The organism is Arthrobacter sp. ISL-30, from assembly GCF_018613855.1.
Lineage (GTDB): Bacteria > Actinomycetota > Actinomycetes > Actinomycetales > Micrococcaceae > Arthrobacter.
This window is the reverse complement of the sequence record NZ_JAGGPK010000014.1, coordinates 1-55,474: the sequence shown is the minus strand read 5'-3', so window position 1 is coordinate 55,474 and position 55,474 is coordinate 1. Positions and strand designations below refer to the sequence as shown.

The following is a 55,474-nucleotide window of genomic DNA, read 5'->3' as shown; positions in this document are numbered from 1 at the left end:
GAACGTTCCCATGGAGAGCAGCGCGTCAAGGACCTCCACGACACCTGCGGCCGCCAAATCGACCAACTGCGCACCCAAATAGCCCAAGCCCGTGAAACACCGACCAAGGAACGCCGAGCCTCTCGCCCGCGAACAGCAGGAGAAGGGCAAGACGCGACCCCATAGTCCGGCAGCAGACGGAAAGTCGTCTAGAAGCGGATTTCCACGTCGAAGTCTTGTTGGGCCCGGCTCAGCAGCTCCGCGGCTGCGGTCGTCACGACCTCCGGGATCTCTTTGACGTCTTGGCATGGGCGACCAATGCCGGCATCCTTGGGGTTGCCTGATTCCGGATGAAACGGTGGGGGCAGGCCGTCGCCCGCACCCGCCGCCAACCCCTTAGGGGTTGTTGTGCCAGAACAAGCGGATCGGATCAACCGCAAGGCGGATGATATTCACCGTCAGGTTCATGGCGCCCCATGGTTCCTTATGCTTTCGCCAGGAAGCCATGCCAGCATCTCCTCCCGAAGGATGGGGTGGAACCGCTGGTGCACTTCCGTGACCGGGATCATGGACGTGTCCTTGCGAAGGGCCTACTCTTGAGGTGTGTCCATCAAGGAGTAAGCCCTTGAATCGCACCAAAGAGCGCAACGCTCTGAACGAAGACCCGACGGCCATCGGGTCTTTAGTTCCTTAAGCGCCGCCCCGGGCTGTTGCCCGGTACCTCGACCATAGCCACGAAACCACCCCGACCCTTTCCCACGACACGCCGTGGACCCATCCTGTGCGTGTCTGGGTAGTGGGCAGCGGACTCTAGTGATTGAGGCTATGTACAACGAGCCCAGCCAATTCCGCCAGGAGGCGTGCTATTTCTCGACTCGCCTCTACTCAAATGTAGGAGGCGCGTGGGCAAAGTGACTGTCGTACCCATTACCGAGGAGGACTTCTGATGCGCAGCGTGACCTATTCGATGAGCGTCTCCCTTGACGGCTACATCGTGGGGCCGGACGGCGACTTCGACTGGACGATGCCTGAGAAGGAGGTCTTTCGCTTCTGGATCGACGAGATACGAGAGATTGGCGTCCACCTTTAGGACGACGGCTGTACGAGACGATGCTGTACTGGGAGACCGCCGATCAAGATAGATCGCTCGACGACTCGGAGCGCGAGTGGGCCGCGCTCTGGAAGCCGCTCCCAAAGGTGGTGTTCTCTACCTCGCTCTCGGCAGTGCAGGGCAATGCCCGCATGGCTTCCGGCGGCCTGGCTGAGGAGATCGAGCGGTTGCGAGCCGAGCCGGGGGAGGGGGACATCGCGATCGGCGGCGCGACTCTCGCCTCCGAGGCGGCCGCCTTGGGTCTGATTGACGAGTACCGGGCCATGGTCTACCCGGTGCTGGTCGGCGGCGGCATTCCCTTCTTTTCCCAGCACGAGCGCCGAGTGGACCTCGAGCTCGTCGAGACCCGCACCTTCAGCTCGAGAGTTGTCTACCTCCGCTACCGCGTGGCGCGCTAGCCGGCTCCTCCGCCGAGCCCCTAGCCAACAAAATCTGCTCGCCCCGAACCGACCCACCGTTCCGACGCTGAATCCATCCTGGCGGGTAGAGGTGAACCGCTGGCGCTAGGTCTGCAGGGAATCGTTGCAGGGATTGGAGCGCAGATGATTGTCGGTTCGGGCTGGGCGAAAAGCACTGTAAGGATGAGTCCTGACAGGCGGTGGCGGTGGCCTTGCACACCCAATTCCGGCATCGTAGCTTTGGGGGAGCGGAAGACGGCCTCCGAGATAGCCGGCTTCATACGGAAATTCTGGGAGGAACGCGTTCCATGGCAACAGGTACCGTGAAGTGGTTCAACGCTGAGAAGGGGTTCGGTTTCATCGCTCCGGACAACGGGTCCGCGGACGTCTTCGCGCACTATTCGGCCATTGCAAGCAGTGGCTACCGCTCCTTGGAAGAGAACCAGCGAGTCGAGTTTGACATCGTGCAGGGCCAAAAAGGACCGCAAGCCGAAAACATCCGTCCGCTCTGAACCGCATGATGCCCCAACAGGACATCGCGCTGCTGATTCGGTCTCTGATTGAGGAGGAGGACTGCCTCAGTGCAGAACTCTCGGCCGCCCGCTCAGAGGCCGGCGGCAACAGCGCCGTGGAACTGGAGGAGGTCAGGGCGCGGCTGCGTCAGGTGCAGCGGGGCCTGGATGAATGCTGGGACATGCTGCGACTGCGCAGGGCAGCACAGGTCGCCGGCGACGTTCCAGGGCAGGCATAATCCCTTCCTGATCTTCAACCCAGGAGGCCGGTTGGCCTGGAGAGTTGGACAACCATTATTCGGCTTACAGCACGAGTGGTGGCCGTACCGCGATTCTGCTGTTCCTGCTGCTGGCCCTTGACTTGCTTCTTGTGGTCATGTAAGCACGAGCAAGACCCCCACCAGCAGGGCCTGGTCCCCGGCGATGAACCGGGACGGGCCAAACACCACCAGAGGAACGACCACGAAATTCAGAACCAGCATCGTTTTGACCGTGCTTGACAATCCAGCTGGACCAGCAGGTCGAGTGGGACGAGGTCAAGGACCGCAACCCCGGCACAGTGGACCGTGTGTGGAGGGCAGCAGCGGCAAAATACGCCCTGACAGGATTTCATGTGGTGAACAAGCTCTACTAACGTCGTCATTGAAGAGCGGACGCGCGAGGATGAGTACAGGTGGTGAAGCGCATGAATAACGAGTTTGAGCAGGCCAAGGAACTGTTGGAGCAGGCCGCGGAGGAAGAATATGCCCGCGCCGCCAGGCACGAGCTGGACGCCGAACACGCCCGTGCCGAAATCGCCTACGCGCGGACCCATGACGACGTCAACGAGGACGCGCTCAAACTTTTGAAGAACACTGTTGAGGACAGCGAACGGCAGGCCCGGGAACATCAACTCAAGGCCATGAACCTGAAAAAGGCCGTGAGGAAGCTGGCCTGACCAGCACCCTCCCGGCGCTGGCGATCCGGCAACGTTTAGGTCGAAAAGGACACGTCCTTGTGCATCCAGTGCCGTGCCGTCAGTTCTTTGTGCGAGCCGGTGTTCAGCCGAACGATGGTCGCTTCGTTGCCGAGGAGCATGCGCACAGGCACCCCTACCCTGGATGACCTTGCCTATCCTCCTTAACGGCCATTAACGGGGTTAGGCCGCGTCGTCCCCGATGTCGCCTTCATGCGCGCCCTGTCCAATGCGGGAGCTCAGCGCCGCCGGTCCGCCCTGTTGGGCAATCGCCGTGCGATCAGCGCCGTGACGTCATCGGCCGTGCTGTCTGCCGGAGCGAGGTCGAGCACCGCCTGGCAGGCGAGATCGGCGGTGAGCTGGGTGCGGACCGCGTCATCCACGTGCTTCGTGAAGTCCTCGAGGGGTTCCGAGGGCGTCAAGGATTCCGTCGCTCACGACTACGAGGCTGTCTCCGGGGGGCCAGATCCACTTCCGACGCCGCCGGCGACGTTGATGTGGCGGCTATGCGTGAGTCGGTAGTCTCGCGGTTCAAGTCTGCGTGACGTCAGGTGTCGATGTTCGAAGCCGTTTGGAAGCACGATAAGGGATCCTTCACCGGACGGTCTCTCGGACCCTTGGGCCTAACAATACGGGCCAGGGCCGATTCGGGGTCATTCTTTCTTCAGTTCCTCGGCGAGCATCACGAGGATCCCGCTGGGACCGCGGAGGTACGTGAGTTTGTAGATGTCGGCGTAGGTCGCCACGCCGCGTAGCGGATAGCATCCATGCTTTGCAGCTACCTCAAGGGCCTTATCGATATCGTCTACTGAGAAGGCCACGCGGTGCATGCCAATGTCGTTGGGACGAGTCGGGTTCGACTCGATCGCCTCGGGATGGATGTATTCGAAGAGCTCAAGTCGACCATGACCGTCTGGGGTCTGGAGCATCGCGATCTTGGCGTGGTTTCCATCAAGTCCAACGGCAGTATCGGTCCACTCGCCGCTGACCGTGTCACGGCCGATGACCGTAAGACCGAGATCGGTGAAAAAGGCGATTGCTGCTTCGATGTCGCGAACAGCGATACCGATATTCTCCAATTTGATGGCCATGCGTTGAAAGCTACCAAGGCGGAGCGATTAGCTCCAGTGGCGAGGCGCCACTGTCTGTTCGTTTGGCCGATCCTCTACCGGGGCACTATCTCCATTCAGGAGGCTCGAGTTCCTCCGCACAAAACTGCGTGAAAAAAACGTCAGGTGCCTTCTAATCTTCGCAACACTGAAAGCCGAACTCTCTCCGGAAGAGCGCCAAGACCTGCGCGGACTCGTTGAACGGTCGACCATGATCAACGGCAAGCAGCGCGGCCTCCCTTTTCCTTGCCCTGGCGGCATGCCTCGCTGGCATGCTTGTGACAGTCCGATCTGCGCTGGCGGGGCGGGCTGGAACCCGTCCGGCGTGAGCTGTAGCCACCTTCACCGGTGATTCCATCAATTCGGAATCACCGAACGCCGGATGGGGTCAAAGTGGAGAGTGGTGTCTGCAGCTGGCCTTCACCGGCGTTGTTGTCAGATGGCGTCCGTGGGAAGGTCCCCCGCTTGGACTGCTTCGGGCTCTCCGCTTCCGGTTAGACCCCGCCAGGCAAGTACTATTGCGGCCACGGCCGCCACGAGAAGGCCTGCGGCCAGCCATGCCTTGCCGTGGCCGGGGCGGGTGGGCCTGAGTTTCCGCTCTGCGCGGTGTACCGCCTGTTCGGCAGCCTTCCGTGCCTGTTTGGCGGCCTTCTGATTCCCTGTCAGTGTGAGGACAACTGCGTGGACCACCAAGGGCATATTGGCGTCCTCAAGCCGGGACAGCGCCCAGCGCACAGCGGCGTCCACCTGGCGCGGAGGGACCTGGGCGGCGTGTCTGGTCCAGCCCGCCGCGCCGTGCTGAACATCATGGGAAGTCTTGTTCAATCCGATCATGGTCATCTCCTCCGAACCGATGGCTGCCAGCACCAGACTACGCCGGGGCTACCGGCTGACTCCCGCGCCGCAACAACCGGCCGCCCGCCTTCACTTTTCGGCTGGTTGGCATCCGCCAGCTTCATCTCGCGGCGCACAAACGGGAAGGGGCGGTGTCTGCTCTACGTGTTTTCTCCAGGCTGTGTCGCGTCGAAGAACCGGTGTAGTGAATCGGCTCTGCCCCGTAGGCCCCCTGACCGCACACCACCAGGATAGGCGCGCCTGACGACATCCACTGAGGTTGGGACTGGCTGACGCGTTTGAGCAGGGGAAGCATACTCCTGGGCAGTGGCAGCCCTTTCGGCTGCTGCCGCAGTTACCGATGGATAGAATCGCTGGATGCCTGTCACACGCAATGTCGCCTGGGACGAGCGTCTTGAGTTCTTCAAGGGCAGGGACACGACGCATTACGTGACCACGGCGGCAGCCATCGCCACAACCTGTGCTGAGTGCCGTCGGCCGCTGCAGCCCGAGGAACCGCTGTCCTTGAGCGTGGACATCATCGAAAGCACGGCACCGGACGGTACGGAATATGTCACGTTCAGTGACTACGTGTGCCACCGGCTATGCAATGCACCGGGGCTGAGTGTGCGCAGGGCTGATTGGACGCCAGCAGATCTGACGCCTCTTGCCGCCCGGTTGGTCCTCACACAGGAGACCGATGCCGACCGTCCCGCCACCACTGTGGCTGCGTTGGCGTACACATTGATCCCGGTCGTCTCCTTCCGTGAAGCAGGCGGTGAACTGACTTCTGCCCTGGTATCGATTCTGCTGTCTCACGGCTTCCAGCTGGCGATGAGCCCGGAGTACACCGAGATGCTGGATCAGGCCGCCGAGGTGGCGGACAGCTGCGCCTTGGCAGTCACCCGGGCCGTCCTCACCCTAACCATCGGCGGGGAAACCATCTTTTCCGAGCAGCTCAACCCGGAGAACCCGGATGATGCCGAGTGGCTCCAGGCGGCTCGCAACGGCAGCGTCCTGGTCATCAGCGGTGACAAGCTGGTCATCACCGACACCATGCTCGACGTGCATGCAGCCGCGCAGCTGGGCACATTGGTCATCGGTTACGTCCCGGTCCAGTCCTGACCCGGCGTACCGAAACCAGCCAGAATCCAGACGCTTACAGCGGGCGGATGTTCTCCGCCTGGGGACCCTTCGGACCCTGGGCTACATCGAACTGAACTTTTTGGTTCTCTTCCAGGGAGCGGTAACCGCTGGAAGCAATCGCGGAGTAATGGGCAAAGACATCCGCGGACCCGTCATCAGGGACGATGAAACCGAAGCCCTCTTCAGAGTTGAACCATTTCACTATGCCTGTAGCCATGCCCGCTGCCCCTTGGAACTTTCATCTCAGGAACTTTCATCTCACCCACGGGCCTTACGGCACCGGCGGCACGGAAGTGCTCTCCCGCTCGTCCCAAAACGAGCGGTTCCCTGCCTATCGGCACAAGAGTCAGCACAGTTAAGGGAGTCTGAGACCGGCGGCGGGCTGGACGTCCACTGAGATGGGGGCAAACCAGTGGAGCTTCCGCCGTCGGCCTGTTCCAAGGCCACGTCCGGCGGGGCCTTCTCCCGCCGGACGTGGCCTCTGGGGAAAGCAATGGGGGCCTGCCTCCACGGCCAAGGCGCCCATTGGCTGGTTTTGCCCCTCATTTGCCCCTGAGACAGAACTACTCCGGGAGGAATCCCGGGATCTGATTGCCCCCACGCCAAGCGCAAGTACATCCTTAATGATGGCTAGGAAGTATCGGTGGCGGGTCGTGGTTACAAATGGCCTCGACCGCACCGCAGTCTGGTTCGGCTTGGCCGCCAGCAAGGCGGAAGCCGAAGCGCTGGCCCTTTCCGATCATCCAGGATGGTTCGTCCAAGAAGCCGACCGTGCTGTCGCAGCCTACTAGCTGGGCAGGAAAGCGGGAGCGTATCGCTCGTTGATAAATGATGCGCGGATGCCCGTTAGTCGGGCGCGGTTCCCGTGGCCCCGACTCTCACGTTCTTGTCCCGTTGACCAGAGGTGGCTTCGTGTTCTTTGCGCGCCGAATGAGTTGGCACTGAAGCGGCTGATCGCTGTCGATCGGCGAAAGCGGGGATCTCGAAAACGCCTAAATTGACGGCTCGGTGCTTGGATTTATGAGCTCCGAGCTGGAGAGGTGCTTTCAGCCTCCTGGACATCTGAAGACATCGGGCCAGTCACCGGTGGACTCTATGTTCTCGACTTGCCGAAAAGGGTTGTCAGTTTCTGACGCTGCACGACGCCGGCGAGCACACGCAGGCTGAACTGGCGGAGCTGTTCCGGGTCTCTCGGACGACGGTGTATCGCGAGCTCCAGAGACGCTCCACCTGAAGACAGGTGTGGGCGCCAACTGCTAAGGGGCCGCGACGCATCGAAAGTTGCCCCTGTGACAAGCAGTTGCGACAGGGATTTTGGGATAACTTACGGGAGAGCAAGGTTACGCGCTATCTTACGACAAGGTCCAGGCGGGGAAGTTCCACCCGAGGCGTCCTTTTTCAAGGAAATGAGACAGTACCTCCTCAAGTGGGCGGCGAATCCCGGCGAGCAGAGGTGTTGGACGAAATCCGGAGGAACTATTACAGTCTTTGCTATTGAAAACCGGCATGGGCGACAGAAGGCCCGGGGAGGAGGAGCGCATCACCGCTGACCAATCAAAGCAACATTGTCCATTCCCCGAGGAAAGCCCCTCCCGAGGGGCTTTCCCTATTTCCACACCCCGGCCGGAGTGAGCGGGTCACGCATCAAAGGCTTCTTTTCGGTGGGGGAGTACCCCGCAAGGGTGTCCTGGTTTCAAGGATGTGAGACCGGGCAGCCGGCATTGAATGGCACTCCAGTGGAAGGGCTTCCTGGCTATCGAGCGGGACGGCGAAAGTCCCTGTCGCGGCTTTGTTTTCAGGCGTAGGGTGGGCGGAAATCCCCGGGGGATCCCGTGCGGGATTTCGGCAGCGGAAAGGTGAGAGTGGCATGTCCGGAGTGAATCTCAAAGGTGAGTGGGATCATCTTGATTCTGAGACGCGGCAGTGGCTGCTGGACAATCCGGGCTGCCTGATCCTTCCCCGCACCATGTCGGCAAGGGTCTGTGAGAGGGCCGCTGAACGTATTGAGTGTGACCAGCACGGCCAGATTGAGCTCTCCCGGGAGGACCCTGATTTCATCAGGGAGAAAGCAGAAGCCGCCGGGACCATCCGCGCCGCGGCCGACACGGAATACCGGTTCTTCGACTCAACACCCTAGACAGCCGTGTTCCGTGCCAGCCAGTCCATTGCCTCGTTCCTGGAGGTGAAGAAGCGGGCGGGACACGCCGGGCGGCCGCCGAGGAAAAGGGTGGAGATGACCCGGTCTACCGGGCCGGAACCGAGCAGCGCCACCCGCGAGACCGCCCAGGGCCTGGAGAACACGGCACGGGCGTCACGGCTGACGGTCTCCGTCATGGCCAGATCGACCAGCAGTGGGTGATTCACCCCCCGCGACAGTTCGGCGACGGCCGCCATGGCCGCATGTGCTTCGGAGAATCCAATGGCGCCCTTGGGCCGCCAGGCGATGTGGACGATTCCGTCGTTCCGCAACTCTATGTTGCCCTTGCCGCCCTCGATGGTGACTGAATTCGTGCGGCTCGTGCCGGTCTGTACTATCCGCTTCGCTTCCCGTGACGTGGGAGGAACGCTGATGACCACCGGTGCCTGGGTCACTAAAGACGTCTCCATTGCGGTCACGTCATGAAGCTGCGGTGGCGGAGGCGGGATCGAAGCATTCTTCAACGGTGTCGTGGGGTGCAGGACCTGCTCCAGTCCGGTCAACTGCACCATCATGACCTGTGTCCCGGCGCGGGCGATACGCAGGTCGCCACCGGCCAGCCGGGCGATCTTCAACCCGGAGATCAGCGCACCCAGGCCGGTAGAGTCCATGAATTCTGTGCCGGCCAGGTCCACGACAAGGCGGGTCCGACCGTCCTGGCCGGCCATACGAGTCACCATTTCCCGGAATAGTGGTGCCGCTACCATGTTCAGCCGCCCGTTCACGCGGATTACGGCTCCATCATCACTCGTTGGTTCAACGTCTGATTGCATCCTGTTCAACTTCTCCCTTATCCGTGGAACTAGGCGCAGTGAAGCAGCCTGATCGGCATCCCCATAGATAATGTTCACTGAAGCGATGATCGGATTTGAGCTTCACCGGGGAAATCCTTGGACAAGCCTGTAGAACAGCCAGGAAAACCAGCCTGATCCTTGGGAAACACTGCGCTTGAGAAGAGCGTCGAGAGGAGAACCGACGCCGCTCGCTTACTCCGGCCGCGCGGTACACCAGGCTACGCAGTGGGTGCGTCCAGTTACTAAGGTTGGTGGGACGCAGGTCTCGTGTTCCCTTATTCGTGTTCCCCCTCCTTCTAGGATTGGTTCATGTCCCTTTCACGAACCTGGCGCTTCAAGCTGAAGAGCAGTGCCCAGGTAGCGAGACGTTAGACAGCCGTGCTGACTACTTCGTTTCTGATCGGGCGCAGAAGTCCGCTGCCGTGGGGAACCAGACGGACGGACGTACCGACATGAGTTGCAGCGGCGACGAACACGGACCGTGGCCCGCTGAGCCCCGGGCGCACCGAAACCAGACGCAGATCCACCGGAAACTGGCGCTCCTAGATGAACCACACGTCAAGTCACTCAACGACTGGGTGCGGGAACTTAACCGGGCGCGATCCGGACGCGCGGTGCCCGGCGAGTCGCTCGTGCCGTGGTTTGATCCTAGCGGTGGTGGCATAGCGGCCAAGATACTCTTCCTGCTTGAGGCCCCAGGCAGCCGTGCATCCGCCTCCCGCGGCTCGGGCTTCGTCTCCATCGATAACAACGATGGGACGGCCGCCAACTGCTTCGCTCTGGTGCGGGAAGCAGGACTATCCCGCTGTTGCTTCGCTAGCTGGAACATCGTTCCTTGGTATTTGCCCGACGGGTCTCGGACCCAAGTTACACGGCTGGCGGACGTGCTCGAAGCGACGCAGGACTTGGAAACTGTCCTGGCCAAGTTCGAGCACCTTAACTTGGTCATCGCCATGGGAACCCATGCCAAGACTGGATGGGAACTATTGCGCGCGCGCTCATCCGCGATCCGCTCCCTTACTTGGCAGGCAGCACCGCATCCCAGTGCCACAAATCTCAACACCCGGCCAGAACAACGGGCGGAGCTCCTTCGCATCATGAACGAAGCCGCAAGGACGTGTCAGTAAGAGCACGTAACGGGTGGGCTCCGGGACGAGCGACAAATCGGGCTGCTGGAAGCGTTGGAGACAGAACGGAACCAGCCCAAAGGCCCCCCGGTTGTTGGGATTTCCTACGCGGCGTTTTCCTTGTCCTTCCAAGTCTGCAGCGCCAGTCGTTCCTGAGGCGATAAGTAGGAGTAGTCATCTGTCTCTCGCGACTTCAGAAGCCGTTCACGCGTGGCAGGACTGGCGGCGTTCCAAAGGGCATCCCGTTCGCGAATCAGGTACTGCAATTCAATCCAGCGAATCTTGGAAAAGCGGGTCCTGGGCCGCTGTTTGGCGTCCTGCCGCATCCTCATCAGCCAGTAAGGCTCGAGTGCGTCATTTTCAGAGTCGGTCATGGAATCATCGTAGGTTCGCGTTGGCGTGGGCCGAGAGCGTCATGCACCCTTTTTGAAACGATCATTGGTTTGCTCAATCGCTAGCGGCCATAAGGTGTGCGCCAAAGCTGGGCGGGGGCGCCGGGTTGCAGGTCTAAGCGGCAACGAGCTCAGGTCGCATCAAAAGGGGATGAGACCTCGTCCGGAGGCAGATCCGGAGGTATCCGATGGAATCTGAGTGCATGGCGGAAGGACCGGCCGGACCATGCGGTGTCAGCCGATACCTCCACAACAACTGGTTCCACCAGAGTCAGGGCCACCGGAGATGCGTCTCTATTGAAGCGGTCGAGAGTGGGTTCCTTTGACCGTTGTCGGCCATGGGTGTCCTGACTCTGCTGGACGTAGCCAGCGGGCCAGGGTCCTGCTGGCGTTAGCGGTGAGTGGGGCGGACCTGCCGACAATGGGCAGTTTTCCCTCGATGGGCAAGCCGGCCACAATCTCCATAGGCCGGTCGATCGGGCCGATGACGGCCGCGCACACATTCTGTAACCACAATGCTGTTGTTGGAGGTCTCCGAAGTGGCCTTAGTTGCCCTTGGGGTCGCGGTAGGCCTGTGACTTGGGGTCGAGTTCAGTTGTTGGGCGTCCGTTTCGCGGCTGGCTGTTGGTCCAGTGCGCCCGTCGCATAGGCAACGATCCTTTGAATTTGGCGTTAAAGAGACAGCTTGACCTTGTTGTTTTGATGTTGCGGGAAATGGTCATGGGTGTCACTGCGCAGGACGGGCGATTTCGACCATGGTGAATTGCTGTGCGTCGTACATGCGCTGGGCTTTGTTGATGAGCTCGGGAGTCATCTTTGGCTTGCGTCCGCCCTTGCGGCCCCTTGGGCTCGGCTGCGGCGAGTCCGGCCTTGCGCGTTCTCGTATCAACGCGGCTTCGTATTCGGCCATCAGAGCGAACGTGCCAAAGACGAGCTTCCCGTGCGCGGTGGTACTACTCAACCCCCCGATCTGCCCGGCGGCGCGGTTAGTCGCCCTTCTTTGTACTGGGTGTAGATGATGCGCTCCTTCGCCGTTCTGTTGTCGCGGACTGCAAAAAGAACAACGAGTGCACTGGCTCCAAATAGGGCAGCGGTAAGCGCGTACGCTCCGACGGATCCACTGAGACCAGCAAATGCGGCCAGAATACTGGCTGTGGCTATTTCTCCTACGTACTCTGCCTGGGCTAGGAATGAGTGCATTGTGGCGCGTACGTCACTGCTGGTTCGTCTGTTGACCCAGATGGTTGTCACTGTTCGGGCAATCGGCCCGGCTACGCCGCTTGCGACGAGCAGGGCAACAACTGCGATGGAAAGGTTCGGCGCCAGGCCGAATAGGCCAAGGCTTATCGCTCCTGCAATGCCAGCAATCACCATGGCCCTGCGGGCTCCGGATTCAGAGCGGATACGATTCTCGATTCCTCGGAGCGCGAAGATGCCCGTAATGAAGCCCATGATGCTGATGGCGGTGAACCACAGGGTTCCTTCTGAACCATCTGGTAGACCGACGTCAACGAGCTTCACCGGGTAAATCCGGGCGAAGGAATCACCAGCTCCGTTGACGAGCAAGGTGACAAAGACAAGCGCGAGGATCGTTCTGTCGCACACGGCTAGAGTCACCCCCCGTTTGAGTATTCTGTATGATCCTCGCCAACGCTGCGTCCGAATGGGAGTGAAGTTTCGTTCTGGAAAGAACAAGGCGAACAATGCGCCGAGGATGAGCATGGCGACACCGACGCCAACAATCACGACGGGACGGTTGATGAGCGTTCCCAAGACGCCGAGAACGACCAGCCCGGTTCCTGATCCGGCGAGTTGCCATCGTGCCTGGCGGCTCAGCACGTGGTCCATTTTTTCTGGTTGGTCGAGTTCGTCAGTAATCCAGGCAATATCTGACCCGCTTGAGAACGTCCACGAGATTCCGTACAACATCTGCGCGAGCATCAGCGGTAGGAAGGAGCTCGATAGTCCTGTGGCGATCATTGCTACACCCATGAGCGCATGCGAAATAACGATGGCCAACTTGCGACTCACGGTGTCGGCGAACGCTCCTGCAGGTAACTCAAAGACAACTGCCGCAAGGCCCTGGGCCGCTGCAATGATGAGTAGTTCTGATGGCGAGAGGCCTGCGTTCGCAACCATGTAGAGGCTGGCGAGCAACCACCAACCGTTGTGCAAAACAGAACGAACGAAGGACCAGCGAAGAAACTTATGAATGAGATTGTCACCGGCGAATCCATCGCCAGGTGCAGCCCTGAATCGGGCACAAAAATGGGAAGGCAAAGCGCTCCTAGGAGAAGTTACTAAAAATGGGCATGGCTCTATCCGTTTTTGCACGGAGAGCGATGGGGGTTTCATTTAGTAACGGCGCATGGACAAAGATTAGTCAGCCTTCAAAGGCACTTGCAACCCCCAAACGCAGGATCGACGCAACGCACGCAATCGCCGCACCGCAGATCCTGACGATTGTTTGAGCCGTAGAAAGCAACCGGGCTCCCATCTACGTCCCACCGCCAGCGTCGACCATGGCGACAGTACGACCGGTCTCATGAATCCTCTTTGCAACACGCACGACATGGCGAGAGTTGCTCGCTCATCCAAGTTCCGCCGACGATGACACTCACAGCGTCACCTGGGCAATCGATCCGACTGCATGGCAGGGCGTCATTTTCCGCCTCAGCACATCCCGCCCTGCCCCTTCCACATTCGCCACAATCTACGAAGTGCTTCACCTTTCAACTCCCGAAATCGCCGAGCTTCGGTAGGTGGCGCCCGGTTTCTGCGGCGCGGGTACCTGTATGGCCGTGACACCGGGAGACCGACGACCAATTCAGGCTGCGACGCGGCGTGTTTCCGAGCGTTACCTGGATATGGGAATGACACCCTCTCGGCGGGAGAGGCTGTCTCTGAGCGAGCCTCTTTCCTCGAGTACATCCAGGAGGGCGTTCGCATAGGCTTTGAGCCGTTTGTCCAGGTCACGGTTGGCCGCGGTGAGCCGGGCATTCCGCTGCCTTTCGTCGGTTAGGGCCATTCGCAGACTATCGACCTCGGGTTTTGTCCGATTCAGCTCCCGCGCCCGCTCCTGGAACCTTGCGTTGATGTTGGGGTTGTCGTGGGTGAGCCGGTGGCGCTTCACGCCGGCGAGTTCGACGAGACGGAGGCCTGTGAGGGGGCCGGGCACGCGGCCGTCCAGGAGGTCGTCCATGGCGCGTTCGAGGGCTTGGCGGGTCTGTTCCTGTTCCGGGTTCGTCATGGTGTGCCCTTCTGATGGGTTTCGATGATGCTTTGGATGGACTCTCTTATTGCGGTCGTGCGCTGGTGACGGATCGACGGGGCCAACGAGTCGTCCGGAAGGCGATCAAGCCTGGTGCGGAGTTCTTCGATGTCGGGGCCGGTGCGGGCGATGTTGGCGCAGCCGGGTTGGCATCCGCTCAGGTCGGGGCTGTCGTCCGTGGCCGTGATGCAGCGTGCTTTGGTGCGGTCGAAGACGCAGTGCAGGCCGCGTCCGGGGTAGACCTGGAGCAGGGGATCTTGGAGCAGTTTTCGGGCCTGGCGGCCAGTGAGGAGGATCTTCCCGGCGAATTTCTCGCTGGTTCCCCGGACTCGTTGTTCCAGTTCGCCGGCGGCCGGTCCACTGATGTGTCCTCCGGCGTCGAGGTACGCTTCGAGGTCTGTGGCTTGGTCGATCCGTTCGAGCCATTGTTCGAAGGCGAGGTCGTCCGGGAAGCCCGAGGCGTAGTTTCCGGCGTAGCCCTGGGTGACGTGGACGTTGATGTGGCCGTATTGGATGGCGGCGGCGACCAGGCCGCGGGGTCGGCGCACGATGTGCCAGGCAAGGGTTCGGCGGAAGCGGCTGGGGGTGATGCGCCCGTCGGGGTCGTTCGGGATGGTGTCGGGACGGCTGTTCTGGCGGCAGAAGGCGTTGACCCATTCCGCGAACGAGGCGATGTCTTCTGCGACTCGCGTGGCTGTCCGGGCCTGGCCTGGCCGTTGCCTTAGCGGGCGGGTTCTCGGGTGGTTTGCTTTGGGCCGGATGCTCTTGGGGAAGAGGAAGCGTCCGCCACCGAGTTTCTCGGCGACATTGACGGCTTGGGCGACGAGGGCGTCGACGACCCATGGGTTCTCACGCGGTGCGCCTTCTTCTGCCTTTCCGCCGTGGGAGCCGGTTGCTCCCTTCCACCGCGTGCCGGTGAATGTCCACAGGTCCCGCTCTGGATCGTGGTGGAGGCATCCCGTTGTGAGGGTTAAGACCTCTCCCGGCCGCATGCCCGAGAGGTAGGCGATTACGATGTAGCAGGCGGCAAGGAGCAGGCGGGCGTAGCCGAGCGCGTCGTCGTACTTCATGGGCCCGGGATGCCACGGGATTCCGTCGACGGTCACGGCATAGCCGGGGGTCAGGTAGGCGTAGTCGTCCATTCGCAGACCCGAGGCTTCGATCATCGACCGGTCGTACTTGGCGTGGGTCGCTCCCAGCGTGCCGGTCAACCGTGCGAGGTGCGCCCATCTGACCTCGCGTGAACCGTCCGCCAGTACGCGGCCGGGAAGCCCAAGTCCTGCCGCGCGAAACTGCGCCAGGACTTGCGTCAGCTTCTGCTGTCGGTCCGCCTCATACAGCCTTCGGCCTGCCTGCCGGTATTGGCGTCCTCCCATGGTGGTCCTGCGGTATTCGTCGAAGTTGGGGAGGATGTCCGCCGAGATCTCTTCGACGAACCGGATCGCCCATGTCAGCAGGGGGACGAGCGTTGCATCGCCGATCCGGGGTGTGCGGTTGTTGGGCTGGAAGTCGGATCGGGCGCCCAGCAGCTCCCTGGCGGGCGCATCATCCCAAGGCGGAGCGTCCGGCATTGCCAGGCGCGGCGGGACCACGTCCCGATAGGCCCACAGCCGCCGCATTTCCGCGACAGAGTGCTGTCTGGAACCGTAGGAGACTCCGGAGTCGCCCAGGTGTGCCAGGTACTCATCCAGGCGCACCGCGTCCAAATCCGCGAAGGATTCCAGACCGCGTCCGAGGGCCCAGATGATGAGCCGCTCGATAGGGCCCTTCACGAACGACACCGATCGCAGGGAGCAGCGGACTCCGGCGCGGGCGGATGGCAGGGTGCGCGGATGGTCCTCGTTGATCAGCTGCCACAGGTACCCTTTGACCGCGTCCCGCCACGGCGGCGGAAGTCGTTTGAAGTTGATGCTTGTGGAGTCGCTGTGGTCCTCGAAGATCCCGGGCGTGAGGTCCCAACGGTCATCGCCGAACCGTGAGAGCCTCTCCGGTGCGATCTCCGGCCGGACCGGTCGGCCGAGCAGGACCGGGGTGCCGGGCATCGGTGCTGACCGGGCAGTGTCGATGGTGTTGATGCTCATGGGATCTCCAACTCATTTTCAAGGAGGGCTCGGACCAGGCGGGCATCTTCGGCGGAGGCTCGCTCGGCCTCCGCCGGGACATCTGCGCGCTGGAGATGAAGGACGTCTTCGAGCCGAGCGGCCGCCGCGGCGAAACGCCGGTCCCACTCGGCCGGGGTCATCTCGGTGTTTCGTCGTCTGAGCTCGGTGAGCATAAGGGCCTGGACCGGTACGTGCCTGGGCTCGGAACGCGAGCACGGGCACGTGAGGCAAAGCAGAAACGATGCCGTGCACGGCCGCCCCTGCTCGCTGTAGGGGCTGTGCTCGTTGTCCACGCAGGCGGATCCGACCGTGTCCAGTTTCCCGGCGAGCACTTTCCCAAGGATCTCCTCGGTGACTCCAAACCTGTCCGCTACCCTTGTCGGGTTCTCACGGGCAGCGTGGCAGTCTTCCTCGCTGAGGGTGAGGCCCAGGTTCTCGGCGCGGATCCTCTCCACCTCGCCTTTGAGCGCCCCTGCTACGACATTCTGGTACGTACTGAGCGACGTCCTGTCGCGAACGAGGTAGACAGAGGCAAGCGTGGCGCTGGCCTGGGCCACCGGGCGCTGGTGAAGTTCGAGGAAGGTCCGCCGGAGCCGACGGGAATCCACCCGCTGGGGCATGCCCTCCCCGTCTGAAAAGCCCTCCAGCGGTCCGAACAGGCCCACAGCCGGCGTGCGGTAGCCCAGATTCCTGGGGGTTCCCAACCGATAACTGAACGAGTGGTAGACGATTAGATCGGGATAGTCGAGATACCGTCTGGCCTCGCGGCCGAGCTCGAGGGCAATCTCGTAAACGCCGTGGGCAGAGCCGTAATCGTCTCTGTCCACCATCGGCCTCCGCTCGGCAGAAAGGGTCAGGTCCATCTCGGACCGAAGAGGTCCGCGCCGCGGTTTGCTGCCACGTGTAACCAGGGCAGGTAGCTCCCCGGGGGCGGTCGCCGCAGAATGCTCGGCACTCATTCCCAGCACCGTCGATGCATTCAGGCCCGTCAGGCACATAATCAGGATGGCCATGGCCTCCGCTTCGTTCCTCAGAGGGTGCAGCTCGGAGACCAGGTCCGAGCAAGACACGTACCGCACCTTGCCGCTCGCGCGTCGTGGGACACCCCCATGAACTGCGACATACGCCAGCCTCGCTGCCCTCGTTCCCTCCCGGAAACAGGCCTCGCCCGGCCGCGGGTCCCCGGACAAGTATCGGTCCGCCTCGGCCCGGGCAACACGGATACGCGTCACCGCCGCTCGGACAATGCGCCTGGCCGCCCGGCGGATCTGGCGGAACTCAGCCTCGGTATAAGCCTCGATGGCGGCACGGGGGCGCACCGCCACGACCGGGGTGTAGAGGGCATCGCGGAACTCGTTCGGGACCCCTTCGACGCCACGAAGCACCACCCTGAGGGCATGCACGACGCCGAGCCCTTCCCTTGTCCCCAGCAGCCGCAGCTCGAGGACATAGCCGGCCCGCAGCTCGCCCACGCATGAGGCCTGTCTTGGTCTGGCCCGGATGAGGTTCGCAAAGGAACGCAGCTTTTCGAAGAGCCCCTCGGCGGACGGAATCGTCCGTCTCGTCCCTGCAGGACCCGTCGCTCGCGCGAAACCGGCGGCGAGTTCCCCAGTTAGAACCGGAGAGAGCCCAAGCCTGCCGAAATGGAAGTCACGAGGACTCCGACCCCGCTCCGGATAGACCCGAACCACCGGAGCGTCGCCGTCGAGGAAGAGCGTCTGCGGGGGTGAGTAGCCAGATGGCGGCAGGGACGCCGCCCGCCCCGTCACGTCCCGTCCGCCGGGTCTAAAAGACGAACTCGGGGATCAGAGCGTAGGAATGCAAGGACCCCGTCCCGGCTGAGGTCATCGCCGCTGTGTGCCAGGAGGAACTCCACATCCAACCCGATGAAGGGCTCAAGATAGATGTTCCTCGTCGTATTCACATCTGAATGGCCGAGCATCGTCTGAACCAGCGACCACGTGTCGCCGAATTGCTCCCGGAAGTCCTCCAGCCGGTCCGATCCCGTCCCTGCCCGCCGACGCTCCCAGACCAGCCGTCCGACGGCGTACCACCTCAGCGCGAAGCTGTGCCGGAGCATGTGGGGATGGCATTCGAGCCGGCCGATTCCGGCCTTGCGTACACGCTTGTTGGCCAAGGCGAACGACTTGTACCAAGCGCCCTTCGCCCGCGGCGAGCCATCCTCGTTAAGCCACAGTGCCAGAGGTTCAAGACCGTCCGGCCCTTCGACGAACAGCATACTCCGGTCCGCGGGGGACAGGTTGTTCAGATTCGCGTGCACGATACTTCCGCGCGGTTCCGCAACCCGCACCAGGCCACGGTCGGTTATCCGTTGGACAATCCGTCGGCCGGCCCAGCTTTGGTACAGCCCGCTCTCGAGGCCGCGGCGAATCGCGGCAGCCCGGTCCGTCTGGACATAGTTCCACATGCCATCGAGCGCCTCGCGGCCCATCCAGTACCGTCGGCCCCGGCCACCCTTGGCGCAGCTGCCCGCCAGACGCGCGGTAGCGTAGGCTTTCGCGGCACCATCGGCCGGGAGCTCGAAGAGGCATATCGAGGAGAGCTCTTGCAAGCGCAACCCGGTCCCGTACAGGCCGTCAACGAACGCCGCATCCCGAGTCTGGGACCGCGGCCTCCAGCGCGTCTTCTCCGCCCCGCTCGGCTCCCTTCCGTGGATCCCGACGTCGCGCCACAGGCGGAACGCTCCCGGAGAGAGCCATTTAACGTCCGCTGCACGGATCGCTGAGGCTCTGGCGCGGGGGTCCCGCACCGCAGCCCGGTTCCTGGCCCACGCCTGCTTCCGAGCCGTAGGAAGGAGCCGGCTGGCGCCCAGTCGTTCTGCGGCCCAGTCGTGGAAGGCAAGGATTGCTGCAAGGTCCCCTTGCCACGTCGCACCAGAAACACGACGCGGATTATCCAAAGCCGAGGTCCTCCAGAAGCGATAGTCGAAAAGATCGCTCTCGGATGCCCCTACCCACTCCTTGCCCCGCAGCTGGAGGAAGTTGAACCAGGTCCGAAGGGAATACGCGTACTTTCGGTTCGTCCCCGCCGCCAGATTCCGCATCCGTCCGCTGGCAAAGAACCTGTTGCCCGCGTCATGCGGCACGCCCTCTCGATTCAGGAAGAATGGGCGACCTGCATCGAGGCGCACACCCTGCCGGCCAACACGGGCCAGGAGACCGTCATCCCGTGCTGCGCCGGAATCCTGTGCGAAGTGCAGCCACCACGTCCCACCACCAGATTCGACCATGGCCCCGACAGTACGACCGATCCCATGAATCCTCTTTGCAACACGCACGACATGGCGAGAGTTCACACGATGTCCACGGCCGATCTTCGTTTCAACTTGAGCCAGGCTCTTTTACCCGACTCGTACGGTTGTTCTGGGCCCTTAATCATCAGGCCTTCCAGTCCTGCCGCGGGTAGATCCTCAAGCCATTGTTCTGCCGTCTTTCGGTCCATCGTCATGGGGGAGAGGGACAGGGGAGGGGACCATGCTGTAGCCAGCTCCTCGAGCAGCGCCCGGCGGTCCCGGAGTGGCAGGTCTCTGATGTCACGGCCTGCGACGCATAGGACGTCGAAGCCGGCAAAACTGGCCGGCAGCTCCCTGACACGGGGTCGAACCGTGATATCACTGACCTGTAAAGAAATAAACTTATCCGTCATAGGAAAGCGACGACATGTTATGTTCGCGCCGGAATTGGAGGCGTCAATGTCTTGGCTCTTCTGGTTGAGTTGTCGTCGTTCCCGCGGGGCGAGTGACAAATCCTGGTCATGGCGATAGTTGATTAGGCCTATGCCTGCCAGCCCCGGGACGCGCTGTGCCGTAGTTATCGAGGATGATCCCGATGTCCGGGGCCTGCTCGTTTTGATGCTGAAGCAGCTGGACTTCGACGTGGTCGAGGCGACGAACGGGCTCGACGGCATCCAGGCCGTCCGGGAGAGTCATGCAGCGCTTGTCACCTTGGACCTCGGCCTGCCCGACATCGATGGTCTGGAGGTCTGCCGCCGGCTGCGTGAGTTCTCCGACGCGTACATCATGATGCTCACGGCGCGGGTGGATGAAATAACCAGGCTGACGGGCCTGGACACTGGCGCCGACGACTATGTCAACAAGCCGTTTAGTCTCAAAGAAATCCAGGCCCGGATCAGGGCAATGCTCCGCAGGTCACGCGCCACGCCTACTGTGGCCAGCGACGAGCTGTTCCGCGCAGCCGAGGTCCAGCAGAGCCTCCTCCCGAAGGAGGCGGTGATGTTGGACGACTACGACGTCGCTGGCAGCTTCCGGCCGTCGCGCAGTGTCGGCGGGGATTTCTACGACTGGTATCAGACCCCGGAAGGCCTGCAGATAACGTTTGCTGATGCCATGGGTAAAGGTATGGGTGCGGCCCTGATTGCGGCAACGGTACGCGTAGTTATGCGCTCGGTGGCCGGCAGGGCCGGGATTGACAGCGCCTTCCGGGCCGCAAGCGCCAGCATCGCCGCGGACCTTGAGCAGTCCGGTTCCTTCGTCACCCTCTTCCATGCACGCCTCACTGCGGCCACGGGGAGGGTCAGCTACATCGACGCCGGGCACGGGCTCGCGCTGCACCTCGCCACGGGCGGCAGCGTCCATCGGCTCCCTGCGGCAGGACCGCCGGTGGGGGTGTGGGACGGACAGCAGTGGCCGGCGGCGGAGGTGGATCTGGCCCCGGGCGACAGCCTGGTGGTGGTCAGCGACGGCGTCCTGGACTCGTTCGAAACGCTCGAGGACTTTATGAAGCACGTGGAGATCGCGGTCCGAGCCCAGCCGACCGCGGACCTTGCCTGCCAGGCGGTGCTCGACCTTGCTCCGGCAGACAGCGCCGGTGACGATGTCACGGCGCTGATCGTGCGACGCCTGGGCACCGATGCAAGGCAACCCGCCGGAGGATAACAGGAGACACACCGGAAGCCCCAGTACAGCGAGACAGGACGTCCTCCACCGAGGCCTTGGCAGCGCTTCCGGTGATGGCCCTGATTATTGGAGTGGCGCGCCTTGCTGCCGGCTTATCGGAGCCGGTGGTTACGCTGGTGAACGTAGTGTGGATGGCTTTCGATCTTGTCATCATGAGCGTCCTGTTCAGGGCTGTCAGGTACAAGGGTTAGCCCGGAGAAGAGGAACGGTGATGCAGTTTAGTTATGAGGTGAAGGACTCCTACACGGAGGTGAAAGGCTCCGGCCGCCTGAACCTGGTGGCCGCGTCCAAGCTGCGCGAAGTGGTGGCCGAGGTGGTGGCCGCCGGTTCCAGTAGGGTGGCGGTCAACCTAGAGGAGACGGTGTTCATGGATTCCTCCGGCCTTGGCGCCCTGATCGGTTGCCTGAAGGCTGCACGGCAGGCTGGCGGCGACCTCCGCATCTCAGGCGTGCAGCCCCAGGTGAAGATGGTCCTTGAACTGACCAACATGGACCGGGCGCTCACGCCCTACCCCACAGCTGAGGCGGCGTTCAGCGATGACTGAGGTACTGGCCCGCCGGAGATTCCGGGGTGAGTCGATCCCGGAATCAATTGAGGCCGTCCACACTGAACTGGATTCGCTGTGGGAGGACGCCGATTTCGTCCCCGAGATGGACCGCATGACCTTCACCACCGCAGTGATCGAGGTAGCCTCCAACATCATCCAGCACGCCGAACCCGTTGGCCAGATTCCCGTCGAGCTGGGCGTAGACATCAGTGTGTGGCCCACCCGGCTGGTGGCCAAGGTGAGCGCCTTCAACGCCAAGGAGCCCTTCGCTTCCCCACCCGAGACAGGACTGCCGGACGACGACTCCGAGGCCGGCCGGGGCCTCGCCCTGATCGAAGCGCTGGTCACGACCGTTACGTTTGAACGCCAGGCGGCAACGAACATCTGGATTCTGACCCGAAAATCCAGGACGGTGGCCTAAGAGGGTTCGCCTTTGTCAGTGACCCCGTAACCATGGTGCCGGACGACAAGCCAGCCCACTTGCGGCCCTGCAAGCGGGTGCCTGCGACAAACGAGCCGAACTGTTCGGGACCGCCCGTAACAGGGCCAAGCTCCCTGTGCCGCAAAGTCAATGCGTGCGTGGAACCTCGGCGATAAGCATTTCTGCGTGCGTGGCCAGCGCCGAGAGTACGGTCTCCGGGTCTGGAAAGGACCCGGAGCGGAGCTGAAATTCGAGATAGCGACAGTAGTGCTCCAAATGACGCGCGCCAATCATTGATGAGGTGGTTCTCAGACTCTGTACGGCATCCATCACCGCATCCATATCGCCTGTGGACAGTAAATAGGCGGTTCTTTTCCTCCGGAACGGCAGAAGGCCGAGATAGGTCTCGAGGAAGCTTTGGGCGGTTTCCTGGCCTGCCTGCTCAGCAAGTCTCAGAAGCACGCGGGAGTCCAGAACAGGTCGTGCACTATCTGTCATTCTCGCCTCCTGAACTCGCTGCGGCGCCACCGTGGCAATGTCGGGTGGAGTTCTATTCGCGACAGGCTGAGATCCTGCATCGGCCGGCCCCTGGCGCTCGTTTCCTCGTTTCATGTGGGTTTCCATTGTCATTTCAGAAGCCGCTTGGGTGGAGTATTGCCGCACGCTGCTGTACTGCGCAGAACCAATATTGGCAGCAGACCATCATGAAACCAGGTCATTTAAACTCAAGATTTGATCAATGCCGCGCCGAATGTCAGCGGCCATCAAGAATTGCCCACGAGCGGCCAGGCGGTTGCCCATGGGTGGCGAGTTGGCCGTCTATGGGCACTTTCACATGACCGCCGACAGCCGAACACAATTCCGTTATGGGTCTGCCGGCACATCCGCAAGGGATTGACACGAGACAGAATCCAAGGAGCAGGAGCCAGCGGCAGGTGAGCGTGTCACCGACCGAATTTGCCTCGCTCCTCCGCAACGAAATCTGCGGACCGTCTTCCTTGAGGTCCAAGTCGCTGGCCCTGCTGATCCACGGCTTCAGAGACCTACGATGATTCCATGACCGACTCTGGAAACTGGAGATCTTGCTCCCTGGAGCCAGCCGCTCGGATAGCCAAACCTGCGAGTCCAACAGATTCTGTTATGCGCCTTTATAGATTGTTAGTCGTGCCCACGTTGCGCCCTAACGTGCCCGGGCCCTCACGTGCCCGCTTGGGATCTCTTGACCAATGGCTACGCCCCCTCACCGTTGAGAGCGGAAGTTTTTGCGCAAGATCTGTACAGGATTTGCCGAGGATTTCGCTCAAGTCCGTCCGCCGGCTCCGCTCCTTGCCATCATTGTCTGGGACCCTTTCCGGCCCTTCGTGACTGAGACCACGAAAATTCAAATGACGCTGGGAGCGCTGTGCATAAGAATCGATTAATCAGGCTGGTTGTGACCGGCCTTGCTATGTCGCTGGCCGTGTTGTTCGGGATCAGCGTGCCCGCCGAGGCTGCCGGTCGGGCCGGCATCACGCTCAGCGCTTCCAGTGGTCCGGCGGGTGCATCGGTCACGGTGACCGGTTCCGGCTTTGCCAAGCAGGCTGCGGGAACGGTGACAGCCGGATCTTCAGCCGTTCCCTTCGCCACGGATGCCGCTGGCTCCTTCACCGCTGACATCACCATCCCGTCGACGTCGTCCGCGACGGTCACCGTGACTGCCATGGTCGGAAAGCGCTCAGCGTCCGCGGATTATGCCGTGACCTACAGCCCGGCTTCACTCAGGGCCGGCCAGGACGCTGCGGCCACGAGTGCTTCCCCCATGACCATGGCAGCCAAGACCGGGACGACAACCACGACTACGCTGCCGCCAAAGAGCACGGACACCCTCCGCTTCGGCGTCTCCACCCCGGGCGGCCCTCTGGCCTCTAGTGAGCTCGATGCGGTGGCCACGATGGTCAACGAAAGCCCGTCAATCGTGATGTCGTACAAGGACTTCAGTCAGGCCGCTCCGATCGCTGACTTGAACGCTGTCGATGCGCGCGGCGCGATGAGCCTGATCACCTGGGAGCCGTGGCTGTGGAGCGGTAACGGTGCCAACCAGCCTGCCTACGCCCTGGACCGGATTACCGCAGGAGACTTCGACACCTACATCCGGCAGTGGGGCACCGCGCTGGCCTCTTGGGGCAAGCCCGTGATGCTCCGGTTCGCCCATGAGATGAACGGCAACTGGTACCCCTGGGCCGAGGCTGCCAACGGAAACGGCGCCGGCGATTACGTAGCTGCCTGGCGGCACGTCCACGACGTCGTGGCCTCCACCGGCGCGACGAACGTGCAGTGGGTCTGGGCTCCCAATGTTCCGTACTGGGGTTCCACGCCCCTGACCGGACTCTACCCGGGCGCCGGTTACGTCGATGTCGTCGCCCTGGACGGCTACAACTGGGGCACCTCGCAATCGTGGAGTTCCTGGACCTCACCCTCGGCGCTCTTCGGAGAAGGGCTGGCTGCACTCCGCAGCCTGGCACCGGGCAAGCAGATCATCATCTCCGAGACAGCCTCAGCGGAGGCCGGAGGGTCAAAGGCCACCTGGAACACCGACCTTGTCTCCTACCTGGCCGCGCAATCCGACGTCACCGGGTTTGTCTGGTTCCACCACAACAAGGAAGTCGACTGGCGGATCAACAGCTCCACCAGCTCAACCAAGGCCCTCAAAGCAGCCCTGTCGGCCAGGAACTCCTAACCTGACGCAATCCGCCGTCTCGCACCCGCTCAGGTTCAGCGTCTGAGCGGGTGCGGCACGACGAACCGAAGACGAGGCTCCAATGCGACGCTTCTTTGACCATCAGCTGCTGGTCCGGGTCCTCACGACCCTGACCATCATCCTGGGCGTGAACTACATGGTCTGGCGGTGGCTGTTCTCGGTGAACTGGTCCAATGCCTGGATCAGCGTGCCGCTTGTGCTGGTCGAGACGTACAGCCTCATCGATTGCTTCCTCTTTGGCGTCACGATGTGGCGGCTGCGGGAACGCCCCGCGCCCCCGGCACCGCCGGAGGGGCTCAGCGTGGACGTGTTCATCACCACCTACAACGAACCCATCGACCTGGTCATGACCACGGCGCTGGCTGCCTCCCGCATCCGGTATCCGCATAACACCTGGATCCTTGATGACGGCGGCCGTCCCGCCGTGCAGCAGGCCGCCGAGAAAGCCGGTATCGGGTACATCACCCGCTCTTCGGAGTGGGAAAACCGGCCCCGGCACGCCAAGGCAGGGAATCTGAATAACGCCCTGGCCGCGACCCACGGTCAGTTCCTGCTCATCCTGGACGCGGACCAGATCCCGGAACCGGAAATCCTGGACCGTTTGCTGGGCCACTTCAACAACGAAAAAGTCGCACTCGTCCAGACTCCGCAATGGTTCTACAACGTCAACGACACTGACATCCTCGGCAGCCAGGCCCCGCTGTTCTACGGCCCCATCCAGCAAGGCAAGGACGGCTGGAACGCGGCCTTCTTCTGCGGCTCCAATGCCCTCATCCGGCGCGAAGCGCTCATGCAGGTCGGGATCACCTGGTACGTCCACGGTGTCAGGACAACGGTGGGGCAGACCCTGAAAGGCGGGGACAGGATCATCGCCAGGGCCCGTGCCGAACATGCCGCAACAGGGCAGCATGTGACCCGGGCGCTGGAGGACGTCCGCCTTGCCGTGCGCACGGCCCGGAAGGAACTGCGGGAAGACCGGCCGGTGGGGGCCGTCACCTACAACTTCCAGCGAAAAGTCGACGCGGCAGCACAAACCATCGTGACCGCTGACCTCAAATCCATCCACGCCGACCTGGACGAAATCCAGCAGCTCACCGGCCTGACGTCCCCAACAGAAGCGCTGATCACCCGTGACGTCGTTGAACGGCTGGCCCGGCGCGACTGGTCACCCATGGCCGCCATCGGCCCAGTGCGCAGGATGATACGCGCCCTGGACGTGGACCGCGCCGATGAAGCCATCCCGGTCATGCCGATGGCCACCAACTCCGTCACGGAGGACATGGCCACCTGCATGCGCCTGCACAGCCACGGCTGGGAGAGCGTCTACCACCACGAAATCCTTGCCAAGGGCCTCGCCCCGGAGGACCTGAAGACCATGATCACCCAGCGGCTTCGCTGGGCACAGGGCACCATGCAGGTCTTCCTGCGCGAGAACCCGCTCCTGCAAAAAGGACTCAGCGCCGGACAGCGGCTGATGTACTTCTCCACCATGTGGAGCTACCTCTCCGGCTTCGCCGCCGTCGTCTACCTCGTCGCCCCGATCCTGTTCCTGTGCTTCGGAGTCCTGCCCGTGGCCGCGTTCAGTCTCGACTTCTTCGCCCGCCTCATCCCGTTCCTCGTCGTGAACCAGCTCCTGTTCTTTGTCGCCGCCCGGGGCCGGAAAACCTGGCGCGGACAGCAGTACAGCCTCGCGCTCTTCCCCGTATGGATCAAAGCCTGCACGACGGCGGCCGCCAACGTCCTGTTCGGCCGGAGCCTCGGCTTCGCGGTCACCCCGAAAACCAGGCAGGACGGCGGCCCACCCTGGTTCCTGATCCGACCCCAGTTAATTGCCATCGCAGCCCTGATCGTGGCCGCAGTGACCGGCCTCGTGCGCATGCTTATCGGCGTAGGCGCCCCCGCCGGCACCCTGGTCAACGTGGCATGGGTTGCCTATGACCTGGTCATCCTCAGCGTGATCATCCGGGCCGCCCTCTACAAAGGCTTCACCCCTACGGACGATAGAGACGAAAACAATGAAATTTGATGTTGAACTGTCCGGCGAAGACAGCGCCGTGATCCGCGCCAACGGGCGCCTGAACCTGATGTCCGCCCCTGACCTGAAGCACCTGGTGACCGGCATCGTGCAGGGTGACGGCCGCCCTAACGTGGTCGTTGACCTGGCAGAGATCGACTTTGTGGACTCCACCGGCCTCGGAGCGCTGGTCTTCGGCCTGAAGACCGCCCGGGCCGCCGGCGGAGACCTGCGCATCGCCCGTCCCGGCAAGCAGATCAAGATGGTGCTGCAGCTGACCAGCCTTGACCGGATCCTGGAACCGCACGACACCGTCGAGGAGTGCTTCGAATGAGGCACAGTCGTCTCCAGGTTCATGAACTCCACGCGTGCGCCGACCCCGAATGCCTTGGCAAGGTCCATGATCTCCTTGCCCGGATGTGGGAGACCTCCCCGGAAGTCTCGGAGCTGGACCGCGCCATGTTCGAAACCGCCGTTATCGAAATCGCTGCCAACATCGTCGAGCATGGCTCCCAAGAGGGCAGCATCCTCTGCAACCTCATCCTCGAGGTCTACCCCGACCGCCTGGACGCCCGCTTCAAGGACGACGGCCGAATCGCCCAAGTCGACCTCGACGCCGCTGCGATGCCCGACGACTTCGCCGAAAGCGGCCGCGGCCTGGCCATGGCCAAGGCAGCCGTCGACGTCCTGACCTACCACCGCCACAACAACGACAACTACTGGACACTCAGCCGCACACGAACAGCCTCCTGACCTACTAGCGGATTTTCACGTCGAAGTCGTTCTTGTCCCGGCCTAGCAGCTCCGCTGCCGGGAGCTGCATACGCGCGAGCCCCAGTCTGTTGTTCCGCGCCTCCGGAACTCTATGCCCGCACTCTCGCGGCAGCGGCAGCCCGGCCCTCATGGCCCAAACAGCAGCCACAGGTCGACCGCTGCCCGGGCGGCCGCGATCAGCAGGGCAGCAGCGGCGATCCAGACGCCGGCGATCTGCCAACTGTTCGCGCGCGGCCGCGGTTGTTCGTCCATGGCTCTCCTGCCTTCCGTTCCATGTGGGAGAACCATCGTAGGGGGCCAAGTCTGACAGCGGGGGAGGCTCTGGGGGCTCCGGATTCGGCCGTGCACAGGAATCCCCACAGAGGCCGGGCATGTGGCAGCTGCTCCCTGTGGAGTAACGGGCTGCGACCGTCCACACAAAATTCATGGCGTGCCGCAGCACCCGGGCGTGCCGCAGCACCCGGGCGTGCCGCCCCCGAGGAACAGTGGCGGCGGGTTATGCACAGTGTGGACAGCTTTGAGCTAATCCACGGGGGCTCCACCTGCCCACAATGGGCATAACCCCTAGAGTGTCTGGGCGGTGGTCGCGGGGCAGTCCTTGAAAGGGTTACCTGCCCGCCGGGTCCGGGGTATCCCCTGGTTGCCCTTCGGCGCCTAACTTCCTGAGCGTGGCCGCAAGACCCCGCACGGTGGCGACATCGCCCTCCCAGGATTTCCCGTCACGTCCACAGGCGTGAAAGCTGGTCACGCCTGCCGCTTCTGCCGCCTGGGAGAGTTCGGCCCAAGCATCCTGCAGCTCCGCAAGCTGCTCCGGAGTCAGCGGCTCGCTGACCTCCGGCACTTGGTTCGCCGGAAGGGCAGCAGGAAGGATCCTGCCAGCCCTGTCCCTGCTCTTCGTGAAGAAACTTCCTAGACCATTCCAGTCCCCCTTCTGGTGCCCCGGCCATGATTGGCGACGTGACAGGCCGTTCTTCCACGGTATCAAGGCATTTGGTCTCCGCTGCGCTCCAACCAGTGATCGGGCGTCCGCTGGCGCGGCCGGCTGTGGGGTCCAGGGCGTGCCGTCGCAGAGCTCCGGACCCCCTGGCCCTGTTATGTCTACCGTTTTTTGGCTGCTGTCTTGGGCGGGGCCGGAATGGCGCTCCGCCGCTGGTGAGTGGCCGCTGTGGCCCGCCTGTGGACGGCGGACCGCCCGACTTCCAAGCTGCCACCAATCCCGGAACCTCGGACGCGCGCCGATTCGTTGGAGGTGGGGTGCTGTCACAGGAAATTCGTTTCCGTAATTGGCCCGGTCGCCAGCCTGTTTTTGGATCAAGAAACGCTCAATATTGGCACAGGGTGCTTCATCCGTGGACGGCCGGAGTGTCCGGTGTTCGGATCGAGAGTGTGTCGAACCAAGTACCTCACTGGACAGCCGGACCGGCCCTGTCTGAGTGGGTTTGCCTGACAGCAGACAGTACTGCCTCAGGCTCCATCCTGCGTTGGGTCCAGGTCATCAGCCTGGACCGGAAGTCCAAGGCAGGATGCTGTACGCTGCCGGAAAAATCTTGGAATGACGGGTATTTCCAGCCTCCTTCGACCTGACCCAACCCACGCGGAGTAGTGGGGCTGCCCCCTTCAATCGATTCACTCACGCTTTATCCCTCGCTCCATCCTCGCCCCCTCCGAGGTCTGTGGAGCAAGGGGGCGGGAGGCTCCCGGGTCACCATTTCGCCCGGTTAGAGGTCTTGCTACGCGAGTACTCGGTACCTTGAGCCAAGTATTTCCGACCCCTCGGTCTGTGAAAAAGACGAGTACCCGGATTCGTTGCCCATGGTTGGTTCCGGGCTGAAACATGAGGGCATCGCTTTATCCGCCGGTCAGCGGCGGGGTCCTGGGGGTTGCGATTCGGCTCCCTTGTGCTGTGCATTCAACAACTAAGGAGTCTCATCATGCGCAACCTTTCCAAGAAGAGCCGTCTGGCAGCTGCTGGGGCAGCCGTGGCACTGGTAGCGGTCGGCGGCGGGGCGGCATACGCCTACTGGACCACCACTGGTTCCGGCAGCGGCAACGCAGCCAACTCGGCAGGCGGCGGCACCGTCACCCTTCACGCAACCTTCGCCGCGGGCCTGGCACCGGGCAATTTCACGAGCGTCGCCTACACGGCGGACAACGCCAGCAACACCGGCACCGTGGTCGGCGCCCTGACCGCGACCGTGACCACCAACGTCGCAGGCTGCGATCCGGCGTGGTTCGACGTCACCGCGGTTACCAGCAACTCGCCCGTGGCCGCCAACTCAGCCGGCACCTCTGTGGGCAGCGGCACGCTGACGTTCAACAACAGCACGGCCAACCAGGACGCCTGCAAGAGCGCCGTGGTGACCGTCAACGTCACCAGCGAATAGGCCATCCTCCGCCGGGGGCCCGCACACTGCGGGCCCCCGGCTTCCGGCGTTTCCCCCTGTCCGGCCTGAAAGGAGGCTCCAGATGAACGACCAACCAGAAACCATGACGCCGTTCCGCCGAGCGGGCGTCTCCGCTCGCGTGCTGTTGCTGTCGTTGGTGGTTGTCCTTGCCTCCGTAGCTGGGCTCGCCGCCGCCAGCCAGCAAGGCAACGCCGCCAAAGCCGCGGCGGGGATCACCGTTACGCTGTCCCCGTCCAGCCGCAGCGTGGACCAGGGGCAGTCCGTCACGTACACCGTGGCCGCCACCTCCACAGGTGGCTTCGCCGGCACCGTCACGTTCGCCGTTGCGGGCTTGCCGGCCGGAGCTGCAGGTGCGTGGTCGCCGTCGTGGGTTGTACTGACCTCGGGGGGTACCGCACTGACGACGCTTACCGTCTCAACGGCAACCACGACACCGGCAAACAAGACAGACTTCACGGTGACAGGCGCCAGCGGGACAACGAAGTCCAACGCGGCGCCGGGCCAACTGCAGGTTCAGGAGGTGAAGCGGCAGTTCGCGATCTCCGGATCGGTCTACGGACTGCTGGCACCGGGCATTGCCAGGCCGCTGGACCTTCAGATCTCCAACCCGAGCGGCAAGACCATCACCGTCAGCAACCTCACCGTCGCGTTGACCCAGGTGGTCCGCACACCGGCTGCCGTGGCGGCGAACCTCCCATGTACGGCTTCGGACTACAGCATCAGCCAGTTCTCGGGGACGTACCCCCTCACCGTACCTGCAGGCAATACCTCGCTCTCAGCCTTGGGCATCGCGCAGGCCAAGTGGCCCCAGATCAGGATGCTGGACACGCCGCTCCTCCAGGACGGCTGCAAGGGAGCCACCCTTCAACTTACTTACTCCGGGACAGGGCAGGGGAACTGACATGAGCAAACGAGCCCGCATCCGCGGCACGCGTACCCCCGTCGCAGGGCTGCTGGCACGCACGGCCGCAGCCACTGCCGCCCTTTGTATCCTGGGCGGAGTCGGCACCGCTTACGCCTACTGGTCGAGCACCGGTGCAGGCAGCGGATCCGCCGCCAACACCTCCATGCAGACCGTCACGGTGGACGCTTTCATTGCAGGGGACGCGCCGCAGACCACGCTGGTCCCGGGCGGCAGCGCCGAGGTCGTCCTCCGCGCCACCAATCCCAACCCGTACGCGGTCACCGTCTACTCCATCGGTGCCAACGGTACAGTCACCGCGGACGCCTCCCACCCGGCCTGTTCGCCCAGCGGAGTGACGTTCAGGCCACCCGCGGCCCCACTGACGCCTGCCGTGACAATTCAGGCAAATTCGTCAGTGCTGCTGTCCCTTCCTAATGCGGCCAGTATGTCCCCGACATCGCCGTCCGTTTGCCAGGGTGCCCAGTTCCAGGTTCCCGTGACGCTGGAGGTGCGGAAATGAGCCGGCATCGCAAGACCACGCCACGCCGTGAGGTTCTCCGGGCCGCGTCCTTTAGTCGTTGGTCCTTTAGCCGTGCGTCCTTCGACGCCGCGTCCTTCAGTGCGTGGAACCGCGCGCTGGTGGTCGTCGTCGGCGTGGCTCTGGTCTCCTGGGCCGGCCCGGCGGCCAGTGCTTTCTGGAGCACCATGAGCAGCGGCAACTACGCAGCTGCCAAGGCGGACACCGTGGCCGGCGGCGCCACGCCCACCACAGCCGTCTCGGGGGGCAGCGTCACCGTCAGCTGGGCCGCAACTACGACGTCCGCGGGCCGTCCGGTGACCGGGTACAGCATTGCCCGCTCAACCGCCGCCGTGGGTGGAACCAAGGTCCAGGCCGCCGGAAGCTGCGCCGGTACCGTCAGCGGGGTCACCTGCACGGACACCAACGTTCCCACCGGCACCTGGTACTACTCCGTCACTCCGTCGCTGTCCCTATGGCAGGGCACCGAGGGCAGTCGAAGCGCAGCCACCGCCGTGGATACGACTCCACCCGTGGCCCCCGTGGTCACAGCACCGGCTTATGTGAACTCCAATAATGTGACCAGCGTTCCTGTCAGCGGCACAGCCGAAGCAGGATCTTCCGTGGCACTGACCGTGACCGACACCGGAGCCGCACACACCCTGACGCAGACTGTCACGGCAAACGGAAGCGGCAACTGGACGGCTTCGCCCCTGAACCTGTCGGCCTTCGCAGCCGGAACCATCACGTACTCGGCCAGGGCCACTGACGGCTTCGGCAATACAGGACCCGCCGGCACAGCAACCTCAACCAAGGACGTCTCGGTGCCCACGGTTAGCGGAGTCACGCTGAACAACGGGCCCGGAAGCAATAAGGCCGGCAAGATCGAGCCCGCGGACTTCGTCACGCTGACGTTCTCTGAAGCCTTGAGTGCCAACACCATCTGCAGCGCCTGGACGGACAACGCGACAACCCAGACGCAGAACGGCGACAACCAGGTCACGGTGGCCATCAGCTCCACCAACGTCCTGACTGTTACCAGCACGGGCTGCCCGGTCCTGAGGATCGGCAACGTGGCCCTCGGCAACAATTACTACTCATCCGGAACGCTCACCTACAAGGGAACCGGTCCCAACGCATCGGTCCTCCAGTGGAACCCAACGGCCAAGACGCTCACCGTTACCCTCGGCGCATTGGCCACAGGCAGCCCATCATCGGGGACTATGCAGACCGCGGCAGCCAGCTTCACGCCAGTATCGGGTCTGACGGACATCGCCGGAAACGGCCTCTCCACTACCGCAACACAAGGAACTGCTTCCCGATTCTGACCGCGGCGAGACAAGTCGGATAATGGCAGCTATGGGTGACGTCTATCGGGATATAGAACGGCATGAGCTTGGTTGGCGTCCTGTGCGCAGGCCCCATAAGAATATGCGTCCCGGAGTGTACCGAATCGCCATCTATCTACGAAGCCAGCCCGGCCGCAAGTTCCTATGGGCTGGTACAGCAGGCAACGACGAATTAGCTGACCGCCAAGCGTTGAAATCCGTAGGCGCAACCATGAATCAGGTCGAAGCTATGACGGGGAGTCTAGTGAAAGCAAGGTAAACGGCCCCGGTGCTTCGAAGCCTGGCGGGGATCTCATCGACTGAACGCTAGGGCATATTGCTAAGCCAATGGCCAACCAGTGAAGTGTGGCGGCATGTCCGTTATGGCCAGGTTTCTTTTAGCAGGGACGACGCCAGTTGCAGGCTCGGGGCAGGGAACGGCAGGCACAGGAACCAGGGCGTGGGATTGCTTCTACTGCGCAGGGGGATTTCCGTCCGGGGTGCTTCACGCGTTCACCCAAGACCCACCAGCCATTTGTCAGTTTCAGAAGTCGACTGCACTGGATCCCGCGGAAGTACGGGGCGAGTGCAGAGGACTGTTGACCTCGGGTTGTCAGAAGTCCCATGCACCGTCATGCATTTGTTCAATAGTCGTCTGCACAAAAAGCGACTACGGGACTGCAGCTGCTGAGGTGTCCTTTGCTGGGACCCAGCGGTACAGGGTGGGCACCGAGATCCCGAGGCTGGTGGCAACCTCCTTCGGCGGTGTTCCCTGGCTGAGGAGCTTCCGGGCTGAGCGGATCTTGGCCTCGGTCACGACGCGTTTGCGTCCCCCTACTCTGCCCTGTTCGCGGGCTGCCCGGAGGCCGGCTTGGGTGCGCTCGACCATGAGTTCGCGTTCCATCTGCGCCAGGGATGCCATCACGTTAAAGAAGAAGCGTCCGGAGGCGGTGGTGGTGTCTATCGAGTCGGTGGGGCTGACAAAGCCTATGCCGCGCTCGTTTAGGCCTCCGGCGAAATCCAGGAGGTCCTTCAAGCTGCGGCCAAGACGGTCCAGCTTCCAGACAATGAGAGTGTCTCCCTCACGGAGTGCTTCCAGTGCCTTGGCGAGACCGGGGCGCCGGGCTTTGGTGCCGCTCATTGTGTCTTCAAAGATTCGATCGCATCCTGCAGCCCGCAGCGCATCGCGCTGGAGGTCAAGGTTCTGGTCGCGCGTGGACACTCTGGCGTAGCCGATACGGTGTGCGGCCATATGGGTTTCTCTTCTCAAAACTCGATTCGGGCTCCTCGCTCGACTGTACAGTTTCGAGAACTATTTATGAGGACCACGGGCCTTGGGGGCGGCTTTTCGTCACAACGGCGGATTCCGGCAGAATGACGCCCCTGTGCGGCCGCTCGCCGCAATCACCGCCATTCTCGAATCAACCTGTTCTTGAAATCCTTCGTTTGTAAGAACACACACCGCCGCCTGTGGACGACGCGAGGCTGAACGTTAGCGGAGTGGACCAGGGGTGAATCGGACACGCTTCCGGGTTGCTTGATCATTCGCGGAAAATAAGCGTTTCTAAGAGGGCGTGCACCACCGTTCGCCGCAGCTGTTTGGGTGTCGGCGGCCGCTTGCCCCTACTATGAGGCATGCCAATTCTCCCGGTTGTGTTCGCAGGAGGCCACGAGGGCGCCTGGCGCGTGAGTGGTATCTCCGCAGTGCAGGGGGCGCCTCTTCCGACGGTCGAGCGTGTCGCAGTCCTCGAGGGCGAGCGGGCCGCTCCTGAAGCAGCTACCTGGGCGCTGCGCGGCGTGGTCAGTCACGAGAGGTACGTCACGAAGCGGGAGCACGACGAACTGGTGTCCCGTTCGCCGCGCCTCGGGCGGCGCGAGGCGACCCGCGCTGCCCTCATCCCGATCAAGAAATCGCAGGCGTGGTGGGCACTTTCACAAGACGAGCGGCGGGCGATCGTCGAGGAACACTCCCGCCACATCGCCATCGGCTTGAAGTACCTGCCAGCCGTGGCACGCCGGCTCCACCACAGCCGGGACCTCGGTGAGCCGTTCGATTTCCTGACGTGGTTCGAGTTCGCCCCTGCAGAGGAAGCGGGGTTCGACGAACTGGTCGCCATGCTCCGAGCGACCGAGGAATGGACTTTCGTCGAGCGCGAGATCGACATCCGCCTCGAGCAGTAGCTACCACGGCCGGTGGGACCAGCGTGATCGGCGCACCGCACCCTTTCGGGCTGATGGCCTTGGCGGTGTCCGCGTTCGTGGCCCTGACCGCCTTCGCCGTCCCTAGCTTTCCCCGTAGTGACCGGCGCCGCCAAGTAGCGGGACTATCCCGAAGCCGGGCCACAACCCAGCTGAAGTTGTGCACTCGACTTCGGATACTCAGTGCAGACGACTTCTGACATTCCGTGCAGACGACTCCTGAAAATGACAACTTCTCCGCAAGTACCGAAACCGTGGCCGCAGAATCATACAAGAATCAACCAAGAAATCCCTAGAACACGCGGTAAAACCCTTTTATTCAGTTGAATAAACGCAGAGGCCAGGGCGGCATTTGATCCGACTTCGTAACCCGTTGCGCGATCTCCTGACCAGTTCAGGCCCACCCTCAGCGCATCACGCTCAAAGCCCGGCAACCACTTGGATCGCCCCTCGGTAGAGGGATCACGACTTTCTCAAATCCGGCGTATGCGTCAACCGAAGAGATGATGTTCTGCGCGCGCGAGCCCAAAGACCAGAACTGGCAGGCTACGAACACCTCCGCTCCCAAACGGGGCCGGAATGCCCCAGCATCACGTATTGTCCAAACCTGCCCCTCGCGGAAAATTTCCTCGAAGAAAGCAGATGCGTGCGCGCCAGTGATGCTCATAACAGCACTCAGACTCCTTAGAAGCTCCAGCCAGTCGATGGGAATCCTAGCGAATCTGTCAGAGCCATCCCGGTCTTGCCCGCATCCCGTTAAAGGCCGTCGCGTCCGTCCTTGGTGCACCGTCAAGGGCGGGCCGCAGGCCCATCACGCAGTGACGCGAGTGCGCCCTTGACAGTGCGCCGGGGACGGCGAATATATGAGGCCGGGATGCGATGTCCCCCTAGCGAGGCTGCGTTCACCCGGCGCTACCATCGGAGGTGTGGACCGCGAGGGTGCCGTTTCTGATGGTGGTCCTCTTGCCAAGGCGTGTAGGTGCGGGTTCGTGGGCGCCGGATCGACCTTCAACGGCCGAAGTCCGTGTTACTGCCAACGCTTTGGCCGTGCGGACCGGTTTTCAGGCAGCACTTCGGTTGCAGGATCTTGAATTGCCCGGGGATTTCGGGCCCCGTCGGCGCACCCCTGTGGCTCACTGACGGTTTCAATTCCCGCATCTGGAGAGCGGTGTCCTCTAGGTTTCCAGGCGTGAGGATAACCATGAATTGAACTCGCTCCGGCTGATCCGTAGATGTCGGCCGATTCGGTAAGCACGGGGGCCGACGTGCTTCGCCCGCCATTGGTAGAACGTCTGTTCAGGAATCTGCAATTGCGCGCAGATGTCCTTCGGGGTCAGCCATTGTTCGTCGGCAGCTTCCGCCGTGCTGCTGGCTTCTGGCCTGTTGTCATCAGTGTCTCCGTTGTCTCCGAGCTTGATCGCCGGCGGTAGCGCCAGCTGTATAGCTGTTCATGGAACCTGAAGAGGCTGGCGGCATGACGGTGGCCATACGAAGGCTCAACAGCAGAAATTAGGTGACGCAAAAGGTAGCTGGAAGTCCTTCGATACGGCCCTCGGATGGCGAATTCGCCCACCGTTTACCCACCGGAAACAACGGCGCGTAATGAAAAATGATGAGCACGCGCGGCGCGATTTGGGCCATTCTGCCGCGGAATGTAGGCATTTTTGGCATCCACCGGCAACTGATGAAAAACGCCAAATCATAGGTCCTCGGTTCAAGTCCGAGTAGCCCTACCCCTTGGAGCCGTGGCAGGCGTTGCAGCCTGCCACGGCTCTTTTTTGTGCCCTCGCTAGCTGCCTGGCTGGTTCCAGGGGAGGATCCGCCAACGTTGCGCACCGTCAAAATCTGCGGTAAGTTACCCGTCAGTAACTTACGCAAAGGAGCACTATGTCCAAGGCTGGGATCGACCTCGACAACCTTCCCTATGCAGACGGCGACTTCTACGGCTTCGAGCAGCTTCTCACTGCCAAGGAGCGTGACCGCCTCGCCGAAATCCGTTCCTTCCTGGAGCGTGAAGTCCGGCCTATAGCCGTCGATTGCTGGAACCGCGGCGAATTCCCTATGGAGCTGATCCCCAAGCTGGCCGAGATCGACCTGGTGAGCCCGGTCCGGCGCCAGGGATACTCCAATGTGTTCGCCGGGCTCGTCCATGCAGAAGTGACCCGGGCGGATACCTCGATCTCCACATTCATGGGCGTTCATGACGGACTGTTCACTGGATCGATCGAGGCCTTGGCATCCGAGGAGCAGAAGGAGGCCTGGCTTCCGGAGATCTACTCCTTGAGGAAAATCGGGGCGTTCGGCCTCACCGAACCCTTGGGCGGCTCCGACGTAGCAGGCGGAACCCGCACAACCGCCCGAAAGGAGGGCGGTAACTGGACCATCAATGGAGCGAAGCGCTGGATCGGCAACGCCACCTTCTCCGACTGGCTGGTGATCTACGCCAGGGACGTGGCGGACAACCAGGTCAAGGGCTTCCTCGTGGACACCTCTCTTCCGGGCTACTCGGCTACGAAGATCGAAAACAAGATCTCGCTTCGCACCGTCCAGAACGCCGACATCACCTTGGACAATGTTGTAGTGCCGGACTTCTTCAAGCTGGCCGGAGCCAACAGCTTCCGTGATACAAACAAGGTCCTGAAGGTCACCCGCCTAGGCGTCGCCTGGCAGGCGGTGGGCCAGCAGCTTGCCGCCTTCGATGTTGCCCGGCGCTACGCAGTGGAGCGTACACAGTTCGGCCGCCCGTTGGCCTCCTTCCAGCTTGTCCAGGAGCAGCTCGTGCAGATCCTCGGCAATGCCGTCAGCTCGATGGGGATGATGGTCCGCCTGTCCCAGTTGGAGGATGCCGGCGCGGCCAAGGACGAACAGTCGGCCCTCGCCAAGGCATTCACCACTGCCCGGATGCGTGAAAGCGTCTCACTCGGCCGCAGCATCCTGGGTGGCAACGGCATAGTCACGGACTATGAAATGGCCAAGATCTTCGCCGATGCCGAGGCCGTCTACTCGTACGAGGGAACGTATGAAGTCAATGCGCTTGTGACGGGGCGGGCTATCACGGGCATTTCCGCCATCGTCTGACAGGAAACCCAGCCTGGCAGGAAACCCAGCCTGGCAGGAAACCCGGCCTGACAGGAAACCCGGCCTGACAGGATCAAACCTAGACAGGCAGGACCAAATCCACACACAGGCACGACCAAATCGACAGAGGCCTTCGGTCCCTTCCGGCTACCCAAGTGGCAGGAGGATCGAAGGCCTCAGGTCTGTCACGAATGCGAGCGGATTCAGGTACTCCTCGCCCCGGCGCACGCCCCAATGCAGGCAGGGCCTGGTATCGCAATGACCAGCTTCCAGGAGGCCGAGGATTTCCCCCTTCCTGACCGGGGAGCCCAAGGCAAGATGGCTGCGTACGGGTTCGAAGCTGCTCCTCAACCCATTCCCGTGGTCCACGGTGATCACCGGACGATCCACCACCATGCCGACGAAGCTGACGGTGCCCGCTTCCGGAGACAGTACGCGGGCATTGCTTGAATCGGCGGCAAGGTCTACGCCACGATGGCCGCTCAGCCAGGGCTTGGCCGGCGGATCGAAGAATCTGGCGACCCGCGGCCGGGGTGAGAGCGGCCACGTCCAGCCTGCTTCTGCAGAGGGTGGATCGGCCGCAAAATTGGCCGCAGGGATGGAACCGAACGCCGGGGCGGGAGCGGCTGCGCGCGCGGGGAGGGTCGGGAGCGTCGGGGCAAGGGCCGGAGTTATGACCAGCGCAGCGGCGGCAATGACATGGAAAATCCTCATGGCTTAACCCTCTCGGGCGCCCCTTATCCCGGGAATCCGTGGGAGTGTGTATGTGGAAAACCGGCTGCTGCCAGGGACTGGCCAGCGGTCTGGGGGCTGGGCCGCTTGTAGTACACTTGGTGGAGCAGTTTGCTGTGCCCTCAGGCTGGTTTAGAAGCAACATCTCATTCAGATTTGCGGGGGCCCCAAGCTGACTACGCGTATCCAGACCTCCAACCGTCAAAGCCACCTGGCTTCAGGCTGCGGAGGATTGTGCCTCTTTCGGTCCGGCCGGATCTCCTGCCGGAGGAGAAGCGCAAGGGATGCCAGGAGTATGGCCCGTCTTGGGCCACGCTAAACAACCGTCAACTATTGGCAGGGTAAGAGCAGCCGTCAAGGCTCTCTCATGAATGACCTGCCGGAAGGAGCGTCGGCATGCCCGTCGTAACTATGCGCCAGCTGCTTGACAGCGGCGTCCACTTTGGACACCAGACCCGTCGTTGGAACCCGAAGATGAAGCGCTTCATCTTCACGGAGCGCAACGGCATCTACATCATCGACCTCCAGCAGTCGCTGTCCTACATCGACCGCGCCTACGAGTTCGTCAAGGCCACTGTCGCCCACGGCGGCACCGTCCTGTTCGTCGGCACGAAGAAGCAGGCACAGGAAGCCATTGCCGAGCAGGCAACCCGCGTGGGCCAGCCTTACGTGAACCAGCGTTGGCTCGGCGGTATGCTGACCAACTTCTCCACCGTTGCCAAGCGCATCCAGCGCATGAAGGAACTCGAAGAGATCAACTTCGAGGACGTCGCCGGCTCCGGTTACACCAAGAAGGAACTCCTGCTCCTCAAGCGTGAACTCACCAAGCTCGAGGCCAACCTCGGCGGTATCCGCAACCTCACCAAGGCACCTTCCGTGCTGTGGGTTGTCGACACCAAGAAGGAGCACCTCGCCGTTGACGAGGCCAAGAAGCTGAACATCCCGGTTGTCGCCATCCTGGACACCAACTGCGATCCCGACGAGGTCGACTTCCCGATCCCGGGCAACGATGACGCTATTCGCTCCGTCAACCTGCTCACCCGTGTTGTTGCCGACGCCGTCGCCGAGGGCCTCATCGCCCGCAACCAGCGCGCAACCGGTACCGAGACCACTGAAGAGCCGCTTGCTGAGTGGGAGCGCGAACTCCTCGAAGGCAACAAGGCCGCAGAAGCTCCGGAAGCCCCTGCTGCCGAAGCCCCTGCTGCCGAGGCCACTGAAGCCGACGCCGCTGCCGGCGAAGCCGAAGCTGCCAAGTAAATCTGGACCTTCCCCGATGCTGTTCCATGGCATAGGGAGCAACTGACAGGATGGCCGCCCACATGAGTGGGTTGCCGTCCTGTCAGCACGTAAACACAAATATTCCTAGACAGAGGGGTTCACATGGCGAACTACACTGCTGCTGACATCAAGGCCCTGCGCGAGCGCACCGGCGCCGGCATGATGGACGTTAAGAAGGCTCTTGACGAGGCCAACGGCGACGCCGAGAAGGCTATCGAGATCATCCGTATCAAGGGCCTGAAGGGCGCGACCAAGCGCGAAGGCCGTTCCACCGCTGAGGGCCTGGTTACCGCCAAGGTCCAGGACGGCGTCGGCGTAATGATCGAGGTCAACTGCGAGACCGACTTCGTCGCCAAGGCTGACAAGTTCATCCAGCTGGCTGACAAGGTCCTCGCCGTGGCTGTTGAGTCCGGCGCTGCCGACCTCGAGACACTTCTTGCCACCGAGGTCGACGGCAAGCCGCTGTCCGACGTCGTCATCGAAGAGGGCGCGGTGCTCGGCGAGAAGGTTGTTGTCCGCCGCATCGCGCGCATCGAGGGCACCACCGTTGACGCTTACCTGCACAAGACCTCCAAGGACCTCCCGGCCCAGGTCGGCGTCCTGTTCGCGGTAGACGGTGAAGGCGAGGCTGCCACTACGGCTGCCCACGACGTCGCAGTCCATGTTGCAGCAATGGCCCCGAACTACCTGACCCGCGAGGACGTCCCTGCCGAACTCGTTGAGTCCGAGCGCCGTATCGCCGAGGAAACCGCCAAGGCAGAAGGCAAGCCCGAGGCTGCCCTCCCCAAGATCGTCGAAGGCCGCGTGACGGGCTTCTACAAGGGTGAGGTCCTGCTCGACCAGGCTTTCGCGAAGGATTCCAAGAAGACCGTGGCACAGGTTCTCGAAGAGGCCGGTGTCAAGGCAACTGCAGTAGCTCGTTTCCGGGTCGGAAACTAGTAAAGCGTGAAAGGGGGTGGTCACTACGGTGACCACCCCTTTTGCATGCGGCGATCCGCACGCATCCTGCCGGAAGCAATGTCCGGCCGTGCCCTCGGCACGATAATCTAGCTCAGAGTCCACAAACGGGAAGGCACCATGGAAACCGTCAATACTTCAATCCAACCCGAGAAGAGCAGGCGTCGTGTCCTCCTAAAGCTGTCCGGCGAGGTTATCGGCGGGGGCAAGCTGGGCGTGGACCCGGAAACCGTCCGGGCGATCGCCAAGCAGATCGCTGCGGCCGTGCCTCAGGTCGAGATAGCAATCGTGGTCGGCGGCGGCAACTTTTTCCGTGGTGCCGAACTATCGCAGAGCGGCATGGACCGCTCTCGCGCCGATTACATGGGCATGCTCGGCACGGTCATGAACTGCCTCGCCTTGCAGGACTTCCTGGAACAGGCAGGGGTGGAAACCCGCGTCCAGAGCGCCATCACCATGGGCCAGGTGGCTGAGGCCTACATCCCGCGCAGGGCCATCCGCCACATGGAAAAAGACCGCGTAGTCATCTTCGGCGCCGGCGCAGGACTCCCGTACTTCTCAACGGATACGGTGGCAGCCCAGCGGGCGCTGGAAGTCCATGCAGATGTTGTGCTGATGGCCAAGAGTGGAGTGGACGGCGTCTACACTGCGGACCCCAAGAAGGATCCGGCTGCCGAAAAGCTTGAAGTGCTCAGCTATGACGAGGCACTGCGGCGTGACATCCGCGTCATGGACCAGACCGCCATGACTATGTGCAAGGACAACGATCTCTCCATGGTGGTGTTTGGCATGGAAGGCGAAGGTAACGTCACGCGCGCGATCCTCGGCGAACGGCTGGGCACGCTGGTCACCCCCTAGCAGCGGCTAGGATGATTTGAGGACCTATTCCGCCCCAGCGGCGGATTTTTACTGTGCAACGCCCCGGGCTGCCGGAGGCGACTGATTCTGAGGAGAAACCGTGATCGAAGAGACCTTGCTCGAAGCCGGGGAGAAGATGGACAAGGCCGTCGAGGTAGCCAAGGAGGACTTCGCCTCAATCCGTACGGGCCGGGCGAACCCCGGGCTCTACAGCAAGGTGATCGTGGAGTACTACGGCACGCCGACGCCGCTGCAGCAGCTGGCCTCCTTCGCAGTGCCGGATGCCCGCACCATCCTGATCACTCCCTATGACAAGACCGCCCTTCGCGACATCGAGAAGGCACTGAGTGACTCCGAGGTCGGCGCCAACCCGTCCAACGACGGCAACGTCATCCGCGTGACCATTCCTGAACTTACCCAGGAACGCCGCAAGGAGTATGTCAAGATCGTCAAGGGCAAGGGTGAGGACGCCAAGGTTTCCATCCGCAGCATCCGCCGTAAGGCCAAGGACGCCCTGGACAAATTCGTCAAGGACGGGGAAGCCGGCGAAGATGAGGGCGCCCGGGCTGAGAAGGAACTGGATGCCCTCACCAAGCAGCATGTCGAGAGCATCGACGAGCTCCTCAAGCGCAAGGAAGCCGAGCTGCTCGAGGTCTGATGGACCAGGCAGAGGCGGCGCCCGGCCAACCTTCGCCGCGGCAGCGGGCGCGGTTCAGGTACAAGGTCAGGGGAAGCAACCCGACGCCCAAGGCCGGCCGGAATCTTCCGGCGGCCATCGGCGTCGGCCTTGCAATGCTGTTCGCAGTGCTTGGCGGGCTAATGTTCCTGCCCCTTGGGTTCGTCCTGGTGACCACGGGCTTTGTCGTCATGGGGGTCTGGGAAATCTTCCGCGCGCTTGAAGCGCGAGGCACTACCCTGCCCATCATTCCCGTGATGACGGGCACCATTGCCTTGCCGTTGGCCGCCTACTTCGGCGGCGTCGAGAGCCTGCTGTTTACGATGCTGCTGAGCTCGGCTGCAGTAATGCTGTGGCGGTCGATCGAAAGCGCCGCGGGTGCGCCACGCAGTATTTTTGCGGGTGTCTTCACGTTGGCCTGGGTGCCGTTCCTGATCAGCTTTGCCATTCTTCCCTTGCACGCTACGGCAGGACAAACGCCGATAGGCCTCTGGCCCGGGGGTGTCGCGCCGGAAGGGGCATGGCAGATCGCCACCATGCTGCTGCTGGTAGTTTCCAACGACACCTTCGGTTATCTTGTGGGTTCGATCTTCGGCAAGCATCCCATGGCGCCCAAGATCAGCCCCAAGAAGTCCTGGGAAGGGTTCGCCGGATCAGTCGGCGGAGCCATGCTCATTGGCATCCTTGCCTGCATCCTCTTCCTTGATAAGCCCTGGTGGGCGGGCGTAGTGCTGGCCGTCGGCATGGTGGCGGCAGCCACGGCAGGGGACCTCGCCGAATCCATGATCAAGCGCGAACTCGGCGTTAAGGACATGAGCAGCGTCCTTCCCGGACATGGCGGTGTGATGGACAGGCTCGACTCCATCGTTTTCGCCTCACCGGTGGCCTTCGTCCTGTTTGCGCTGCTGGCCGGTGCCTGAGATTTCCGTTCCGACTTCTTCCGTTCCGGCGTTCCGTTCCGGCGATGCGGACGCCTGCGGACACGGGCGGAGCCATAGAATGTTCCGGAGCAGCAGGAGCGCAAGCATTGAAGGATTTGAAGGATAGGTAGTGGAAGTGGACATCCGACGCCAAATTCCCGCGTCATTTCAGCGCGTCGAGCGCGGCAAATACGGCTACAACGCCAAGCAGGTGGACCAGTTCCTCAAGCGTGCCCGGGTCTCCTTTGAGGCACCCTCCACGGAGCCGCACAAGATCGGCAGCATCGATGTCCGGGCTGTGTCCTTTGACCCCGTCAAGGGTGGCTATGACGCCTCGGACGTTGACGCAGCGTTGGACCGGCTGGAAGATGCTTTTGCCCGGCGCGAGCGCGATGAGCTGATCGAAGCCCAAGGCGAGGAGGCCTGGCTCCGGCAGATCGGCAGGCTGTCCAGCATCCTTCGCGGACGCCTCCACCGGCCCGACGGCGAGCGGTTCCGCCGCCCTGCAGGGAAGAAGGCGCGGGCTTACAACATTGACGACGTCGACGGCCTCTGCCACGAACTCATCGGTTACCTGGAAGAAGACCAGCCGCTAAGTGTCGACAGCGTTCGTCGAGCGGTCTTCCGCCAGGCAAAGGGCCAGGACGGCTACGAGGAAACCCAGGTGGATGCCTTCCTGGACCGGGTGGTCGAACTGATGGCGGCCATCGACTGAAACAAGCAACTCGGGGTCGGATACGGCCCATCAGGGCATCCAGGATGGGCCGTATCTGACCCCGCGTTGCATCTAGCGGGGGGAGCGCTCAGTAGCCACAGGCCGTTCCGGAATGTGCAGGCGTGACATGATCCGGCCCGCGGAGGGGGAAACCCGGTTCTTCGTGGCCAGCGATACCAGCACCATCACGGCAAAGGCCGTCGGCACTGTCCACGCTGCCGGCTGCGCGAGCCATCCCGGCGCGCTGGCTGCACCGAGCACCGTCCCCGTCACCATCGCACCACCGCATAACAAGGCGCCGGTGACCATGCCGGTGATGGCGCCGGCGTCGGTCAGGCCCCGCCACCATATCCCCAGCAGCAGGACCGGGCAGATCGTCGACGCAGTGAAGGCAAACACCAGGCCGACGCTTCCCGCCAGGGCAAACGAGTCGGTCAGGAAGGCGAAGCCGAGGGGGACGACGGCGGCAAGGAGCGCAGCCAGCCGGAAGCCGCGCACGCTGCTGCCCAGGAGGTCCTGGCTGATAACCCCCGCGAGGGAGACGACCAGGCCTGACGTCGTCGATAGGAAAGCAGCGAAAGCCCCGGCAACCACGAGCGCAGACAAGAGTTCACCCGCGGTTCCGCCGACCAGCCTGCCGGGCAGGAGCAGCACCAGGGCATCGGCCTGGCCATTGCGGGCGAGTTCGGGAGCGAACACGCGGCCCACCAGACCGGACGCTGTGGGAAAGAGGTAGAAGACGGACAACAGGCCCAGCACGATCAAGGTAGTGCGGCGGGCGGAGCGCCCGTCAGGGTTGGTGTAGAAGCGGACCAGGACATGGGGGAGCCCCAGGGTTCCGAAGAGCAGAGCGACCATCAGCGAGATGTTCTGGTAGGCCCCGGCGGCGGGAAGGGACGTCGGATTGGTCCCGGGTTGGGACACCGCGGGAACCCCATTTCCGGCGAGGGCCAGCAGCACGAACACCACGGGAACGGCCAGGGCTGTGAGCTTAAGCCAGTACTGGAAGGCCTGGACGAACGTGATGGAACGCATGCCGCCGGCCACCACGGTCAGGCACACCACCACTACGACGGCGACGGAACCCAGCCAGGAGGGAAGTCCCGTGGTGATGCGGATAGTCAATGCCGCCCCATGGAGCTGGGGAACGATGTAGAGCCAGCCCACGGCAACCACAACAAAGCTGGTGACACGACGAACCGCTTTCGAATCCAGCCGGGCCTCCGTGAAGTCCGGAATCGTATAGGCGCCCGAGCGGCGCAGGGGAGCGGCGACAAACAGCAGCAGCATGAGGTACCCCGCTGTGTAGCCCACGGGAAACCAGAGTGCGTCAGTTCCGGAGAGGAGGATCAGGCCGGCCACTCCGAGGAAGCTCGCCGCTGACAGGTATTCGCCGCCGATTGCCGAGGCATTCCACCAGGGCTTGACGGTGCGGGAGGCCACGTAGAAGTCCCCTGTGGTTCGCGAGATGCGCAGCCCATAGAAGCCGATGGCCGCCGTCGCGAGGGAGACGGCGATGAAGGCGGCAAAGCCGACCGCCGGATTCATGCCCGCCTCACTTGTCCTCCACAAGGTCCCGGTAGCGTGCCTCGTTGCGGGCGGCGGCCCGGTTGTAGAGCCACGCGCTCAGGCCGATGACCGGATAGATCCCGACACCCAGGAGCACCCAGTCAAACGGGATGCCGAAGAGCCTCGAGTCGGCTAGTCCGGGGACAAGCGCCAGCAGCAGGGCAAAGGACACGAGGATGAGCAGGAAGCCCGAGGCAATCACAACTGCCAGTCGCAGCTGGGAACGGATGAGCGAACGGACAAAGACCCGTCCGACGTCGGAGTCCTCCCCGATTTCAAGGGGTCGGGCAAGCCTGCCGGAGGCTGATGCCGCTGTGGAGCGCGGCCCGGTGACACGGACGCGCGTCATGCCTGCGGCCGGATCCTTGTGGCCTCAAGCTTTTCCCGGACGGAGGGAAGGTGGCGGCGGCTTATGGGCAGTTCGGCTCCGGCCACTGTCACACTGGGGCCGGCGGCCGCGAGTTTCAGGCGGCTGACGTGATTCAGGGCGATCAGGTAGGAACGGTGGATCCGGAGGAACCCGGCCTCCGCCCATTGCTGTTCAAGGTCACTGAGCGGTACCCGGATCAGGTAGCTCGCTTCGGCCGTGTGCAGCCGGGCGTAATCGCCCTGGGCCTGGACATAGCTAACGTCGTCGCGCCGGATCATGCGGGTGGTGCCGCCCTGGTCGACGGTGATCATTTCCGGACTTGAGTCACCGTCCTTCATCAGCTCGCTGATCCGCCCGACCGAACGGGCGAGACGCTCCGCCCTCACCGGCTTGAGCAAATAGTCGACGGCGGCAAGTTCGAACGCCTCAAGCGCACAGTCCTCGTCCGCGGTGACGAAGACAACGGCCGGTGGGCTGCTGCTGCGTGCGATGGCCCGGGCGATGTCGAGCCCCGAAACGGCCGGCATGTGGATGTCGAGGAACACGGCATCGACTTCCCGGGACTCCAGGGCGTGCAAGGCTTCTGCACCCGATGAAGCGCGATAGATGGCACCGATGCGCTCATCCCTGCCGAGGAGGAAGGCAAGTTCCTCCACAGCGGGCAGCTCGTCGTCGGCGACGAGGACGTTGATCATGATTAAAAGACTAGCCCCAGCCCCGTAGCGCTTCAGGCGTCGTGCCCTGGCTGCGACTTGGGCACCCGCATCGTGATGAGGGTGCCCTCGTTCGGCGCGGTTTCGATGACCAGGCCATGGTCGTCTCCGTAGACTTGGCGCAGGCGGGCGTCGACATTGCGCAGACCCACATGGTCGCCGTCGGAGTGCCCGGCGAGGACCGAGCGGAGGTGTTCCGGGTCCATGCCGACCCCGTCGTCTTCAATGGTGACTTCCGCAAAGGCGCCGGAATCATTGGCACAGATGGTGATGTGACCAGGGCCTTCCTTGGCTTCAAGGCCATGCCGAACGGCATTCTCCACAAGCGGCTGGAGGCTCAGGAACGGTATGACGGTACTGAGGACTTCGGGCGCGATTCGCAGGCTCACCTGGACGCGGTCGCCGAAGCGCGCCCTTTCGAGCAACAGGTAGCGGTCAATGCAGCGAAGCTCTTCCGCAAGGGTGGTGAAGTCGCCATGGCGCCGGAAGGAATAGCGGGTGAAATCGGCGAATTCCACCACAAGCTCCCGCGCACGGGCGGGATCTGTATTTATGAAGGAGGCGATGGCGTTCAGCGAGTTGTAGATGAAATGGGGGCTGATCTGCGCCCGCAGCGACCTCACCTCCGCCTCCATCAACAGGGTCCGGGAGGCATCCAGTTCAGCCAGCTCCACCTGGGCGGCGACCCAGCCGGCGACCTCGTCCGTGGCCCGCACCAGTCCAGCCCCTGCCGACGGCGCAAAGGCCGCCACAACCCCCACCACCCGCGATCCCGCGCGAATCGGGGCGATCACCGCGCTGTGCACCTGGGAATGGTTCCTGCCGTGGGAATCGTGGTCGTTTCCGAGGTGCGGATGCGGCAACGAGGATGCAGGTATCACAGCGGTGTGCCCGTCGGAGAGCACATCCGCGGCAAGGTTCATGAGATGCGGCTTCAGTTCTTCCGCGCCGCCATCCCAAGCCAGGATTTCCATGGTGTTGGTGATGGCGAGGGCATCGCAGCCCAGGAGCGTGCGTAGTTGCTTGCTTGCCTTGGCAGCTCCGGCTGGCTGCAGGCCATTGCGCAGGTGCTGTCCAGCCCGTGAGGCCGCGTGGAGGGTGTTGTAGGTGGCCCGCTCGGCATCCGTGCCGAGCTCCCGGTAGGACTTCATCACCCGCAAACCCACGGCCGCGACGACGATGACGGCCATGATGATGACCGCTATTGCGGCGGCGGTAAAAAGCGGGGACTCGGGCATACCGCAAGCGTAGCGAAGACAGTGGCCAGGAGCGTCTGCCCTTGTCGCATCGCGGTTGTCGAACCGCCGTTTGTCGCACTCTGGCAACCGCTGGGCGACGCCCGGCGGCAAAGCTCTGGAATGTGGGTCGGAGCGCGATTGATAGTGATTGCAATCACATTGGCAGGCGCGTGCGGCTGATGTGAACCAGTCACAATCAGGAGGAATTATGGGTAACGACGCCCAAACCCCGGAAGCGGCAGTGGACGTGGATTTCCAGGAAGTCCAACAGACGGAGCGGTTCAAGGAACTGCGCAAACGCCACCGCAGCTTTGTCTTTCCCATGGCCATAGCGTTCCTGCTGTGGTACTTCGCATATGTACTGTTGGCCGACTACGCGGTGGGCTTCATGTCCATAAAGGTCTGGGGGAACATCAACGTTGGCCTGATCCTGGGACTGCTGCAATTCGTCTCGACGTTTGGAATCACGGCCTGGTACGTGAGCTACTCCAACCGGCGGCTCGATCCCATTGCGCTGGAAATCCGAGGCGAAATTGAGGGCCACGAGCACGACAAGCACACCAGCGCCGTAAGCGGGGTCGCCAAGTGAACAGTATTGCCATGAACGGAATGGTCCCAGCAGTCAACGTCGCGGCTCTGAAAGACACCACGCTCCTGAACATGGGCATTTTCGCCCTGTTCGTCCTCGTCACGATGGTGATCGTGTTCCGGGCAAGCCGGAACAACAAGACGGCGGCTGACTACTATGCGGCAGGGCGGTCATTCACCGGTTCGCAGAACGGTACGGCCATCGCGGGAGACTACCTTTCTGCGGCGTCGTTCCTCGGCATCACTGGAGCTATCGCCATCAACGGCTACGACGGGTTCCTTTACTCCATCGGCTTCCTGGTCGCCTGGTTGGTTGCCCTGCTCCTCGTTGCGGAACTGCTGCGCAACACAGGCAAGTTCACTATGGCCGACGTCCTGTCCTTCCGGCTCCGCCAGCGGCCGGTGCGAATCGCCGCTGCGCTGTCCACCCTGGCCGTGTGCTTCTTCTACCTCCTGGCCCAGATGGCCGGAGCGGGTAGCCTGATCTCGCTGCTGCTGGGCATCAGCGACTGGGGCGGCCAAGCCCTGGTGATCATCGTCGTCGGCGCCCTCATGATCATGTACGTGCTGATCGGCGGCATGAAGGGAACCACGTGGGTCCAGATCATCAAGGCAATCCTGCTGATCGTCGGTGCTGGAGTCATGACGCTCTGGGTCCTCTCCATCTATGGCTTCAACCTCTCCAACCTTCTCGGCTCTGCCGCCGAGGCGGCGAACAACCCCAACGTCCTGAACCCCGGCCTGCAGTACGGCAAGAGCGATACCTCCAAGCTGGACTTCATGTCACTTGGACTTGCCCTGGTCCTCGGCACCGCGGCGCTGCCCCATGTGCTCATGCGCTTCTACACAGTTCCGACCGCGAAGGAAGCCCGCAAGTCCGTGGTGTGGTCCATCTGGCTGATCGGACTCTTCTACCTGTTCACGCTGGTCCTCGGTTATGGCGCAGCGGCGCTGGTGGGTGCGGAAACCATCAAATCGGCACCGGGCGGCGTCAACTCCGCTGCACCGCTTCTGGCCTTCCACCTCGGCGGGCCGCTGCTCCTGGGCTTCATCTCGGCGGTCGCCTTCGCAACCATCCTCGCGGTGGTGGCCGGGCTGACCATTACCGCAGCGGCATCGTTCGCCCATGACATCTATGCGAACGTCATCTCCAAGGGCAAAACCAAGCCGGATGCTGAAGTGAAGGTGGCCCGCCGGACTGTCGTAGTGATCGGCGTCCTGGCGATCCTGGGCGGCATCTTCGCCAACGGCCAGAACGTCGCCTTCCTGGTGGCGCTCGCCTTCGCGGTAGCGGCCTCGGCCAACCTGCCCACGATTGTCTACTCCCTGTTCTGGCGCAGGTTCACCACCCAGGGCGCGGTCTGGAGCATGTACGGCGGACTGGGGGCGGCCATTGTGCTGATCGCCTTCTCGCCGGTGGTTTCCGGAGCAAAGACCTCGATGATCCAGGGAGCGAACTTTGCCTTCTTCCCGCTGAGTAACCCGGGCATCGTGTCCATTCCGCTGGCCTTCTTCCTCGGATGGCTGGGAACGGTGCTGGACAAGCGCCGTGAAGACGCCGCCAAGCAGGCTGAGATGGAAGTCCGGTCCCTCACCGGCATCGGCGCTGAAAAGGCCGTCGACCACTAAAGGGAAAGCGAACTTCACCAGGCTTCGTCGATGAGAGAAGGGCTCCCGCGCCAGTGGCGCGGGAGCCCTTCTGCGTGAGCTCAGTTCTGCGGAAACCTAGTTCTGCGGGAGCAGGCGAAGCGTGACGATCTTCAGTTCGTCGGTGCCCTCGAACCGGTAAGCCAGCTCAATGCTCTTTCCGGAGCAGTCGAGCTTACCGGCGACGTCGGCGGCGTTGGTTCCGTTCCTGGAGCTGACGTCTACGGTGCTGTAGCTGGGCCTGCAGGTGTCATCCAATTCGAGGCTTTCAACCCCGCTGGTGAATTGATCCCTGCTCAGTTGTTCCATGAGCGAGGCATCCAGGTATTGGTCGTACGCGTGGTGTGTCTCGCCGCGGATCAGGAGATTGGTGAAATCGTCTGCCAGGGTCCGGGCCTTGTTGCTCGCATTGCCCACAAGATTCATCAGGATCGCAACCCCCACGATCGCCAGTATGACGACTCCACCCAGGATCCCCAGGACAATCCCGAGCCACTTCCGCTTCCTGGCCGGAGGGGGAGGGGTGCCATACATGGGTGATGCCGCCGAGGGGTTCAGCTGGCCTGGGAGCCGCGGTCAAGCAGCGGCTGGACACGGAAGGGGATCAGCTCGCTCATGGCCAATGCCGTATCGGTCCGGTCTACGCCGTCGCACGCAAGGATCTTTCCGTTAATCCGGAAGAGGTCTTCGGCGTCGAGGGCCACCACCCGGAGCAGCAGGTCCGCCGAGCCGGTCAGTCCGTGGCCTTCCAGGATTTCGGGAATTCCGGAGAGCTCGGCGGCCAGTTGACCGAGCTTTTGCTGCTGCACGTGCACAGAGATGAACGCCATCAGGGGATAACCGAGGGCAGCAGGATTAATTCGTCGTTCGAAGGAGAGGAAGGCGTGCTTTTTCTCAAGGAGGGCCATTCGGGCCTGCACTGTATTTCGAGATAAGCCGAGCTTTTGGGCCAGAGCAACCACTGTGCCCCGCGGATCACGGGCCATGGCCGAAAGGAGCCTTGCGTCAGTGCCATCCAAAGCTTGCATACTGCGCAACGTTAGCACGGTTCTCGACCCCCAAGCGGGGCATAATGCTCAGAATATTTGGCAGCAGTTGTACCCGTTGAGCGTTGTGAGTATGGTCACAATTAACCCGGGGCAACGGTGCCCGGGTGCCGGCCAACGGCGGGATCACGAGTCTTGAACGGGCCGGTAATCCGATGCTGGAAGGTGCGATCAACGTGTTGACGGATGAGGTGGGCCCCGGCGCAAACAGCCCCGGCGGCCAAGGGAACGGAACAACGAATCCCCTACGGACCGGAGGGAACCTGGTCCAGCTGATTTCCCCGGCGGGGGAACGCATCAACCATCCAGAATTTGACGTCTGGATCAAGGACGTTAGTGACTATCAACTGCTCTCGCTCTACGAGGACATGGTGGTCATCCGACGCATCGACACGGAGGCAACGGCGTTGCAACGGCAAGGGGAGCTTGCCCTGTGGCCGCCCCTCCTGGGCCAGGAAGCATCCCAGATCGGCTCCGTAAGGGCCATCCGCAGTGACGATTTCATATTTCCCAGCTACCGGGAGAGCGGAGTGGCTTACTGCCGCGGCGCGGAGCTTGGCGAGATCATTCGTCCCTGGCGCGGCAACGCCCTCTACGGCTGGGACCCGCACCGCATTAATATGGCGACTCCCCAGATCGTCATCGGCTCGCAGACGCTCCATGCCACCGGCTACGCCATGGGTATCCAGAACGATGGCGCCGACATCGTTGCCTTCTCCTATCTAGGCGACGGGGCAACCAGCGAAGGCGACGTCAACGAGGCCATGGTGTTCGCGGCCAGCTACCAGGTACCGCTGGTCTTCTTCTGCCAGAACAACCACTGGGCCATTTCCGAGCCCGTCCGCCTGCAGTCCCGCGTGCAGCTGGCGGACCGCGCCACGGGTTTTGGCATTCCGAGCATGCGCGTGGACGGCAATGATGTCCTGGCCGTGATGGCGGCCTCGCGTATTGGCCTGGACAGGGCAAGGAAAGGTGGAGGGCCAACCTTCATCGAGGCCGTTACCTACCGTATGGGACCGCATACGACGGCGGATGACCCCACCAGATACCGTGACGCGAATGAACTGGAGGATTGGGCCGCGAAGGATCCAATCGTCCGGCTGAAGTCCCTACTGTCTGTCAAGGGCCTGCTGGGTGAGGAAGCCCAGGCAAGTGTGCAGGCCAAGGCGGACTCGGTGGCCCGCGAATTGCGCGACGCCTGCGCTACTATGCCGGATCCTGCACCCCTGGACGTTTTCAACCACGTCTATAGCACGCCACATTCATGGATCGACCACCAAAAAGACCACTACTCGCGTTACCTGGCGAGCTTCGGTGGCTCCTCCCAGGAAGGTGCACTCTGATGAGCCAGCTGACTTTTGCCCGCGCACTCAATGCAGGCCTTCGCAAATCCCTCGAAAACGATCCCAAGGTAATCCTGATGGGGGAGGACATCGGAACCCTGGGCGGGGTCTTCCGCATAACCGACGGGCTTCAAAAGGACTTCGGCAAGCACCGTGTAGTGGATACGCCCCTGGCCGAATCGGGAATTATCGGAACTGCCGTCGGGCTTGCCTATCGTGGCTACCGGCCCGTCTGCGAAATCCAGTTCGACGGTTTCATCTATCCGGCTTTCGACCAGATCGTCAGCCAGATGGCCAAGCTTCACTACCGCACCATGGGCCGGGTCAAGATGCCCATCACCATCCGTGTCCCCTTCGGCGGCGGCATCGGTTCCCCCGAACACCATTCGGAATCGCCCGAAGCGTACTTCACCCACACCTCCGGGCTGCGCGTCGTCAGCGTCTCCAACCCACAGGACGCCTACACCATGATCCAGCAGGCCATCGCGTCCGATGATCCGGTCCTTTTCTTTGAGCCCAAGCGCCGCTATCACGACAAGGGCGACGTGGACGAGGCGAAGGACCTGGCGCAGGCGCTGTCGATGGAGAAGGCCCGGGTGGTCACCGAAGGCAAGGACGTGACTCTCGTGGCCTACGGCCCCCTGGTGAAGACGGCCAAGGACGCGGCGATTGCTGCCGCAGACGAGGGTGTTGCCATCGAGGTCATTGATCTCCGCTCCCTGGCGCCGATCGATTTCCCCGTCCTGGAAGCGTCCGTCCGCAAGACCGGCCGCCTGGTGATCACGCATGAGGCTTCCCAGTCCGGCGGACTGGGCGCCGAGATCGCCGCGAGCATCACGGAGCGCTGCTTCAACTACCTGGAAGCATCGCCGGTCCGTGTCACCGGATTCGATGTTCCCTACCCCTACTCCAAACTGGAGATGCACCATCTGCCCGATCTGGACAGGATCCTCGACGGCGTCGACAGGACCCTCGGCCGCCCCAACTCGTTGAGCGGGCTGGAAGGGTGAGCGTCACCATGATCAAGGAATTCAGGCTTCCGGACCTCGGCGAAGGCCTGACGGAATCAGAGATCCTTAGCTGGAAGATTGCCGTGGGCGACACGGTGGAGCTGAACCAGGTGATCGCCGAAGTGGAGACGGCCAAGGCCGTTGTGGAGCTGCCGTCGCCTTTCGCCGGAAAGGTCGCCGCGCTGCACGAACAGCCGGGAGCCGTCGTCGAAGTCGGTAAACCAATCGTGTCCTTTGAGGTGAGCGACGACGCCCCGGCCGCCACCGCGGCCGAGGCTCCACTACCGCCCGCCTCAGAGCCTGCACCACCGCCCGCCTCAGAGCCTGCACCACCGCCCGCTGCGGAACTGACTGCAGCCTCACTAACGGCCCGGACGGAAGCCACCGAGCCGACGTCGGGCTCTCCAGGTGAAGCAAAGCCTGCCGTAAGGCGCGAGCCGAACCTGGTGGGGTACGGAGCCTTCGTTGAAGAGACGGGGCGTCCGGTGCGCCGCGCTCGCAGGCTTATGGAGACGTCTACGGCAACACTTCCCGCCCAGCCTTCCACGCGCCCGCGTTCTACGCCGCCTGTCAGGAAACTGGCGCGCGATCTCGGCGTCGATCTGGCCTCCGTGCCGGGAACGGGGCCGCAGGGGCTTATTACCAGGGAGGACGTTCAGGGCTATGTAGGCAAGGACGTCGGGGGGGCCACCGAAGGCGAAACCGGGGTCGGCCAACCTCTTGTCCCCGACGGTGCGGCTGCGCGGGAACGGACGGTGGAACGGGAACAAAGGGTACCCATCAAAGGGGTGCGCAAGCATACTGCCGCGGCCATGGTGGCCAGTGCCTTCACAGCGCCGCATGTCACGGAGTTCCTGACGATCGACGTCACGGCAGCCATGGACCTCCTGGACAGGCTCAAGGCCAGCAGGCTGTTCGCGGGTCATAAACTCACTCCGTTGACGCTGGTCGCCAAGGCGCTGCTGGTGGCGCTTCGCCGCAATCCGACGCTCAATTCCCGGTGGGATGAGGAAAACCAGGAGATAGTGCAGTTCAACTATGTGAACCTGGGCATTGCTGCCGCTACTCCTCGAGGGCTCACCGTGCCCAACATCAAGGATGCCGACGCCATGCCGCTGCTGGAGCTGTCGGAAGCGCTGTCCACCCTTACTGAGGCTGCCCGTGCCGGAAAGAGCACCCCCTCGGACCTCTCTGGCGGAACCATTTCCATTACAAACATTGGTGTCTTCGGGATCGATGCCGGAACACCAATCCTTAATCCCGGGGAGGCTGCCATCCTGGCGATGGGTGCTGTCCGGAAGGCACCCTGGGAATTCAACGGCGGTGTTGCATTGCGGCAGGTGATGACGCTGAGCCTGTCGTTCGACCACAGGCTGGTGGATGGCGAACAGGGCTCCCGTTTCCTGGCCGACGTCGGATCGATCATGTCGGATCCCGCGATGGTGCTGACAATGGTTTAGCCACGGACAATGCTGCTGCGGCCGCCGGTCTCCCGGCGGCCGCAGCGTTCGGTTCAGTTCCCCGGTCTAGTCGGGTCGCGGCGAAGAAGTTTCGTTGACCGCTTGCGGCGGGCTCATGAATCGTGAATCGAGGCTAATACGCGGGGGGTGTAACGGGGGCGGGCGCCAGCGGTGCCGGCCTTTGGACGACCAAACGGCCTGGCCCAGGTGCGCCCGGCCCATCGGACCGTTCAGCAAGAGTCCATCCCCCTAAAATGTCGGAGGGTTCTGGGAAGCTTTGGCTATGGACGGCATTGAGGAATCGCAGCTGACGCTGGCGGCTGCGCCCCGCGGCGGGGAACTTCCCAGCGCCGCGGTGCCGGCCGGCGGTGTTCAGGAGCTGATTGCCGCGGTGCGTGGCCTGCGGTTGGCATCTGACAGTGCCGGGCTGATCGATCAGCTGCGTGGGCTTGAGGACCTCAAATCAGCGGTTGCCGGGTTGCAGGCCCGGATCGCCGTCGCCTTCGACGCCGCCCAGCGCCGCGCCCAGGCCGACGCCGGTGTCCGGGCAGCGGAGCAGGGCCACGG

At 62.8% G+C, this 55,474-nt stretch carries 60 protein-coding genes and 2 pseudogenes (1 of these 62 cut by a window edge); 36 read left to right on the top strand and 26 right to left on the bottom strand.

Translation table 11 applies throughout. The features are described 5' to 3' along the window. Positions 1-66: the beginning of a hypothetical protein gene (locus tag J7E82_RS06375; protein ID WP_214861665.1), read on the bottom strand. 369 nt of this gene lie to the left of the window's left edge; only the first 66 of its 435 coding nucleotides appear in the window; its start codon is at positions 64-66; the stop codon falls past the left edge of the window. A gap of 859 nt (positions 67-925) precedes the next feature. On the opposite strand from J7E82_RS06375, the gene J7E82_RS06370 reads away from it, so the two are divergent. The 6 genes from J7E82_RS06370 (at position 926) to J7E82_RS06340 (ending at position 2,937) form a co-directional block, all read left to right on the top strand. Then, complete coding sequence (locus tag J7E82_RS06370; protein WP_214861663.1) at positions 926-1,069, top strand: dihydrofolate reductase family protein; 144 nt, start codon at positions 926-928, stop codon at positions 1,067-1,069. A gap of 20 nt (positions 1,070-1,089) precedes the next feature. Beyond that, positions 1,090-1,488: a dihydrofolate reductase family protein gene (locus tag J7E82_RS06365; RefSeq protein WP_214861661.1), complete on the top strand. Its 399-nt coding sequence runs from the start codon at positions 1,090-1,092 to the stop codon at positions 1,486-1,488. Positions 1,489-1,796: 308 nt separating this feature from the next. Beyond that, positions 1,797-2,000, top strand: a complete 204-nt coding sequence (locus J7E82_RS06360) for a cold-shock protein (protein WP_214861659.1) — start codon at positions 1,797-1,799, stop codon at positions 1,998-2,000. A 5-nt stretch (positions 2,001-2,005) separates the two neighbouring features. Continuing rightward, positions 2,006-2,239, top strand: a complete 234-nt coding sequence (locus J7E82_RS06355; RefSeq protein ID WP_214861657.1) for a DUF2630 family protein — start codon at positions 2,006-2,008, stop codon at positions 2,237-2,239. 257 nt (positions 2,240-2,496) lie between these two features. Next, the gene (locus tag J7E82_RS06345) at positions 2,497-2,634 is read left to right on the top strand and encodes a hypothetical protein (RefSeq protein ID WP_214861655.1); all 138 of its coding nucleotides are present in this window, start codon (positions 2,497-2,499) and stop codon (positions 2,632-2,634) included. Positions 2,635-2,685: 51 nt separating this feature from the next. Next, positions 2,686-2,937 (top strand): hypothetical protein, encoded by a 252-nt coding sequence (locus J7E82_RS06340; RefSeq protein WP_214861653.1) that lies wholly within the window; start codon positions 2,686-2,688, stop codon positions 2,935-2,937. 257 nt (positions 2,938-3,194) lie between these two features. Here the strand turns inward: J7E82_RS06340 and J7E82_RS06335 are convergent, their stop codons facing one another. The 3 genes from J7E82_RS06335 to J7E82_RS06325 form a co-directional block, all read right to left on the bottom strand. After that, positions 3,195-3,377, bottom strand: a complete 183-nt coding sequence (locus J7E82_RS06335; RefSeq protein ID WP_214861651.1) for a hypothetical protein — start codon at positions 3,375-3,377, stop codon at positions 3,195-3,197. 231 nt (positions 3,378-3,608) lie between these two features. After that, complete coding sequence (locus J7E82_RS06330; protein ID WP_214861649.1) at positions 3,609-4,046, bottom strand: VOC family protein; 438 nt, start codon at positions 4,044-4,046, stop codon at positions 3,609-3,611. A gap of 453 nt (positions 4,047-4,499) precedes the next feature. Next, positions 4,500-4,898 carry a hypothetical protein gene (locus J7E82_RS06325; RefSeq protein ID WP_214861647.1) on the bottom strand — a complete coding sequence of 133 codons (399 nt, stop codon included), beginning with the start codon at positions 4,896-4,898 and terminating at the stop codon, positions 4,500-4,502. Between the two features lie 378 nt (positions 4,899-5,276). On the opposite strand from J7E82_RS06325, the gene J7E82_RS06320 reads away from it, so the two are divergent. Then, a complete protein-coding gene (locus J7E82_RS06320) occupies positions 5,277-6,023 on the top strand; it encodes a hypothetical protein (RefSeq protein ID WP_214861645.1) in 747 nt (248 codons plus the stop codon). Between the two features lie 34 nt (positions 6,024-6,057). Here the strand turns inward: J7E82_RS06320 and J7E82_RS06315 are convergent, their stop codons facing one another. Then, positions 6,058-6,261, bottom strand: coding sequence for a cold-shock protein (locus J7E82_RS06315; protein WP_214861643.1), 204 nt, complete (start codon positions 6,259-6,261; stop codon positions 6,058-6,060). Between the two features lie 436 nt (positions 6,262-6,697). Here J7E82_RS06315 and J7E82_RS06310 point away from each other — a divergent pair, with 436 nt between their 5' ends. The 3 genes and pseudogenes from J7E82_RS06310 to J7E82_RS06300 all read left to right on the top strand — a co-directional run bounded on the left by J7E82_RS06310 (position 6,698) and on the right by J7E82_RS06300 (position 8,181). Further along, on the top strand, positions 6,698-6,835 hold the full coding sequence (locus J7E82_RS06310) for a hypothetical protein (protein ID WP_214861641.1): 138 nt from the start codon (positions 6,698-6,700) through the stop codon (positions 6,833-6,835). Between the two features lie 338 nt (positions 6,836-7,173). Next, positions 7,174-7,278, top strand: a pseudogene (locus J7E82_RS06305) (helix-turn-helix domain-containing protein); the annotation flags it as partial. A gap of 633 nt (positions 7,279-7,911) precedes the next feature. Continuing rightward, on the top strand, positions 7,912-8,181 hold the full coding sequence (locus J7E82_RS06300; RefSeq protein ID WP_251041530.1) for a hypothetical protein: 270 nt from the start codon (positions 7,912-7,914) through the stop codon (positions 8,179-8,181). On the opposite strand, the gene J7E82_RS21165 is transcribed toward J7E82_RS06300, so the two are convergent. Continuing rightward, positions 8,178-8,966, bottom strand: coding sequence for an STAS domain-containing protein (locus J7E82_RS21165; protein ID WP_308113648.1), 789 nt, complete (start codon positions 8,964-8,966; stop codon positions 8,178-8,180). The two genes, J7E82_RS06300 and J7E82_RS21165, sit on opposite strands and share 4 nt — an antisense overlap. 491 nt (positions 8,967-9,457) lie before the next feature. Here J7E82_RS21165 and J7E82_RS06285 point away from each other — a divergent pair, with 491 nt between their 5' ends. Further along, on the top strand, positions 9,458-10,162 hold the full coding sequence (locus J7E82_RS06285; RefSeq protein ID WP_214861639.1) for a uracil-DNA glycosylase: 705 nt from the start codon (positions 9,458-9,460) through the stop codon (positions 10,160-10,162). Positions 10,163-10,266: 104 nt separating this feature from the next. Here the strand turns inward: J7E82_RS06285 and J7E82_RS06280 are convergent, their stop codons facing one another. The 8 genes from J7E82_RS06280 to J7E82_RS06245 all read right to left on the bottom strand — a co-directional run bounded on the left by J7E82_RS06280 (position 10,267) and on the right by J7E82_RS06245 (position 19,593). After that, the gene (locus tag J7E82_RS06280) at positions 10,267-10,536 is read right to left on the bottom strand and encodes a hypothetical protein (RefSeq protein ID WP_214861637.1); all 270 of its coding nucleotides are present in this window, start codon (positions 10,534-10,536) and stop codon (positions 10,267-10,269) included. Positions 10,537-11,281: 745 nt separating this feature from the next. Next, positions 11,282-11,515 (bottom strand): hypothetical protein, encoded by a 234-nt coding sequence (locus J7E82_RS06275; protein WP_214861635.1) that lies wholly within the window; start codon positions 11,513-11,515, stop codon positions 11,282-11,284. Beyond that, a complete protein-coding gene (locus J7E82_RS06270; RefSeq protein ID WP_214861629.1) occupies positions 11,512-12,834 on the bottom strand; it encodes an MFS transporter in 1,323 nt (440 codons plus the stop codon). Before J7E82_RS06270 ends, J7E82_RS06275 begins: the two co-directional genes overlap by 4 nt. A gap of 577 nt (positions 12,835-13,411) precedes the next feature. Further along, entirely contained in the window at positions 13,412-13,804 is a 393-nt protein-coding gene (locus J7E82_RS06265; protein WP_214861627.1) for a hypothetical protein, read from the bottom strand. Then, entirely contained in the window at positions 13,801-15,906 is a 2,106-nt protein-coding gene (locus tag J7E82_RS06260) for a hypothetical protein (RefSeq protein WP_214861625.1), read from the bottom strand. The genes J7E82_RS06265 and J7E82_RS06260 overlap by 4 nt, the downstream gene beginning before the upstream one ends. Continuing rightward, the gene (locus J7E82_RS06255) at positions 15,903-17,399 is read right to left on the bottom strand and encodes a hypothetical protein (protein ID WP_214861623.1); all 1,497 of its coding nucleotides are present in this window, start codon (positions 17,397-17,399) and stop codon (positions 15,903-15,905) included. Before J7E82_RS06255 ends, J7E82_RS06260 begins: the two co-directional genes overlap by 4 nt. Before the next feature lie 293 nt (positions 17,400-17,692). Next, on the bottom strand, positions 17,693-19,177 hold the full coding sequence (locus tag J7E82_RS06250; RefSeq protein ID WP_214861621.1) for a site-specific integrase: 1,485 nt from the start codon (positions 19,175-19,177) through the stop codon (positions 17,693-17,695). 62 nt (positions 19,178-19,239) lie between these two features. Beyond that, a complete protein-coding gene (locus J7E82_RS06245; protein ID WP_214861619.1) occupies positions 19,240-19,593 on the bottom strand; it encodes a hypothetical protein in 354 nt (117 codons plus the stop codon). A gap of 130 nt (positions 19,594-19,723) precedes the next feature. Between J7E82_RS06245 and J7E82_RS06240 the strand changes: the two genes are divergently transcribed. From J7E82_RS06240 to J7E82_RS06230, 3 genes are all read left to right on the top strand, one after another. Continuing rightward, a complete protein-coding gene (locus J7E82_RS06240) occupies positions 19,724-20,842 on the top strand; it encodes a PP2C family protein-serine/threonine phosphatase (protein ID WP_214861617.1) in 1,119 nt (372 codons plus the stop codon). A gap of 232 nt (positions 20,843-21,074) precedes the next feature. Next, positions 21,075-21,407: an STAS domain-containing protein gene (locus tag J7E82_RS06235; RefSeq protein WP_214861615.1), complete on the top strand. Its 333-nt coding sequence runs from the start codon at positions 21,075-21,077 to the stop codon at positions 21,405-21,407. Beyond that, positions 21,400-21,831, top strand: a complete 432-nt coding sequence (locus J7E82_RS06230) for an ATP-binding protein (RefSeq protein WP_214861613.1) — start codon at positions 21,400-21,402, stop codon at positions 21,829-21,831. Before J7E82_RS06235 ends, J7E82_RS06230 begins: the two co-directional genes overlap by 8 nt. 147 nt (positions 21,832-21,978) lie before the next feature. Here J7E82_RS06230 and J7E82_RS06225 read toward each other — a convergent pair whose 3' ends face one another. Then, entirely contained in the window at positions 21,979-22,329 is a 351-nt protein-coding gene (locus J7E82_RS06225; protein ID WP_214861612.1) for an Hpt domain-containing protein, read from the bottom strand. Positions 22,330-23,263: 934 nt separating this feature from the next. On the opposite strand from J7E82_RS06225, the gene J7E82_RS06220 reads away from it, so the two are divergent. The 4 genes from J7E82_RS06220 to J7E82_RS06205 all read left to right on the top strand — a co-directional run bounded on the left by J7E82_RS06220 (position 23,264) and on the right by J7E82_RS06205 (position 27,335). Further along, positions 23,264-24,547, top strand: a complete 1,284-nt coding sequence (locus J7E82_RS06220) for a glycosyl hydrolase (protein WP_308113644.1) — start codon at positions 23,264-23,266, stop codon at positions 24,545-24,547. A gap of 82 nt (positions 24,548-24,629) precedes the next feature. Then, complete coding sequence (locus J7E82_RS06215; protein WP_214861609.1) at positions 24,630-26,594, top strand: glycosyltransferase family 2 protein; 1,965 nt, start codon at positions 24,630-24,632, stop codon at positions 26,592-26,594. Then, entirely contained in the window at positions 26,584-26,916 is a 333-nt protein-coding gene (locus J7E82_RS06210) for an STAS domain-containing protein (protein WP_214861607.1), read from the top strand. The genes J7E82_RS06215 and J7E82_RS06210 overlap by 11 nt, the downstream gene beginning before the upstream one ends. Further along, complete coding sequence (locus tag J7E82_RS06205; RefSeq protein WP_214861605.1) at positions 26,913-27,335, top strand: ATP-binding protein; 423 nt, start codon at positions 26,913-26,915, stop codon at positions 27,333-27,335. Before J7E82_RS06210 ends, J7E82_RS06205 begins: the two co-directional genes overlap by 4 nt. Positions 27,336-27,482: 147 nt before the next feature. On the opposite strand, the gene J7E82_RS20985 is transcribed toward J7E82_RS06205, so the two are convergent. After that, positions 27,483-27,608, bottom strand: a complete 126-nt coding sequence (locus J7E82_RS20985) for a hypothetical protein (protein WP_285289701.1) — start codon at positions 27,606-27,608, stop codon at positions 27,483-27,485. Positions 27,609-27,963: 355 nt separating this feature from the next. Next, the gene (locus tag J7E82_RS06200; protein WP_214861603.1) at positions 27,964-28,197 is read right to left on the bottom strand and encodes a hypothetical protein; all 234 of its coding nucleotides are present in this window, start codon (positions 28,195-28,197) and stop codon (positions 27,964-27,966) included. 1,090 nt (positions 28,198-29,287) lie between these two features. On the opposite strand from J7E82_RS06200, the gene J7E82_RS06195 reads away from it, so the two are divergent. From J7E82_RS06195 to J7E82_RS06180, 4 genes are all read left to right on the top strand, one after another. Further along, on the top strand, positions 29,288-29,740 hold the full coding sequence (locus J7E82_RS06195; RefSeq protein ID WP_214861601.1) for a hypothetical protein: 453 nt from the start codon (positions 29,288-29,290) through the stop codon (positions 29,738-29,740). 82 nt (positions 29,741-29,822) lie between these two features. Next, on the top strand, positions 29,823-30,662 hold the full coding sequence (locus tag J7E82_RS06190; protein WP_214861599.1) for a hypothetical protein: 840 nt from the start codon (positions 29,823-29,825) through the stop codon (positions 30,660-30,662). Position 30,663: 1 nt separating this feature from the next. Further along, entirely contained in the window at positions 30,664-31,185 is a 522-nt protein-coding gene (locus tag J7E82_RS06185) for a hypothetical protein (RefSeq protein ID WP_214861597.1), read from the top strand. Continuing rightward, complete coding sequence (locus J7E82_RS06180; RefSeq protein ID WP_251041529.1) at positions 31,182-32,510, top strand: hypothetical protein; 1,329 nt, start codon at positions 31,182-31,184, stop codon at positions 32,508-32,510. The genes J7E82_RS06185 and J7E82_RS06180 overlap by 4 nt, the downstream gene beginning before the upstream one ends. 670 nt (positions 32,511-33,180) lie before the next feature. On the opposite strand, the gene J7E82_RS06175 is transcribed toward J7E82_RS06180, so the two are convergent. Continuing rightward, complete coding sequence (locus J7E82_RS06175) at positions 33,181-33,762, bottom strand: recombinase family protein (RefSeq protein WP_214861595.1); 582 nt, start codon at positions 33,760-33,762, stop codon at positions 33,181-33,183. Positions 33,763-34,145: 383 nt separating this feature from the next. On the opposite strand from J7E82_RS06175, the gene J7E82_RS06170 reads away from it, so the two are divergent. Beyond that, positions 34,146-34,691, top strand: a complete 546-nt coding sequence (locus J7E82_RS06170; protein WP_214861593.1) for a chlorite dismutase family protein — start codon at positions 34,146-34,148, stop codon at positions 34,689-34,691. A gap of 1,193 nt (positions 34,692-35,884) precedes the next feature. Here the strand turns inward: J7E82_RS06170 and J7E82_RS21295 are convergent. Beyond that, positions 35,885-36,046, bottom strand: a complete 162-nt coding sequence (locus J7E82_RS21295) for a helix-turn-helix domain-containing protein (RefSeq protein WP_374223596.1) — start codon at positions 36,044-36,046, stop codon at positions 35,885-35,887. Between the two features lie 550 nt (positions 36,047-36,596). Here J7E82_RS21295 and J7E82_RS06160 point away from each other — a divergent pair. Further along, entirely contained in the window at positions 36,597-37,787 is a 1,191-nt protein-coding gene (locus J7E82_RS06160; protein WP_214861588.1) for an acyl-CoA dehydrogenase family protein, read from the top strand. A 147-nt stretch (positions 37,788-37,934) separates the two neighbouring features. Here J7E82_RS06160 and J7E82_RS06155 read toward each other — a convergent pair whose 3' ends face one another. After that, positions 37,935-38,501 carry a M23 family metallopeptidase gene (locus J7E82_RS06155; RefSeq protein WP_214861586.1) on the bottom strand — a complete coding sequence of 189 codons (567 nt, stop codon included), beginning with the start codon at positions 38,499-38,501 and terminating at the stop codon, positions 37,935-37,937. Positions 38,502-38,915: 414 nt separating this feature from the next. Here J7E82_RS06155 and rpsB point away from each other — a divergent pair, with 414 nt between their 5' ends. The 6 genes from rpsB (at position 38,916) to J7E82_RS06125 (ending at position 43,923) form a co-directional block, all read left to right on the top strand. Next, positions 38,916-39,776 carry a 30S ribosomal protein S2 gene (rpsB, locus tag J7E82_RS06150; RefSeq protein ID WP_214861584.1) on the top strand — a complete coding sequence of 287 codons (861 nt, stop codon included), beginning with the start codon at positions 38,916-38,918 and terminating at the stop codon, positions 39,774-39,776. A 123-nt stretch (positions 39,777-39,899) separates the two neighbouring features. Next, positions 39,900-40,736 carry a translation elongation factor Ts gene (gene tsf / locus J7E82_RS06145; RefSeq protein WP_214861582.1) on the top strand — a complete coding sequence of 279 codons (837 nt, stop codon included), beginning with the start codon at positions 39,900-39,902 and terminating at the stop codon, positions 40,734-40,736. A gap of 138 nt (positions 40,737-40,874) precedes the next feature. Further along, a complete protein-coding gene (gene pyrH / locus J7E82_RS06140) occupies positions 40,875-41,612 on the top strand; it encodes a UMP kinase (protein ID WP_214861580.1) in 738 nt (245 codons plus the stop codon). A gap of 100 nt (positions 41,613-41,712) precedes the next feature. After that, the gene (gene frr / locus J7E82_RS06135; RefSeq protein WP_214861571.1) at positions 41,713-42,270 is read left to right on the top strand and encodes a ribosome recycling factor; all 558 of its coding nucleotides are present in this window, start codon (positions 41,713-41,715) and stop codon (positions 42,268-42,270) included. Continuing rightward, on the top strand, positions 42,270-43,208 hold the full coding sequence (locus J7E82_RS06130) for a phosphatidate cytidylyltransferase (protein ID WP_214861569.1): 939 nt from the start codon (positions 42,270-42,272) through the stop codon (positions 43,206-43,208). Before frr ends, J7E82_RS06130 begins: the two co-directional genes overlap by 1 nt. A 130-nt stretch (positions 43,209-43,338) precedes the next feature. Continuing rightward, on the top strand, positions 43,339-43,923 hold the full coding sequence (locus tag J7E82_RS06125; RefSeq protein WP_214861567.1) for a DivIVA domain-containing protein: 585 nt from the start codon (positions 43,339-43,341) through the stop codon (positions 43,921-43,923). A gap of 72 nt (positions 43,924-43,995) precedes the next feature. On the opposite strand, the gene J7E82_RS06120 is transcribed toward J7E82_RS06125, so the two are convergent. The 4 genes from J7E82_RS06120 to J7E82_RS06105 are packed head-to-tail and all read right to left on the bottom strand — an operon-like array spanning position 43,996 to position 47,813. After that, positions 43,996-45,471 (bottom strand): cation acetate symporter, encoded by a 1,476-nt coding sequence (locus tag J7E82_RS06120; protein WP_214861565.1) that lies wholly within the window; start codon positions 45,469-45,471, stop codon positions 43,996-43,998. A gap of 7 nt (positions 45,472-45,478) precedes the next feature. Continuing rightward, on the bottom strand, positions 45,479-45,841 hold the full coding sequence (locus tag J7E82_RS06115) for a hypothetical protein (RefSeq protein ID WP_214861564.1): 363 nt from the start codon (positions 45,839-45,841) through the stop codon (positions 45,479-45,481). Beyond that, positions 45,838-46,557 (bottom strand): LytTR family DNA-binding domain-containing protein, encoded by a 720-nt coding sequence (locus tag J7E82_RS06110; protein ID WP_214861556.1) that lies wholly within the window; start codon positions 46,555-46,557, stop codon positions 45,838-45,840. The genes J7E82_RS06115 and J7E82_RS06110 overlap by 4 nt, the downstream gene beginning before the upstream one ends. A gap of 32 nt (positions 46,558-46,589) precedes the next feature. Continuing rightward, positions 46,590-47,813, bottom strand: coding sequence for a histidine kinase (locus J7E82_RS06105; RefSeq protein WP_214861554.1), 1,224 nt, complete (start codon positions 47,811-47,813; stop codon positions 46,590-46,592). A 208-nt stretch (positions 47,814-48,021) separates the two neighbouring features. On the opposite strand from J7E82_RS06105, the gene J7E82_RS06100 reads away from it, so the two are divergent. After that, positions 48,022-48,402: a DUF485 domain-containing protein gene (locus J7E82_RS06100; protein ID WP_214861553.1), complete on the top strand. Its 381-nt coding sequence runs from the start codon at positions 48,022-48,024 to the stop codon at positions 48,400-48,402. 11 nt (positions 48,403-48,413) lie between these two features. Next, entirely contained in the window at positions 48,414-50,030 is a 1,617-nt protein-coding gene (locus J7E82_RS06095; RefSeq protein WP_214861551.1) for a cation acetate symporter, read from the top strand. 96 nt (positions 50,031-50,126) lie between these two features. Here J7E82_RS06095 and J7E82_RS06090 read toward each other — a convergent pair whose 3' ends face one another. Together J7E82_RS06090 and J7E82_RS06085 are read right to left on the bottom strand one after the other, a co-directional pair. Continuing rightward, positions 50,127-50,582, bottom strand: a complete 456-nt coding sequence (locus tag J7E82_RS06090) for a hypothetical protein (protein ID WP_214861549.1) — start codon at positions 50,580-50,582, stop codon at positions 50,127-50,129. A gap of 20 nt (positions 50,583-50,602) precedes the next feature. After that, the gene (locus tag J7E82_RS06085) at positions 50,603-51,076 is read right to left on the bottom strand and encodes an Lrp/AsnC family transcriptional regulator (protein WP_214861542.1); all 474 of its coding nucleotides are present in this window, start codon (positions 51,074-51,076) and stop codon (positions 50,603-50,605) included. Positions 51,077-51,270: 194 nt separating this feature from the next. Here J7E82_RS06085 and pdhA point away from each other — a divergent pair, with 194 nt between their 5' ends. The 4 genes and pseudogenes from pdhA to J7E82_RS20575 all read left to right on the top strand — a co-directional run. After that, positions 51,271-52,437, top strand: coding sequence for a pyruvate dehydrogenase (acetyl-transferring) E1 component subunit alpha (pdhA, locus tag J7E82_RS06080; protein WP_214861783.1), 1,167 nt, complete (start codon positions 51,271-51,273; stop codon positions 52,435-52,437). After that, positions 52,437-53,447, top strand: a complete 1,011-nt coding sequence (locus tag J7E82_RS06075) for an alpha-ketoacid dehydrogenase subunit beta (RefSeq protein ID WP_214861540.1) — start codon at positions 52,437-52,439, stop codon at positions 53,445-53,447. Before pdhA ends, J7E82_RS06075 begins: the two co-directional genes overlap by 1 nt. An 8-nt stretch (positions 53,448-53,455) precedes the next feature. Further along, positions 53,456-54,907: a dihydrolipoamide acetyltransferase family protein gene (locus tag J7E82_RS06070; protein ID WP_214861538.1), complete on the top strand. Its 1,452-nt coding sequence runs from the start codon at positions 53,456-53,458 to the stop codon at positions 54,905-54,907. Positions 54,908-55,190: 283 nt separating this feature from the next. Then, a pseudogene (locus J7E82_RS20575) lies at positions 55,191-55,474 on the top strand (HNH endonuclease); the annotation flags it as partial.

Coding starts and splice junctions, on each gene's coding strand:
- J7E82_RS06370 (WP_214861663.1), top strand. CDS start 926: ATGCGCAGCGTGACCTATTCGATGAGCGTCTCCCTTGACGGCTACATC.
- J7E82_RS06365 (WP_214861661.1), top strand. CDS start 1,090: ATGCTGTACTGGGAGACCGCCGATCAAGATAGATCGCTCGACGACTCG.
- J7E82_RS06360 (WP_214861659.1), top strand. CDS start 1,797: ATGGCAACAGGTACCGTGAAGTGGTTCAACGCTGAGAAGGGGTTCGGT.
- J7E82_RS06355 (WP_214861657.1), top strand. CDS start 2,006: ATGATGCCCCAACAGGACATCGCGCTGCTGATTCGGTCTCTGATTGAG.
- J7E82_RS06340 (WP_214861653.1), top strand. CDS start 2,686: ATGAATAACGAGTTTGAGCAGGCCAAGGAACTGTTGGAGCAGGCCGCG.
- J7E82_RS06330 (WP_214861649.1), bottom strand. CDS start 4,046: ATGGCCATCAAATTGGAGAATATCGGTATCGCTGTTCGCGACATCGAA.
- J7E82_RS06325 (WP_214861647.1), bottom strand. CDS start 4,898: ATGATCGGATTGAACAAGACTTCCCATGATGTTCAGCACGGCGCGGCG.
- J7E82_RS06320 (WP_214861645.1), top strand. CDS start 5,277: ATGCCTGTCACACGCAATGTCGCCTGGGACGAGCGTCTTGAGTTCTTC.
- J7E82_RS06315 (WP_214861643.1), bottom strand. CDS start 6,261: ATGGCTACAGGCATAGTGAAATGGTTCAACTCTGAAGAGGGCTTCGGT.
- J7E82_RS06300 (WP_251041530.1), top strand. CDS start 7,912: ATGTCCGGAGTGAATCTCAAAGGTGAGTGGGATCATCTTGATTCTGAG.
- J7E82_RS06280 (WP_214861637.1), bottom strand. CDS start 10,536: ATGACCGACTCTGAAAATGACGCACTCGAGCCTTACTGGCTGATGAGG.
- J7E82_RS06265 (WP_214861627.1), bottom strand. CDS start 13,804: ATGACGAACCCGGAACAGGAACAGACCCGCCAAGCCCTCGAACGCGCC.
- J7E82_RS06260 (WP_214861625.1), bottom strand. CDS start 15,906: ATGAGCATCAACACCATCGACACTGCCCGGTCAGCACCGATGCCCGGC.
- J7E82_RS06250 (WP_214861621.1), bottom strand. CDS start 19,177: ATGGTCGAATCTGGTGGTGGGACGTGGTGGCTGCACTTCGCACAGGAT.
- J7E82_RS06245 (WP_214861619.1), bottom strand. CDS start 19,593: ATGACGGATAAGTTTATTTCTTTACAGGTCAGTGATATCACGGTTCGA.
- J7E82_RS06240 (WP_214861617.1), top strand. CDS start 19,724: ATGCCTGCCAGCCCCGGGACGCGCTGTGCCGTAGTTATCGAGGATGAT.
- J7E82_RS06235 (WP_214861615.1), top strand. CDS start 21,075: ATGCAGTTTAGTTATGAGGTGAAGGACTCCTACACGGAGGTGAAAGGC.
- J7E82_RS06230 (WP_214861613.1), top strand. CDS start 21,400: ATGACTGAGGTACTGGCCCGCCGGAGATTCCGGGGTGAGTCGATCCCG.
- J7E82_RS06225 (WP_214861612.1), bottom strand. CDS start 22,329: ATGACAGATAGTGCACGACCTGTTCTGGACTCCCGCGTGCTTCTGAGA.
- J7E82_RS06215 (WP_214861609.1), top strand. CDS start 24,630: ATGCGACGCTTCTTTGACCATCAGCTGCTGGTCCGGGTCCTCACGACC.
- J7E82_RS06210 (WP_214861607.1), top strand. CDS start 26,584: ATGAAATTTGATGTTGAACTGTCCGGCGAAGACAGCGCCGTGATCCGC.
- J7E82_RS06205 (WP_214861605.1), top strand. CDS start 26,913: ATGAGGCACAGTCGTCTCCAGGTTCATGAACTCCACGCGTGCGCCGAC.
- J7E82_RS20985 (WP_285289701.1), bottom strand. CDS start 27,608: ATGGACGAACAACCGCGGCCGCGCGCGAACAGTTGGCAGATCGCCGGC.
- J7E82_RS06195 (WP_214861601.1), top strand. CDS start 29,288: ATGCGCAACCTTTCCAAGAAGAGCCGTCTGGCAGCTGCTGGGGCAGCC.
- J7E82_RS06190 (WP_214861599.1), top strand. CDS start 29,823: ATGAACGACCAACCAGAAACCATGACGCCGTTCCGCCGAGCGGGCGTC.
- J7E82_RS06185 (WP_214861597.1), top strand. CDS start 30,664: ATGAGCAAACGAGCCCGCATCCGCGGCACGCGTACCCCCGTCGCAGGG.
- J7E82_RS06180 (WP_251041529.1), top strand. CDS start 31,182: ATGAGCCGGCATCGCAAGACCACGCCACGCCGTGAGGTTCTCCGGGCC.
- J7E82_RS06175 (WP_214861595.1), bottom strand. CDS start 33,762: ATGGCCGCACACCGTATCGGCTACGCCAGAGTGTCCACGCGCGACCAG.
- J7E82_RS06170 (WP_214861593.1), top strand. CDS start 34,146: ATGCCAATTCTCCCGGTTGTGTTCGCAGGAGGCCACGAGGGCGCCTGG.
- J7E82_RS06160 (WP_214861588.1), top strand. CDS start 36,597: ATGTCCAAGGCTGGGATCGACCTCGACAACCTTCCCTATGCAGACGGC.
- J7E82_RS06155 (WP_214861586.1), bottom strand. CDS start 38,501: ATGAGGATTTTCCATGTCATTGCCGCCGCTGCGCTGGTCATAACTCCG.
- rpsB (WP_214861584.1), top strand. CDS start 38,916: ATGCCCGTCGTAACTATGCGCCAGCTGCTTGACAGCGGCGTCCACTTT.
- tsf (WP_214861582.1), top strand. CDS start 39,900: ATGGCGAACTACACTGCTGCTGACATCAAGGCCCTGCGCGAGCGCACC.
- pyrH (WP_214861580.1), top strand. CDS start 40,875: ATGGAAACCGTCAATACTTCAATCCAACCCGAGAAGAGCAGGCGTCGT.
- J7E82_RS06130 (WP_214861569.1), top strand. CDS start 42,270: ATGGACCAGGCAGAGGCGGCGCCCGGCCAACCTTCGCCGCGGCAGCGG.
- J7E82_RS06120 (WP_214861565.1), bottom strand. CDS start 45,471: ATGAATCCGGCGGTCGGCTTTGCCGCCTTCATCGCCGTCTCCCTCGCG.
- J7E82_RS06115 (WP_214861564.1), bottom strand. CDS start 45,841: ATGACGCGCGTCCGTGTCACCGGGCCGCGCTCCACAGCGGCATCAGCC.
- J7E82_RS06110 (WP_214861556.1), bottom strand. CDS start 46,557: ATGATCAACGTCCTCGTCGCCGACGACGAGCTGCCCGCTGTGGAGGAA.
- J7E82_RS06105 (WP_214861554.1), bottom strand. CDS start 47,813: ATGCCCGAGTCCCCGCTTTTTACCGCCGCCGCAATAGCGGTCATCATC.
- J7E82_RS06100 (WP_214861553.1), top strand. CDS start 48,022: ATGGGTAACGACGCCCAAACCCCGGAAGCGGCAGTGGACGTGGATTTC.
- J7E82_RS06095 (WP_214861551.1), top strand. CDS start 48,414: ATGAACGGAATGGTCCCAGCAGTCAACGTCGCGGCTCTGAAAGACACC.
- J7E82_RS06090 (WP_214861549.1), bottom strand. CDS start 50,582: ATGTATGGCACCCCTCCCCCTCCGGCCAGGAAGCGGAAGTGGCTCGGG.
- J7E82_RS06085 (WP_214861542.1), bottom strand. CDS start 51,076: ATGCAAGCTTTGGATGGCACTGACGCAAGGCTCCTTTCGGCCATGGCC.
- J7E82_RS06075 (WP_214861540.1), top strand. CDS start 52,437: ATGAGCCAGCTGACTTTTGCCCGCGCACTCAATGCAGGCCTTCGCAAA.
- J7E82_RS06070 (WP_214861538.1), top strand. CDS start 53,456: ATGATCAAGGAATTCAGGCTTCCGGACCTCGGCGAAGGCCTGACGGAA.